This window comes from Achromobacter sp. GbtcB20, assembly GCF_019091095.1.
GTDB lineage: Bacteria > Pseudomonadota > Gammaproteobacteria > Burkholderiales > Burkholderiaceae_B > Achromobacter > Achromobacter mucicolens.
Map to the genome: position 1 here is coordinate 111,337 of NZ_JAGXJZ010000007.1, position 56,351 is coordinate 167,687.

Annotated in this window: 48 protein-coding genes (1 of these 48 running past the window's edge); 27 read left to right on the top strand and 21 right to left on the bottom strand. The window is 65.3% G+C overall.

The genetic code is table 11. The features are described 5' to 3' along the window. The 3 genes from tssE to tssB are packed head-to-tail and all read right to left on the bottom strand — an operon-like array spanning position 1 to position 2,485. The gene (gene tssE / locus KVT32_RS11990) at positions 1 to 429 is read right to left on the bottom strand and encodes a type VI secretion system baseplate subunit TssE (RefSeq protein ID WP_152382769.1); all 429 of its coding nucleotides are present in this window, start codon (positions 427 to 429) and stop codon (positions 1 to 3) included. Positions 430 to 443: 14 nt separating this feature from the next. Beyond that, on the bottom strand, positions 444 to 1,928 hold the full coding sequence (gene tssC, locus KVT32_RS11995) for a type VI secretion system contractile sheath large subunit (protein ID WP_152382768.1): 1,485 nt from the start codon (positions 1,926 to 1,928) through the stop codon (positions 444 to 446). A 50-nt stretch (positions 1,929 to 1,978) separates the two neighbouring features. Beyond that, positions 1,979 to 2,485 carry a type VI secretion system contractile sheath small subunit gene (tssB, locus tag KVT32_RS12000; protein WP_152382767.1) on the bottom strand — a complete coding sequence of 169 codons (507 nt, stop codon included), beginning with the start codon at positions 2,483 to 2,485 and terminating at the stop codon, positions 1,979 to 1,981. Positions 2,486 to 2,959: 474 nt separating this feature from the next. On the opposite strand from tssB, the gene tssH reads away from it, so the two are divergent. The 5 genes from tssH to tssM are packed head-to-tail and all read left to right on the top strand — an operon-like array spanning position 2,960 to position 12,980. Then, positions 2,960 to 5,536, top strand: coding sequence for a type VI secretion system ATPase TssH (gene tssH / locus KVT32_RS12005; RefSeq protein ID WP_152382766.1), 2,577 nt, complete (start codon positions 2,960 to 2,962; stop codon positions 5,534 to 5,536). Continuing rightward, entirely contained in the window at positions 5,536 to 7,098 is a 1,563-nt protein-coding gene (locus KVT32_RS12010; RefSeq protein ID WP_217618251.1) for a sigma 54-interacting transcriptional regulator, read from the top strand. Before tssH ends, KVT32_RS12010 begins: the two co-directional genes overlap by 1 nt. Then, positions 7,095 to 7,775, top strand: coding sequence for a type VI secretion system-associated protein VasI (gene vasI / locus KVT32_RS12015; protein ID WP_217618252.1), 681 nt, complete (start codon positions 7,095 to 7,097; stop codon positions 7,773 to 7,775). The genes KVT32_RS12010 and vasI overlap by 4 nt, the downstream gene beginning before the upstream one ends. Continuing rightward, positions 7,772 to 9,220, top strand: a complete 1,449-nt coding sequence (tssA, locus tag KVT32_RS12020; protein ID WP_152382764.1) for a type VI secretion system protein TssA — start codon at positions 7,772 to 7,774, stop codon at positions 9,218 to 9,220. Before vasI ends, tssA begins: the two co-directional genes overlap by 4 nt. Then, positions 9,213 to 12,980 carry a type VI secretion system membrane subunit TssM gene (gene tssM / locus KVT32_RS12025; protein ID WP_152382763.1) on the top strand — a complete coding sequence of 1,256 codons (3,768 nt, stop codon included), beginning with the start codon at positions 9,213 to 9,215 and terminating at the stop codon, positions 12,978 to 12,980. The genes tssA and tssM overlap by 8 nt, the downstream gene beginning before the upstream one ends. 48 nt (positions 12,981 to 13,028) lie before the next feature. Here tssM and KVT32_RS12030 read toward each other — a convergent pair whose 3' ends face one another. The 5 genes from KVT32_RS12030 to KVT32_RS12050 all read right to left on the bottom strand — a co-directional run bounded on the left by KVT32_RS12030 (position 13,029) and on the right by KVT32_RS12050 (position 20,332). Next, positions 13,029 to 13,286 carry a PAAR domain-containing protein gene (locus tag KVT32_RS12030; protein ID WP_152382762.1) on the bottom strand — a complete coding sequence of 86 codons (258 nt, stop codon included), beginning with the start codon at positions 13,284 to 13,286 and terminating at the stop codon, positions 13,029 to 13,031. 110 nt (positions 13,287 to 13,396) lie between these two features. After that, positions 13,397 to 13,915: an Hcp family type VI secretion system effector gene (locus KVT32_RS12035; protein ID WP_063954754.1), complete on the bottom strand. Its 519-nt coding sequence runs from the start codon at positions 13,913 to 13,915 to the stop codon at positions 13,397 to 13,399. Between the two features lie 424 nt (positions 13,916 to 14,339). Next, the gene (locus KVT32_RS12040; RefSeq protein ID WP_217618253.1) at positions 14,340 to 15,821 is read right to left on the bottom strand and encodes an efflux transporter outer membrane subunit; all 1,482 of its coding nucleotides are present in this window, start codon (positions 15,819 to 15,821) and stop codon (positions 14,340 to 14,342) included. A 67-nt stretch (positions 15,822 to 15,888) separates the two neighbouring features. Next, on the bottom strand, positions 15,889 to 19,104 hold the full coding sequence (locus tag KVT32_RS12045) for an efflux RND transporter permease subunit (RefSeq protein WP_217618254.1): 3,216 nt from the start codon (positions 19,102 to 19,104) through the stop codon (positions 15,889 to 15,891). Positions 19,105 to 19,129: 25 nt separating this feature from the next. Continuing rightward, complete coding sequence (locus KVT32_RS12050) at positions 19,130 to 20,332, bottom strand: efflux RND transporter periplasmic adaptor subunit (RefSeq protein WP_056324696.1); 1,203 nt, start codon at positions 20,330 to 20,332, stop codon at positions 19,130 to 19,132. A 386-nt stretch (positions 20,333 to 20,718) separates the two neighbouring features. On the opposite strand from KVT32_RS12050, the gene KVT32_RS12055 reads away from it, so the two are divergent. The 4 genes from KVT32_RS12055 (at position 20,719) to proC (ending at position 24,845) form a co-directional block, all read left to right on the top strand. Next, positions 20,719 to 21,786, top strand: coding sequence for a LysR family transcriptional regulator (locus KVT32_RS12055; RefSeq protein WP_217618255.1), 1,068 nt, complete (start codon positions 20,719 to 20,721; stop codon positions 21,784 to 21,786). 165 nt (positions 21,787 to 21,951) lie between these two features. Continuing rightward, complete coding sequence (locus tag KVT32_RS12060) at positions 21,952 to 23,064, top strand: AI-2E family transporter (RefSeq protein WP_056324702.1); 1,113 nt, start codon at positions 21,952 to 21,954, stop codon at positions 23,062 to 23,064. A gap of 104 nt (positions 23,065 to 23,168) precedes the next feature. After that, positions 23,169 to 23,939: a phytanoyl-CoA dioxygenase family protein gene (locus KVT32_RS12065; protein ID WP_217618256.1), complete on the top strand. Its 771-nt coding sequence runs from the start codon at positions 23,169 to 23,171 to the stop codon at positions 23,937 to 23,939. Positions 23,940 to 24,038: 99 nt separating this feature from the next. After that, entirely contained in the window at positions 24,039 to 24,845 is an 807-nt protein-coding gene (proC, locus tag KVT32_RS12070; protein WP_217618257.1) for a pyrroline-5-carboxylate reductase, read from the top strand. 37 nt (positions 24,846 to 24,882) lie between these two features. On the opposite strand, the gene KVT32_RS12075 is transcribed toward proC, so the two are convergent. Further along, positions 24,883 to 26,334 carry an MFS transporter gene (locus KVT32_RS12075; protein WP_217618258.1) on the bottom strand — a complete coding sequence of 484 codons (1,452 nt, stop codon included), beginning with the start codon at positions 26,332 to 26,334 and terminating at the stop codon, positions 24,883 to 24,885. A 96-nt stretch (positions 26,335 to 26,430) separates the two neighbouring features. Here KVT32_RS12075 and KVT32_RS12080 point away from each other — a divergent pair, with 96 nt between their 5' ends. From KVT32_RS12080 to KVT32_RS12090, 3 genes are all read left to right on the top strand, one after another. Continuing rightward, entirely contained in the window at positions 26,431 to 27,333 is a 903-nt protein-coding gene (locus KVT32_RS12080) for a helix-turn-helix transcriptional regulator (protein WP_217618259.1), read from the top strand. Between the two features lie 107 nt (positions 27,334 to 27,440). Continuing rightward, the gene (locus KVT32_RS32120) at positions 27,441 to 28,217 is read left to right on the top strand and encodes a PadR family transcriptional regulator (RefSeq protein ID WP_253857739.1); all 777 of its coding nucleotides are present in this window, start codon (positions 27,441 to 27,443) and stop codon (positions 28,215 to 28,217) included. A 26-nt stretch (positions 28,218 to 28,243) separates the two neighbouring features. Continuing rightward, positions 28,244 to 29,059, top strand: coding sequence for a siderophore-interacting protein (locus KVT32_RS12090; RefSeq protein ID WP_152382756.1), 816 nt, complete (start codon positions 28,244 to 28,246; stop codon positions 29,057 to 29,059). Positions 29,060 to 29,081: 22 nt separating this feature from the next. Here KVT32_RS12090 and KVT32_RS12095 read toward each other — a convergent pair whose 3' ends face one another. After that, on the bottom strand, positions 29,082 to 29,969 hold the full coding sequence (locus KVT32_RS12095) for a LysR family transcriptional regulator (RefSeq protein ID WP_152382755.1): 888 nt from the start codon (positions 29,967 to 29,969) through the stop codon (positions 29,082 to 29,084). Positions 29,970 to 30,073: 104 nt separating this feature from the next. Here KVT32_RS12095 and KVT32_RS12100 point away from each other — a divergent pair, with 104 nt between their 5' ends. Further along, positions 30,074 to 30,934 (top strand): oxaloacetate decarboxylase, encoded by an 861-nt coding sequence (locus tag KVT32_RS12100; protein ID WP_152382754.1) that lies wholly within the window; start codon positions 30,074 to 30,076, stop codon positions 30,932 to 30,934. On the opposite strand, the gene KVT32_RS12105 is transcribed toward KVT32_RS12100, so the two are convergent. The 3 genes from KVT32_RS12105 to KVT32_RS32130 are packed head-to-tail and all read right to left on the bottom strand — an operon-like array spanning position 30,928 to position 36,934. Further along, a complete protein-coding gene (locus KVT32_RS12105) occupies positions 30,928 to 33,831 on the bottom strand; it encodes a WG repeat-containing protein (protein WP_217618260.1) in 2,904 nt (967 codons plus the stop codon). The genes KVT32_RS12100 and KVT32_RS12105 overlap by 7 nt on opposite strands. Positions 33,832 to 33,833: 2 nt before the next feature. Continuing rightward, positions 33,834 to 35,837, bottom strand: a complete 2,004-nt coding sequence (locus KVT32_RS32125; RefSeq protein WP_254636857.1) for a WG repeat-containing protein — start codon at positions 35,835 to 35,837, stop codon at positions 33,834 to 33,836. Beyond that, a complete protein-coding gene (locus tag KVT32_RS32130; RefSeq protein WP_254636858.1) occupies positions 35,834 to 36,934 on the bottom strand; it encodes a WG repeat-containing protein in 1,101 nt (366 codons plus the stop codon). The genes KVT32_RS32125 and KVT32_RS32130 overlap by 4 nt, the downstream gene beginning before the upstream one ends. 431 nt (positions 36,935 to 37,365) lie before the next feature. Between KVT32_RS32130 and KVT32_RS12115 the strand changes: the two genes are divergently transcribed. Continuing rightward, a complete protein-coding gene (locus tag KVT32_RS12115) occupies positions 37,366 to 38,607 on the top strand; it encodes an MFS transporter (RefSeq protein ID WP_217618261.1) in 1,242 nt (413 codons plus the stop codon). Between the two features lie 33 nt (positions 38,608 to 38,640). On the opposite strand, the gene KVT32_RS12120 is transcribed toward KVT32_RS12115, so the two are convergent. Continuing rightward, a complete protein-coding gene (locus KVT32_RS12120) occupies positions 38,641 to 39,021 on the bottom strand; it encodes a cupin domain-containing protein (protein WP_056324729.1) in 381 nt (126 codons plus the stop codon). Between the two features lie 103 nt (positions 39,022 to 39,124). On the opposite strand from KVT32_RS12120, the gene KVT32_RS12125 reads away from it, so the two are divergent. After that, the gene (locus KVT32_RS12125; RefSeq protein WP_063956533.1) at positions 39,125 to 39,358 is read left to right on the top strand and encodes an Arm DNA-binding domain-containing protein; all 234 of its coding nucleotides are present in this window, start codon (positions 39,125 to 39,127) and stop codon (positions 39,356 to 39,358) included. Then, a complete protein-coding gene (locus KVT32_RS12130; RefSeq protein WP_152382749.1) occupies positions 39,355 to 39,912 on the top strand; it encodes an ureidoglycolate lyase in 558 nt (185 codons plus the stop codon). Before KVT32_RS12125 ends, KVT32_RS12130 begins: the two co-directional genes overlap by 4 nt. A gap of 24 nt (positions 39,913 to 39,936) precedes the next feature. Here the strand turns inward: KVT32_RS12130 and KVT32_RS12135 are convergent, their stop codons facing one another. Beyond that, positions 39,937 to 40,533, bottom strand: coding sequence for a hypothetical protein (locus KVT32_RS12135; protein WP_152382748.1), 597 nt, complete (start codon positions 40,531 to 40,533; stop codon positions 39,937 to 39,939). A gap of 149 nt (positions 40,534 to 40,682) precedes the next feature. Between KVT32_RS12135 and KVT32_RS12140 the strand changes: the two genes are divergently transcribed. Next, the gene (locus KVT32_RS12140) at positions 40,683 to 41,837 is read left to right on the top strand and encodes a DUF1254 domain-containing protein (RefSeq protein WP_217618262.1); all 1,155 of its coding nucleotides are present in this window, start codon (positions 40,683 to 40,685) and stop codon (positions 41,835 to 41,837) included. A 9-nt stretch (positions 41,838 to 41,846) separates the two neighbouring features. Beyond that, a complete protein-coding gene (locus tag KVT32_RS12145; RefSeq protein WP_056324740.1) occupies positions 41,847 to 42,776 on the top strand; it encodes a LysR family transcriptional regulator in 930 nt (309 codons plus the stop codon). Positions 42,777 to 42,793: 17 nt separating this feature from the next. On the opposite strand, the gene KVT32_RS12150 is transcribed toward KVT32_RS12145, so the two are convergent. The 4 genes from KVT32_RS12150 to KVT32_RS12165 all read right to left on the bottom strand — a co-directional run bounded on the left by KVT32_RS12150 (position 42,794) and on the right by KVT32_RS12165 (position 46,328). Further along, entirely contained in the window at positions 42,794 to 43,600 is an 807-nt protein-coding gene (locus KVT32_RS12150) for an SDR family oxidoreductase (protein ID WP_217618263.1), read from the bottom strand. Between the two features lie 33 nt (positions 43,601 to 43,633). Continuing rightward, complete coding sequence (locus KVT32_RS12155; RefSeq protein ID WP_217618264.1) at positions 43,634 to 44,833, bottom strand: ABC transporter substrate-binding protein; 1,200 nt, start codon at positions 44,831 to 44,833, stop codon at positions 43,634 to 43,636. 32 nt (positions 44,834 to 44,865) lie between these two features. Further along, a complete protein-coding gene (locus KVT32_RS12160; RefSeq protein WP_217618265.1) occupies positions 44,866 to 45,798 on the bottom strand; it encodes a 3-keto-5-aminohexanoate cleavage protein in 933 nt (310 codons plus the stop codon). Between the two features lie 248 nt (positions 45,799 to 46,046). Next, the gene (locus tag KVT32_RS12165; RefSeq protein WP_056324750.1) at positions 46,047 to 46,328 is read right to left on the bottom strand and encodes a peptidylprolyl isomerase; all 282 of its coding nucleotides are present in this window, start codon (positions 46,326 to 46,328) and stop codon (positions 46,047 to 46,049) included. Positions 46,329 to 46,617: 289 nt separating this feature from the next. Here KVT32_RS12165 and KVT32_RS12170 point away from each other — a divergent pair, with 289 nt between their 5' ends. From KVT32_RS12170 to KVT32_RS12205, 8 genes are all read left to right on the top strand, one after another. Next, positions 46,618 to 47,355, top strand: a complete 738-nt coding sequence (locus KVT32_RS12170; protein ID WP_254636859.1) for a FadR/GntR family transcriptional regulator — start codon at positions 46,618 to 46,620, stop codon at positions 47,353 to 47,355. Positions 47,356 to 47,391: 36 nt separating this feature from the next. Beyond that, positions 47,392 to 48,750: an aromatic ring-hydroxylating dioxygenase subunit alpha gene (locus KVT32_RS12175; RefSeq protein ID WP_056324752.1), complete on the top strand. Its 1,359-nt coding sequence runs from the start codon at positions 47,392 to 47,394 to the stop codon at positions 48,748 to 48,750. Further along, the gene (locus tag KVT32_RS12180; protein WP_056324755.1) at positions 48,747 to 49,316 is read left to right on the top strand and encodes a 3-phenylpropionate/cinnamic acid dioxygenase subunit beta; all 570 of its coding nucleotides are present in this window, start codon (positions 48,747 to 48,749) and stop codon (positions 49,314 to 49,316) included. Before KVT32_RS12175 ends, KVT32_RS12180 begins: the two co-directional genes overlap by 4 nt. A 103-nt stretch (positions 49,317 to 49,419) precedes the next feature. Further along, positions 49,420 to 50,412 carry a tripartite tricarboxylate transporter substrate binding protein gene (locus tag KVT32_RS12185; protein WP_233461897.1) on the top strand — a complete coding sequence of 331 codons (993 nt, stop codon included), beginning with the start codon at positions 49,420 to 49,422 and terminating at the stop codon, positions 50,410 to 50,412. A gap of 5 nt (positions 50,413 to 50,417) precedes the next feature. Further along, positions 50,418 to 51,611: an FAD-dependent oxidoreductase gene (locus KVT32_RS12190; protein ID WP_227741313.1), complete on the top strand. Its 1,194-nt coding sequence runs from the start codon at positions 50,418 to 50,420 to the stop codon at positions 51,609 to 51,611. Between the two features lie 20 nt (positions 51,612 to 51,631). Next, positions 51,632 to 51,958: a 2Fe-2S iron-sulfur cluster-binding protein gene (locus tag KVT32_RS12195; protein WP_056324760.1), complete on the top strand. Its 327-nt coding sequence runs from the start codon at positions 51,632 to 51,634 to the stop codon at positions 51,956 to 51,958. 31 nt (positions 51,959 to 51,989) lie between these two features. Beyond that, entirely contained in the window at positions 51,990 to 52,199 is a 210-nt protein-coding gene (locus KVT32_RS12200; RefSeq protein ID WP_056324762.1) for a hypothetical protein, read from the top strand. 16 nt (positions 52,200 to 52,215) lie between these two features. Further along, positions 52,216 to 53,193, top strand: a complete 978-nt coding sequence (locus KVT32_RS12205; protein ID WP_217618266.1) for a 2-hydroxyacid dehydrogenase — start codon at positions 52,216 to 52,218, stop codon at positions 53,191 to 53,193. A 96-nt stretch (positions 53,194 to 53,289) separates the two neighbouring features. Here KVT32_RS12205 and KVT32_RS12210 read toward each other — a convergent pair whose 3' ends face one another. After that, entirely contained in the window at positions 53,290 to 54,288 is a 999-nt protein-coding gene (locus KVT32_RS12210; protein ID WP_254636860.1) for a tripartite tricarboxylate transporter substrate binding protein, read from the bottom strand. A gap of 165 nt (positions 54,289 to 54,453) precedes the next feature. Beyond that, complete coding sequence (locus KVT32_RS12215) at positions 54,454 to 55,470, bottom strand: amino acid ABC transporter substrate-binding protein (RefSeq protein ID WP_056324770.1); 1,017 nt, start codon at positions 55,468 to 55,470, stop codon at positions 54,454 to 54,456. A gap of 209 nt (positions 55,471 to 55,679) precedes the next feature. Here KVT32_RS12215 and KVT32_RS12220 point away from each other — a divergent pair, with 209 nt between their 5' ends. Further along, positions 55,680 to 56,351, top strand: partial view of an FUSC family protein gene (locus KVT32_RS12220; protein WP_217618267.1) — the 5' portion only. 453 nt of this gene lie beyond the right edge of the window; 672 of the gene's 1,125 nt are visible here — the first part of the coding sequence; its start codon is at positions 55,680 to 55,682; its stop codon lies off the right edge, out of view.

The window sequence follows — 56,351 nt, forward strand, 5'->3', positions numbered from 1 at the left end:
CTAGGTCACCCTGACCTGTCGGCCTTGATGGTGAAAGAGCAGGCTTATCTCGACCTGCTCTTGCGCATTGTTCAGCGGCACCCGGCAGATCAGCCGAAAGCCCAGATTCAATGACGGATCGGACCCCGCCAATGGCCTGACGTCGATGACGTGAGCGCGCGGCTCGTAGGCGGCCACTGCTGCGTGGATGTCGAGGCAGACCTGTTGGCGCAGGTCCACGGCACCCGTCGCCGCGTCGTTCAGATCGCGCAGTCCCAAGCCAGGGCTGCTCTGCGAGCTGCCCTGGCGGGAATTGAGGATCCATTCCAGTTGGCGCTTGATGGCGCGGATGCGTTCGGCCGCCATTTCCTGGCGGGTGCGGTTGCGCCGTGGCGGAAGATCGGGATCAAGGCGTTCGAACAGGCTGCCGCGCCCAGGGGACCGAGGCATGGGTCAGCTCCCTGTCAATCCTTGTCCAAGCGGCCAACCAGCGACAGCTCGAAGCTGGCGCCCATGTACTTGAAGTGCGGACGCACCGAAAGCGCGACCTGGTACCAGCCAGGATTGCCGTCGACGTCCTGCACGACGACCCGAGCCGCCCGCAGCGGACGGCGGCTGCGGACGTCGCTCGTTGGGCTTTCCTGGTCCGCGACGTACTGGCGCAGCCAGTTGTTGAGCTCGCGCTCCAGGTCCTGGCGTTCCTTCCAGCTGCCGATCTGTTCGCGCTGCAGCACTTTGATGTAGTGCGCCAGGCGGTTGATGATGAACATGTATGGAAGTTGCGTTCCCAGCATGTAGTTGGTCTGCGCGGCCTGGCCTTCGGGTGTCTTCTGGAACACCTTGGGCTTTTGCACGGAGTTAGCCGAAAAGAATGCGGCGTTGTCGCTGTCTTTGCGCATGGTCAGCGGAATGAAACCTTCGCTTGAAAGTTCGAACTCCTTGCGATCCGAGACCAGGACTTCGGTGGGAATCTTGGCCTGCAATTGTCCCAACGATTCGTACAGGTGCACGGGCAGATCTTCTACTGCGCCACCGGATTGAGGACCGATGATGTTCGGGCACCAGCGGAACTTCGCGAAGCTGTCCGTCACGCGGCTACCCATCAGAAACGCCGTGTTGCCCCACAGGTAGTTGCGGTGGTCGCCGTCGATGGCTTCCTCATACGCAAAACTGCGCACTGGGTTTTCGAGCGGATCGTACGGCTGGCGCAGCAGGTACCGGGGCATGGTCAATCCCAGATAGCGCGAGTCTTCGGATTCACGCAAGCTACGCCACTTGGCGAAGCGCGGACCTTCAAAGATGTCCTTGACCTCTTTCAGGTTGGGCAGCTCTTCGAAGGATTCCAGATTGAGCATCTCGGGCCCGGCGGCGCCCAGGAAAGGCGCATGCGCCATGGCGCCTACGGAGGCGAGGTAGCCCAACAGCTTGATGTCCGGCGCGGAGGGGCCGAAGTTGTAGTTGCCGATCATGCATCCGACCGGCTGTCCGCCGAACTGGCCGTAGCCGGCCGTGTATACGTGCTTGTACAAACCGCTGCGGGTAATGTCGGCAGCGCTCTCGAAGTCTTCGAGCAGTTCGTCTTTCGTGACTGGCACGAACACAACTTGGATATTTTCTCGGAAGTCCGTGCGCTGGACGAAGTCGAAGAGGGCTCGCCAGATGGATTCGAGCTGTTGGAATTCGGGCTGATGCAGAATGGCATCCATCTGCTTGCTGAGCTTGCGATCAATGGCGGCAAGCATCTGGTCGACCAGATGCTTGTTGATCGGCTGTTCGCGAGACTCGGACTTGAGCATTTCGGACACGAAGGCTGCGACTCCGCGCTCGGCGACTGCATAACCTTCCTGGCTGGGCTCGATGCGGGTCTGGGCCATGATCTGGGCCAGCAATCCGCCAGGGGGCAGGCTGTCGGCGTGTTCCTGGAACTCGGCAGTTTTGGCTTTGGTCATCGGTGCGTCCTTGAGAACCTAACAGAGTGGGTTTGAGACGGAGCCCGGCATCACGCCTGAGGCGTCGCCAGGAGTTGGTCGAGTTCCTGCGCCAGTTTTCCGCGCGCGCTGTCGTCACCCAAAAGGGTCTGGATCTGCTTGCGGAACGCGGGGATGTTGCCCATGGGTCCCTTGAGCGCAACGAGGGCTTCGCGCAGTTCCAGCAGGCTCTTCAATTCGGGAACCTGGCGGGCGATGGCGTCGGGACTGAAGTCCTTGATGCTGTGGAATTGGAGGTTGACGCTGAGGGTGTCGTTGTCGCTGCCTTCTTCTAGCGTGGCCGGGACGTCCACTTTCAAATTCAGACCGGCTTCGGCCATGACTTCGTTGAAGGTGTCTTTATTGATTTGAATGGCGGGGCGGTCTTCCAGCGGCGTTTCGTCGCCGTGGCCCCTGAAGTCGCCGAGCACCATCACTTTCAGTGGCAGTTCTATTTCCTGCTGCTCATCGCCCGTCGCGGGGATGTAGCGGATGTTGATCCGCTCTTTCGGTGCAACTGAACCAACTTTCGACGCCATGGGTAACTCCTTTCAAATATTCGAGCCGTTTATTCGTCCGCTCCGGAAGGCATGGAAGTCCGCGTTGGTAGACGCCGGAATATCAGGTCTTCTGGCTGGGTGTCGCAAAACCAGGTGCCGCCAGCGACACACAGGATGAAGTCAAAAATGAGCTGTGCATTTTGCGGTGCGATCGGAAACGTTGGACATATAAAAAGTTCGAAAAATAAGAGGGATTAATCTGACTCTTATCAAAAATATGATTTGTGATAAGAAATAAAGGACGTTCGCCGAATATTCGAATTAGTCCGATTGATAGTTCCGACTGGCCGTGTTTTCTTAATGCGCTTGTCTTTTACAGACTTAGCGCGTGAACAATAAATGCAGGGTTCGGCATTCAAAGTGAATGCCCTGCATGGCAGCCATATTCCATGCGTCTGCATGCCCCGCAAAACCAAATGGTGAAAACTCCCATGGCCACGAGGAAATTCCGGCATGATCTCCATTGATCTGGCTGCTTTGCTTGACAGGTTGCACGCCGTCGGGCGGCACGCACTTGAGGAAGCCGGCAGTCTGTGCATTCGACAGCACGGGGCAGAGGTCACGGTTGCCCATTTGCTGTACAAGTTTCTGGATCAACCGAAGTGCGACGTTCGCTGCGTTCTGGCGAACACGGACGTCGACCTGGACGCGCTGCGCGAGGCGCTTGCCAGCACATTTCCCAAACCCGATAGCGGGCACGGCCACGCCTACCCTTCGTTCTCGCCATTGCTGCTGGAGTTGATGCACGACGCCTGGCTGCTGAGCTCACTGGAACTGGCACAAGCCGAAATCCGCACCGGAGCGCTCCTTCTGGCGGCATTGCTCAGCCCCGCTCGTTACCTGCCTTATCCGTCGATGCGGCTGTTCGAGGGTGTTAATCGGGAGACACTGCGCAAGCGTTTCACCGTATTGCTGGCCGACTCTTCGGAAGCGCCCCTGCAAGCGGATTCGGCATCTAATAAATCGGCGCCAGCTGGGGCTGACAGTGCGTTGAGCAAGTACGGACACGATTTCACCGCCCAGGCGCGTGCGGGCAACATCGATCCCGTGCTGTGCCGGGATGCCGAAATCGACCTGATGATCGACATCCTGTCGCGCCGGCGCAAAAACAATCCAATCGTGGTCGGCGAAGCGGGGGTTGGAAAGAGCGCCGTGGTAGAAGGGCTGGCCCAACGGATCGTCGAGCAGCGTGTGCCCTCACCGCTGCGCGACGTGACGTTGTGGGGACTGGATCTGGGCGCCCTGCAAGCGGGGGCCTCGGTCAAAGGCGAGTTCGAAAGACGCCTGAAGGTGGTCATCGACGAGGTCGAGAACGCGGCGCGGCCGATCATCCTGTTCATCGACGAGGCTCACACGCTGATCGGGGCCGGCAATGCAGCTGGCGGCAGCGATGCGGCGAACTTGTTGAAACCCGCACTGGCGCGCGGCGAACTGCGCACGATCGCCGCCACGACCTGGTCCGAATACAAGAAGTACTTCGAGAAGGATCCGGCGCTGAGCCGGCGGTTTCAATTGGTGCAGCTGGCTGCGCCCAGCGTGGAGCAGGCCATACACATTCTGCGCGGCCTGCGTGGCGTCTATGAAGACGCCCACCAGGTAACCATTTCCGACGATGCCCTGAAGGCTGCCGCTGTCCTGTCTTCCCGGTATCTCTCGGGCCGCGAATTGCCGGACAAGGCCATCGATGTCCTGGATACGGCTTGCGCCCGAGTCGCGACCGCGTTGGCCGAGCCGCCGCGACGTATCGCCTGGTTGGAAAACGAGCTGAGGCAGGTGGATGCCGAGGCCGACCTGCTGTGGCGCGATGCGCGTGCCGGACGAAAGCCCGACACCGGCAGGCTGGCGGCGCTGGACGTGACGCGGCAACAGATTCGCGATTCCATCGAGCAGTTGCAGGCCGCCTGGCGCGAGCAAAAGGTGTTGATCGACCAGATCGTCGCGCTCCGTGCGGGTGACTCGCAGGAAGACTCCGCATCGCGCCTGGAAGCGATGGTCGAACAACTGGCCGAGCTGCAGCGCGACGGAGCGCTGCTGCATGCGGATGTTGGCCCCGAGCAGATTGCACAGGTCATCGCTGACTGGACCGGCATTCCAGCCGCCACCATAAGTAGCGATCAGTTCCGGCGGCTGGAAAAGTTGCCCGACACGCTGCGTGAGCGTGTCAAGGGGCAGAACGCCTCACTGGACGTCTTGCACCGGCGTCTGATGACGGCAATGGCGGATCTGCGGCGGCCCGGAACGCCGATGGGGGCCTTTCTGCTGGTCGGTCCGAGCGGGGTGGGGAAAACAGAGACGGCATTGGCCCTCGCAGACGCGCTCTTTGGTGGCGAACAGTTTGTGACCACCATCAATATGTCTGAGTATCAGGAGAAGCACACCGTATCCCGCTTGTTGGGCGCTCCGCCCGGGTACGTCGGTTATGGAGAAGGCGGCGTATTGACCGAGGCCATCCGTAAGCGGCCTTACTCCGTGGTCCTGCTGGACGAAGTTGAAAAGGCGCACCCCGAGGTGCTCAATATCTTCTACCAGGCTTTCGACAAAGGCGAGCTTGCCGATGGCGAGGGCCGGCGCATCGACTGTCAAAACGTGCTGTTCTTCCTTACCTCGAACTTGGGGTTCGATCACGACGGCGGTTCGCTTTCCGATGTCGGAAGCGATGCGTTGCGGGCACACCTCACGAAATTCTTCAAACCCGCGTTGCTGGCGCGCATGCAGGTGGTCAAGTATTCGTATCTGGACGAGGAAACCCTTGGCGAGATCGTCGAGAGCCGCCTGCAGCGTCTTGAAAGGCAGTTCAACGACCGCTATCAGGCGCAACTGATGATAGACGCCGCCGCGCGGGATGAATTGCGGGCGCGATGCCTTCGTCACCAGAACGGCGCGCGGTTGCTGGATGCCAGCATCGATGGCGACATGTTGCCGCCGCTGTCGCTGGCTGTATTGAAACATCTTGCAGGCGGGCAGCGTTTCCGGCAGGCCACGGTCAGCTGGGACGGCGCTGTTTTTCACGCAGACCTGGAGTCAGCGTAATGTCCTTGAGTGCCCAAGGCGCCGCCGCGCTCGCACGGACATTGGTGCAGGCCAGCGGCGTTGCGTCGCTGGCCGACCGGTTCTTCTCAGGCGTTTGCTCCACGCCAGGCATACGTTACGGGGTTTGCTATTGGCCGGAGACGGCGGGAGACAGTATCCGGCCAATTGCCAGCCATGGCGTGGCGCTCGATATGCTGCCGGCCTATCCCTTGCAGGACCTGGACAATCCCATCGTTTACTGTCTGACGACCGGTCAGACGCGTCATGTCGCGCGCGTTGATAGCTTGTGCGGCGTCGAAGGCGGGTACGAGGAGCTTCGCGAAAAGCTGGCGGCCGCTGATGCGTGGCTGGTCGTGCCGCTTCTGGACGCGCGCCGCAAGGCCGATGCCGTGCTGCTTCTGGCCGGCGCGGCGCCCGCACTGCACGCATGGACTGCAGACCCGGCATGGCAAGAGTTGTGCAGGTTGTTTGACGCAGTGCTGACTGGCCTGCGCGATCGCTTGGGCTCGGACGAGCGGGCGCAGACCCGTCAGGGCATGCTGGCGCAGCAGTCAGAGACGCGAGGACGTCGCCGCCTACTGTCTGCCGGCTTCATCGGCGCCGGGCCCGCCGCACGGCGACTGCGCGAAGACATGCTGCGTTTCGCCGACTCTTCCTTGTCGCTGCTTGTCACAGGCGAGACGGGCGCCGGCAAGGACCACGCTGCATGGCTGATACATCAAGCCTCCGCGCGCAAGGGCAAATTTGTGCCGGTCAATTGCGCGGCCATTCCCAAGGATCTCATCGAGGCCGAACTATTTGGCGCTGTCCGCGGCGCCTACACCGGCGCGACTCAGGCTCGGACAGGCCTGGTCGCCGAAGCCGATGGAGGCACGCTGTTTCTGGACGAAATCGGCGATATGCCCTTGAGTCTGCAGGGGACTCTGCTGCGCCTGCTCAATGAAAAAAAATACCGGCCAGTGGGCGCGACACGAGAGCGTCCTTCCGACTTTCGGCTGATCTGCGCAACCCATCGCGCCTTGGCGGATCTGGTGCGGGATGGCCAGTTCCGCGAAGACCTGTACTTTCGCATTCGCCAGCTGACGCTGCACATTCCCCCCTTACGCGAGCGCCTCGAAGACATCCCGGCGCTGGTGGCCAACATTCTGCTTGAGCACAACCGGTCCTTTCCCGGGCGGGTTGCCGGAATTTCCGACAACGCGATGGCGCAGCTCCAGCGCCATCGTTTCCCGGGCAACGTCAGGGAGCTGCGCAGTTTGGTGCTGGCAGCGGCAGAGCGCACACCTGCGGGCAAGCGTATCCAGACCAACCGGCTGGTTGAGCTGACGCGCGGCGAGCACGCGCCGGAGAACGATGAGACGGGAGACGCCATCCTGCAGCGTTTATGGCACACCGACAACCTTCCCGAAGCGCTGGCCGCGTTCGAGCGCTTGTTATTGGAAGACCGTCTACGCCAGGCCGCGGGGTCGCGCCGTGTGGCCGCGCAGAGTTTGGGCATTCCCAAACGCACCCTGGCGCGCAAGTGCCTGGATCTGAATCTGACTGGAGAGGAAGCAATATGAAGCGATTTCGGGCGTTGCTGCTTGCTGCCACGGTGCTGGCGGGCTGCGCTGCGGCATCGGGCGCGATGGCGTCGGGCCGTGACTGCAAGACTATCGTGTCGGCGATCGAGCGGCTTGCCTGTTTCGACGCGCAAGCGGGTACCCCCCCTGCGGCCGCTGCGGGCACCGAAGCACCCGTGATCGCGCTGCCCGACTTGGCACGCGTGCCGGACATCGTGGCGCTGGTGCAGCGCAACGAGTCACGCCGCAAGGCAGATCAGTTCGGCATGTTGCTGTTGCGCTTGGACGATGCGATACCCGGCCAGCACAAGGTCGTGATCTCCGCGCCTGCCCGGGAGGCAAGCGCGCCGCCGCCACTGCTGGCGATAAGTTGCCTGCAAAACATCTCGCGCCTGCAACTCATCACGGCGCAACCCCTCGAGGTAAGCCGCGTGCACATCCGCCTGCTGCTTGATGGCAGGCAAATAACAGCGAGCCGGCCCTGGCTGGTCGTGGACGGTGGCACGGTGACCGACGCCGGCCGCGGGCTGGTCGCCATAGAGCAGCTTCGCCATCTGACGCGGCCGGCTCAGCTGGTGCAATTAGAGAGCGACCACGCCATGTTTGACGGGCTCACGTTCGATGCGGCAGCGCTCCATGAATTGATGGCGCAACAACGCGAGGCTTGTCATTGGTGAGCACATTTCCCCCGCTGGATATCGACAGCATTCTTTCGCCCATATCGCCCGATCGGCCGGCCGGAGATTTCGACGAGGAAGACAACGCCTACCAGAGCATCGAAACCGAAATGATGAAGCTCGGTGGATTGCAAGAGGCGACCATCGATTGGGGCTTTGTGGATTGCGCTTCGCGCCAGTACCTGCAATCGCAGTGCAAGCATTTGCGCGTTGCTGCGCAGTTGTCAACCGCCCGCATGCGCGCTGGCGGTTGGCGCGGCTGGGCCGAGGCGGCCGGCGTATTGGCCGGCATGAGCTGTCAGTACTGGACCGAAAGCCACCCGAAACCTGGCGCTGCTGGCTTGTTGGCCAAGCGGCGCCTGATGTCCCAGCAGCTTGAGCGTCTGGCCGAGGCACTGACCAGGTTGGACGGCGCCGGATACGCTGACGAATACTACAAAGCCGCTCAGCAGGCGTTGGACAAGCTGCAGGGCTGCGCGAGCGAAACGAAGCTGGACATGCCGGCGCTAACGCGACTGGAATCGCAGCTAAGGTTGAAGTCCGAAGCGACTCGCGCGCCCGAACTCGCCGAGGCGCACCACGAACTTTCATCGCAGACGTCTGGAATCACCGAGGCGTTCTTCACGCCTGTCGCGGTGGGATCGGGCAACGAGCGCGAAACGCGGCGCTCGCTGCTGGCCATCGCCGACCTCATCAACCACCAGGATGCCTATGACCCCACGGGTTATCTGCTGCGCCGCTTTGCCCTTTGGGCGCACCTGAGCATTGCCCCGTCGACCCGCAAGGATACGCTTCGGACCGAGCTGATGGCCGTTCCCGCCGAGACCGCTGAGGCCTATTGGGATGCGCTGAGAGCCAATGCGGTCGATCCGGCCCTGCTTCAACGGGTCGAGAAAAGCATCACCTCGTCACCGTATTGGCTGCGCGGCAGCTATCTAGCGGCCGGCATCGCACGGCGACTGGAAATGCAGAACGTCGCCGAAGCCATACGGCAGGCCACTGAGCGCTTTGTCGCAAAACTGCCAGCGCTTGTGAAATTGCAGTTCGCTGATGGCCGGGCTTTCGTCGATGGCGAGACGCAGGCCTGGATCAGCGGCGCTGATGACGCTAGCACCAGGCTAGGCGGCGGACATGAGTATCCCGTGCTGCGTGACGAGTTGCGCGAGGCGCTGGAAGCGACGGGTGTGGAATCGATGCTCAGGCGTCTGGACACTCTTCAGAAGGCATCCGCCGATCCGCGGCATGGTTGCCATGTCATCGCGATCGCAGCCGAATTGCTAGGCGCCCGCGGTCTGGCGTGGCTGGCAGATGGGCTTTACGCGCGGGCACATCAGATCATGCAAGGCGCGACCGCAGCGCAGTGGGAGCCGAGTTTGTTCGGTCTGCTGGAGCGGCATCTGCACACCGAAATCGAATGCAAGAAAATGGAGCAACCTCATGTTTAAGATTTGGTCGAAGGTGAAACGTTATGGCCAGCCCATACTGAGGTGGACAAAGCAGGGTTTGCCCTTGGCGTTGCTGATGATGCTGGTGATTGCCCTGGCAGCTATTTGGTGGCTGGGCCCCCTGTGGACGGTGGACGAATACCAGCCTCTGGCCAGTGTCGCCGCCCGCCTAATGGCAGCGCTCGTGGTGCTGGTGCTGCCGTTGCTGGTGTGGGCTATTGGGCTGCGCAGGCGGAACGTGGCGTTGGAAGCAGAGCGGGCCCAAGCGCAGCAGCAAGAAGACGATCCCTGCTTGCGGCACGTGCAAGCCCAGGAACGCGATCTGGAAAAGAGTCTCGGCCTGCTGCAGGCCAACCTGAAAGGCCGCAACGCGCTCTATCAATTGCCCTGGTATCTCGTGCTGGGGCAGGAGAACGCCGGAAAGACCAGTTTCATCAACCGGTCCAGCCAGACTTTCTCGCTGACCGGCGAGGTCAAGGCGGGCAGCCAACGGCTGGAGGCAGACGTCGACAGGATCTATCGGATCGATTGGTGGATAGGCGATCATGCTGTGCTGATCGATCCGCCTGGCGAACTGATCAGCCAGCCTCAGATTCCGGGACACCTGGGACAGGCTGCCGCTTCCGAGGACAATGAAAAATCGCCAACCGGAGCGGTTGCCGAACGCCCGCGCTTGCCCGAGGACCTGCATCCCCGCCTGTGGGAAAGTTTCGTAGGCTGGCTGGGGCGAAGTCGCAGCCGCCGGCCGCTCAACGGCGTCGTGCTGATTGTCAGCCTGGTGACCTTGCTCAATCAGCAGCCCAGCGACCGCAAGGCGCTGGCTTCGTTGTTGCGGGCCCGGCTGGCCGAACTCACGCGTCAACTTGGTACCCGGCCTCCTTTGTATGTCGTGTTGAGCAAGTTCGACCTGCTCGAAGGCTTCGAGCCGCTGTTTTCCCGGCTAACCAAGTCCGTGCGCGAGGACATCTTCGGCTTTACGTTTACGCTCGACGCTGTTCAGCGTTACGACGCCTGGCGCGACGAACTCGGCGCGCAATACGATGAGTTCCTCAAGCGCCTCAATGAGCAGGTCTTCGATGCGTTGGCGGATGTGCGCGAACTGAGCCAGCGCGAAGCCCTCTATTCGCTGGCCCGGCAGCTGACCGGCATGCGGGCGCTCTTGATGGAGTTTCTGACCGATGTGTTGGGCAGCGACCGATATCTCACGCCGGCATTGCCGCGCGGCGTGTTTCTGTCGTCGGTCTTCCAGCAAGGCGTGCTGACCAACGCCTTTTTGTCATCTTCGTCGCAAAACTACGATATCCGTGAGCCGGTTCCGACCGCGCACCCCAGCGGCCGCGCCATGGTGTACTTCGCCCAGCAACTGTTCCAGCGTGTCGTCTACCCCGAAGCCGGTCTTGCCGGCGATAACCCGCGCGTGCGGGCGGAAAAAAGGCGGGCGTTGGCATTGCGCTTCTGTGCGGCGTCGCTGGGAAGCGCAGTCCTTATTGGTGGCTGGTATCACTACTACGGCGTGAACCGGGACAAGGCTATGAGCGTGCTGGAGCGCAGCCGCGCCTTCAGCGCCCACGCCATCGACGGCAAGCTGGATACGACTGGCCGCAATCTGCTTCAACCGCTGGACCAGATTAGCAGCGCAGTGGCGGTGTATGGCGATCACCGCGAGGCGTGGCCGTTTGTGGCAGACATGGGCCTTTATCAGGGATGGAAGATTGGGCCTAAAGTGGATCAGGCCTATCTCACGCTGCTGTCTCAACGATTTCTGCCGGCGCTCGCCGATGGCGTGATGGAGCATCTTGACGGGACGGTGGTGGACAGCGATGCGCAGCTCGAAGCGTTGCGGGTGTACCGCATGATCGAAGACCGCCCCAACCGCCGGCCGCCGGTCGTGGAGCGTTGGATGGGGCATCAATGGGCCAAGGCTTTTCCCGCCGAGGACAAGGTGCAGCGCGCGTTGATGCGACACCTGGATTACGCGATGAAGTATGCCGATACCGAGTTGCCTCAGTTTCATGAGCGCGTGTCGGTCGTGCAGCGCGACCTGCGGCAGATCCCGCTGCCGCAGCGCGTTTACATGACCATGCGCCGTCAAGCGGGTGACACCCTGAGGTCGCCGCTAGACCTGCGCAACGAGATCGGACCGGCCTTTGACGTCGTCTATCAGCCCACGGGCTTGGACAAGGAAGGGGCGCTGGAGCATGTGTCCGACGGCCGCATCGACGCGCTGTTGACGGCCAAGGGATTCCACGGCTACTTTGCGCCGCACAGCCAGGATCTGACCGAGCTGGCGATGATCGATCAATGGGCGTTGGGGGAGCGGCGCAACATCGATTATTCGCAGGCCGACAAGCGCGCGCTGGCCGAACGAATCCAGGCCATCTATGGCCGCGACTACATCGACACGTGGCAACGCAACCTGAATCAGCTTGAGGTGCGCGACTTTCACGACCTGGCCGAGGCGGTCAATGTCCTGGGCACGGTGACCAGTCCTGCGGCGCCGTTGCGCCGGCTGGTGGAAACGGTGCGCGACAACAGTGAGTTTGGCGATACACCGGCAGCGGGCGTTTCCCCGCTCGCAAGCAAGGGCGCCACGCCTGCGCAAGTTGCGGGCGTGACGGACAGGGCGGCCGCCGACAAGGATGCGCAGGAAGCCGGGCCGATTCTCGGCATCTCTCGCGCGTTTGCACCCATGAGCCAACTGCTGCAGGCCAAGGGGGATCGGGCGTCCTATCTGGACGAGACCTTGGTGGCAATTTCAAGCGTGCAGGACAAGGTGCGCACGGTGCACGACAGCCCCGATCGCGGCAAGTCGGCGCTTGGTGTGGTGCTGGAGCGTTTCGGGCTGAAGGGGCCCGATCCCATCAGCAATCTGCAACGTATTGCGGCCGGCCTGCCGGAGCCCTTGAACCGGCAGGTGGGCAAGCTGGCCAATGAGTCCTCTCAGGTCATTCTGGTAGAAGCCTTGCGAGAACTGGAGCGCCGCTGGGATATCGATGTGTATCGGTTCTACCGCGAGCGTCTGGCGAACCGTTATCCGTTCAATCCGACCAGCCGTGAGGAAGTGGCGCTGGACGACTTTACGGCGTTTTTCGGTCCGCAGGGGCGCCTGCAGCAGTTCCGCGAAAAGTATCTGAACCTGTTCATCGAGGAAAATCTGGAGGCGCTGTATTCCGAGAGCCTGGGCGGTTATCTGGTGCGAGCGGACGTGTTGACTCAGCTTGAGGCCGCGGAAAGGATCCGAGACGCCTTCTTCAACAGCCGCGGGTCGTTGGGCGTGCAGTTCCACGTCGAGCCGCTGGGCATGGCGCCAAGCAAACGCAGCAGCTCGCTGAGCGTGGAAGGCCAGTTGGTCAGCTACAACCACGGTCCTACCACCAGCACGGCACTGATCTGGCCGAACACACTGGCGTCCAGCAATGAAAGCCGCATGACGTTGGTGCACGCGGGGGGGAGCAGCAGCGCGCTGAGTTATCGCGGTCCATGGTCGCTTTACCGCCTGCTCAGCCAAGCTCGGCTCAACGGCGCCACCAGCACTAGCGTGGACATCAGCTTCGCCGCCCCGGACGGCGGCATGCGTTACCGCATCAGTACCGAGAAGGCCAATAATCCGTTCACCCAGCCGCTGTTCAAGGGCTTTGCCTTGCCGCAGACGCTTCTGGAGGATGGGGTTCAGGGGCACGCCTCGGGCGCGGCGACGCCGGCGCAACGTGCGCGGCAGGTGCCATTGGCGCGGAGCGCGCAACGGTCAAATCTGCGGTGAGGAGGCAGGGCGCTGATAGAGCGCTCCTGCCATCCGAAAGGATGTGGGTTACTCCACCAGCCAGCCGGCTTCGCCCTCTACGAGTGTGCCGCCATGGCTGGTTCGGTCGCCTTGGCGTGCTGCTGGTTGTCCTTCGATGATCGTGCCGGGCGAGCCCGTTTGAATGATGGCGCCGCAACTGATGCGGTCGCCGATGCGCGCCACGGCGCGTCCATCGACAATGGCTTCGCTTGCGCCGGTGACGACCGTGCCGTTGCCATGGAGCGGGCAGCTGTGCCGGTGTCCAACAAGAACAATGGGTCTCACGCTGGGATTCCTGAAATGAGATGGCTTGAGGTGCGGGAGAGGGACGCGGCATCCCGGGGCTTACCGCACGACCGGCGCGCGATGCGCCGGCCATGCTCAGAAGCCCGGGATCAGGCTTCTTGCGGCTTGCGCCAGTCGTCCGAGGCCTCAGTGCCGGCGATGGCGTGGGTCCAGGTGATCTTGCGATAGGCCATGGCGACCTTGACCAGCTGGGTGTACTCGGCCTTGCTCGGGTCTTGCGCGTGCGGTAGCGCCGTGTTGATGTTGACGATGGTGGCGTCTTCGAGCTTGGTGGTGAAGAAGTGCTCCTGCTTGCCTTCGGTCGAGGTGCGATACCACTTCACCTCGACTTCCGGCAGCATTTCGCCTGAGGCCAGGGCCTGATACATCAACGGGGTAGCCTTGTTCAGGGGCGCCGTGAACACGAAGGGCTTGTGGACGCGCTGACCCGACGGCTGGCCGCTTTGCGGGTCGGTCGGCGTGGCGATCAGGTGCTCGATTTCCTGAACCAGGATCTGATCTTCATGACCTTCCTGGTACACGTTGCCCACGGAGTCGGCAGTGAACGCGCCTTGGGTGATGTTGCCCTGCGTCTTGCCCTGGATGCTGATATAGGCGGGAGTCGGCATTTGCTGGATTCCTGTAAAGGTTGCGAAAGGGCCTGATCGGCCCTTGTGCCATCGGCGATGGCTCAACCTTCAATGCAAAGTCCGTGCCAGTTTGGGCTTCCACGCATGGTTATGCTTTGTTTTCAATTGCTTATCTGCATTTGCGTGCGTCGCCGCTTCGTCTTGGATTGCCAAAAATAACGGAAAGTGTTTTTCTCGCCTGCAATGTCGAGCCATGTGTGGCTCGGTTTTATTAAGTCGTTGAAAACAAAAAAAGAAATTCAGGCCAGATTTGGCCTGGGCGGGCCAAATCTGGCTCGGTCATCTCATGGCGCGACGTAGCCGGTCAGGTGTCCGACACCGCAGGAGCCCCCGTCGCAGTTAACGGGTTTGCCATGCGGGCGCCAGACACCTGACACGAGCAGGTGCTGCTGCCGCGCCACGCTTACTTCGCCGCCACCTTCTCCGGCGGCACCGGATTCTCCCAGCCGCCGCCGATGGCGCGGATCAGTCCCACTGTCGAGCGGGCCTGTTCGCCGGTCAATTGGACCGCGACGCGCTGTTGCAGGAGGACGCTGCGGTCGGCTTCGATCACGTCGAGGTAGCTGATGGAACCTTCGCGGTACTGCGTATGCGAGAGCTTTGCGGCGCGGGCGGCGGCTTCTACGGCTGCGTTCTGGGCCTTGGTCTGGTCAGCGAGAATGCGCAGGTTGGCCAGGTTGTCTTCGACCTCGCGGAACGCGTTCAGGACGGTCTGGCGGTAGACGGCGACGTCTTCCTCGTAGACGGCGCGGGCGCGGTCCAGGCCGGCCTGGCGGCGGCCGCCGTCGAAGATGGGCATGGACAGGGCGGCGCCGACCAGGGGGCCCAGCAGGAACGTGCGGCTGGACCATTGGAAGAGGTTGCCCAGTTCCGAGGACTCGTAGCCGAAGGCGCCGGTGATGTCCAGGCGCGGGAAGAACGCGGACTTGGCGGCGCCGACGCGGGCGTTGGCGGCGGCCATGGCGCGTTCGGCGGCGGCGATGTCGGGGCGGCGTTCGAGCAGCGTGGACGGCAGGCCGGCGGGGATGGTCAGCGCGATCTGTTCGATGGGCTGCGGCGGCATCGTGAATTCCGACGGGGCGCGGCCCAGCAGCACGGCCAGCGCGTGTTCGGCGGTGGCGCGGCGGCGGTCGATGCCCAGGGCCTCGGATTGCGCCGAAGCCAGTTCGGCCTTGGCGCGCGCGAGATCCAGTTCACTGATGTCGCCGGCGTCGTACCGGCGCTGGATGAGTTGCAGCGTGTCCGTGCGCAGCTTGACGGTCTGGTGGTAAAGACGCGATTCGGCGTCCTGTTCGCGCACCAGGAAGTAGGTGGTGGCGACGTCGGCCTGCAGGGCCAGCAGCACCGAGCGGTACAGCGCTTCGCTTTGCTGCGCGTCGGCGGTGGCGGCGTCCACGGTCGATGCGACGCGGCCGAAGAGGTCGGCCTCGTAGGACACGGTGCCTTGGGCGCGCCACGTGGTGACGGGCGACGTGGATGTGCCGTCGGGCAGGCCTTGCGATACGGCCGACGGACGTTGGCGGTTGGGGCCGAAGCCGGCGTCCAGGCTGGGGAAGAAGCCGGAACGCGCTTCGCGCTGCAGGGCGCGCGCTTGCGTCAGCCGGGCCGCGGCGGCCTTCAGGTCCTGGTTGGCGCGCTGGGCTTCCTCTTCGAGCTGGTTCAGGCCTTCGTCGCCGAACACTTTCCACCAGGCGCCGCGCAGCGCGTCTTCGGACGGCTCGGCGGGCTTCCACGTGCCGGCTTCGGACGCGGGCAGTTCGGCTTCCTTGAAGGCCGCCGGCGTGTCGGCCGAGGGCCGCTCGTAGGTGGGACCCACCGCGCAGCCGGCCAGCACCAGCAGCAGGGCGAGCAGGGCGGATCCTCGGGTCAGTCTTTTCATCATCATGACGTTTCTCTTTGGCGCGCGTCCCATCCCACTGGACAGGACGCGCTGGCTACTCGGGTTTGCCGGCCTACGCGTGGTGTTGCGGGGCGGGCGGCGCGTTCGGGTCGATGTGCGGCACGCAGACGGGCGCTTCGTGCGGCGCGGCCGAGTGCAGCTTCTTGCCGCCGAGCGAACGCAGCAGGACATAGAACACCGGCGTGAGGAACAGGCCGAACAGGGTCACGCCCAGCATGCCGAAGAACACGGCGACACCCATGGCGTGGCGCATCTCGGAGCCGGCGCCCGACGACAGCACCAGCGGCACCACGCCCATGATGAACGCGATGGACGTCATCAGGATGGGGCGCAGACGCAGGCGGCTGGCCTCGATGGCGGCTTCGAGCGGCGTGCGCCCGTTCATCTCGAGCTCTCGGGCGAATTCCACGATCAGGATCGCGTTCTTTGCCGACAGCCCCACCAGCACCATCAGGCCGATCTGCGTGAAGATGTTGTTGTCGTTGCCGGTCAGGTAGACGCCGGTCAGCGCCGCCAGGATGCTCATCGGCACGATCAGGATCACGGCCAGCGGCAGGGTCAGGCTTTCATACAGCGCGGCCAGCACCAGGAACACGAGCAGCACGCTGATCGGGAACACCCAGAGGCCGGCGTTGCCCGCCAGGATCTGCTGGTACGTGAGGTCGGTCCATTCGAACTTGACGCCACGCGGCAGGGTTTCGGCGGCGACGCGTTCGGCCGCGGCCTGCGCCTGGTCGGACGAGAAGCCGGGGGCCGGTCCGCCGTTGATGTCGGCGGCGGTGTAGCCGTTGTAGCGCACGACCATTTCCGGCCCGAAGGTCTGCTTGACCGTGACCAGCGAGGACAGCGGCACCATGTCGCCGGCGGCGTTGCGGGTCTTCAGTTGCAGGATGTCGTCGGCGTGCGCGCGGAACGGCGCGTCGGCCTGCGCACGCACCTGGAACACGCGGCCAAAGCGGTTGAAGTCGTTGACGTACATGGAGCCCAGGTAGATCTGCATGGTGTCGAAGACTTCGGTCACCGGCACGCCCAGCTGCTTGGCCTTGACGCGGTCCAGGTCCACGTCAAGCTGCGGGACGTTGATCTCGTAGCTGGAGAACGTGGGGCCCAGTTCGGGCGTCTGACGCGCCTTTTCCAGGAAGGCCTGCTTGGCCTTGTCCAGTTCGGCGTAGCCCAGCGCCGCGCGGTCTTCCAGCTGGAGCTTGAAGCCGCCCAGCGTGCCCAATCCCATGACGGGCGGCGGCGGGAACACGGCGATGAACGAATCCTGGATGGCTGCGAACTTCTGGTTCAGCGAGGCCGCGATGGCGTTGCCGGACAGTTCGGCGCCCCGGCGTTCGCCGAACGGCTTGAGCGTGACGAATACGATGCCCGCGCTGGAACTGTTGGTGAAGCCGTTGATCGACAGGCCCGGGAAGGCAATGGCCGACTGCACGCCGGGTTCCTTCAGGGCGATGTCGCTCATGCGGCGGATCACGTCTTCGGTGCGATCCAACGAGGCGCCGTTGGGCAGCTGCGTGAAGCCGATCAGGTACTGCTTGTCCTGCGCGGGCACGAAGCCGCCGGGCACCAGGTACGACACGCCGAGGGTCGCGGCGACCAGCACGGCATAGACGCCCATCGCGCCGGCCTTGCGGCGGATGACGCTGGCCACGCCCGTGCCGTAGGACTCGGACGCGCGGCCGAACATGTTGTTGAACCAGTTGAAGAAGCGGCCGAAGACGCGATTCATGCCGCGGGTCAGCCAGTCGGGCTTGTCGTGGTGGCTCTTGAGCAGCAGGGCCGACAGGGCGGGCGACAGGGTCAGCGAGTTGAAGGCCGAGATCACCGTCGAGATGGCGATGGTCATGGCGAACTGCTTGTAGAACTGGCCGGTCAGGCCCGTCATGAAGGCCAGGGGCACGAACACGGCGCACAGCGTCAGCGCGATGGCGATGATGGGACCGCTGACCTCGCGCATGGCGCGATAGGTCGCATCGCGCGGACTCAAGCCCGCCGCGATGTTGCGCTCGACGTTCTCGACCACCACGATGGCATCGTCCACCACGATCCCGATGGCCAGCACCATGCCGAACAGCGACAGCGCGTTGATGGAGTAGCCGAACATCAGCAAGAGCGCGAACGTGCCGACGATGGACACTGGCACCGCCAGCAGCGGAATGATGGACGCGCGCCAGGTCTGCAGGAACAGGATAACCACCAGCACGACCAGCGCGATGGCTTCGAGCAGCGTGTGCACGACGGCTTCGATACTGGAACGCACGAACTGCGTGGGGTCGTATTCGATGCGGTATTCCACGCCCGGCGGGAAGTCCTGGGCAAGCTCGGCCATCGCCGCGCGCACCTGGCTGGACACGTCCAGCGCGTTAGCGCCCGGCGATTGCATGATGCCCATGCCCACCGCCTGCTTGTTGTTCAAGAGCGAGCGCAGGCCGTATTCCTGCGCGTCCAGCTCAACACGCGCCACGTCGGACAGGTGCGTGACCGCGCCGTCCGGCGAAGTCTTCAGGATGATGTCGCGGAATTCGTCTTCAGTCTGCAGGCGGCCGCGTGCGTTCACGTTCAGCTGCAGCGGCACGTCGCCCTGCGTGGGCGAGGCGCCGATCACGCCGGCCGCGACCTGCACGTTCTGCTCGCGGATCGCGTTGACGACTTCGGACGCGGTCATGCCGCGCTGGGCGACCTTCTGCGGATCGAGCCACACGCGCATGGAGTAGTTGCCCGAGCCCCACACCGTGACTTCACCCACGCCCGTGATGCGCGACAGGCGGTCCTTCACGTTCAGGATCGCGTAGTTGCGCAGGTACGTGATGTCGTAGCGGTCGTTGGGCGAGATCAGGTGGACCACCAGCGTCAGCGTGGGCGAGCTCTTGGCCGTGGTCACGCCCAGGCGCTGCACGTCCGGCGGCAGGCGCGGCAGCGCCTGCGACACGCGGTTCTGCACCAGCTGCTGCGCCTTGTCCGGGTCCACGCCCAGCTTGAAGTTCACCGTCAGCGTCAGGTTGCCGTCGCTATTGGCCTGCGACTGCATGTACAGCATGTTCTCCACGCCGTTGATGGATTCTTCCAGCGGCGAGGCGACGGTTTCGGCGATGACCTTGGGGTTGGCGCCCGGGTACTGCGCGCGCACCACGACCGACGGCGGCACGACTTCCGGGTATTCGGAGATGGGCAGCTGGAACATGGCCAACAGGCCCGCCAGCAGCACCAGGATCGATAGGACGCCGGCGAAGATCGGCCGGTCGATGAAGAATTTCGAGATATTCATAAACGTTCTCGTTCGACGCGTCGGCTCAGTTCTGTGCCGAGGCGGTCTTGACCGGGTTGCCGGGGGTACGCTTGGCCGCAACCATGGGGACGACAGTGGGGGTCACGGCGTCGCCGGGGCGGATGCGTTGCAGGCCGTTGACGACGATGCGCTCGCCGGCGGCAAGGCCCGAATCCACCACGCGCAGGCCTTCCTGGTTGGCGCCCAGCTTCACCTGGCGGTAGACGGCGTGGTTCTTGTCGTCCAGCACGAGCACAAAGCGCTTGTCCTGGTCGGTGCCGATGGCGCGTTCGTCGATCAGCACGGCCGCGCGCGGCTCGCTGCCGCCCAGGCGGATGCGGGCGTACAGACCGGGCAGCAGCGTGCCGTCGGCGTTGTCGAACTCGGCGCGCACGCGGATGGTGCCGGAGGTGGCATCCAGGCGGTTGTCCACCGATTGCACAGCGCCCGTGCGCGAGTAGCCGTCTTCGTTGGCCAGACCCAGTTCGACCGGCACCGCGCCGGCGCGGCCGTTGCGCACCGGGTTCACGTAACGCAGGAACGTTTGTTCGTCCACGTCGAACGATGCGTACATCTTGGACACCGACACCAGCGTGGTCAGCGGCACCGACGCGGCGCCGGCGGCCACTACGTTGCCTACCGTGACCTCGGCGCGCGACACGCGGCCGTCCACGGGCGCCTCGATGCGGGTGTAGCCCAGGTTCAGCTTGGCGTAGTCCAGCGCGGCCTGCGCGCCTTGCAGGTTGGCGGCGGCTTCGCGGGCGGCGTTCTGCTTCTCCTCGAAGTCGCGGCGGGCGATGGCGTTGTCGGCCAATAGGCGCTGGCCGCGGGCCAGTTCGGACGCCGTGTAGGCGGCCCGGGCCTTGGCGGCCGTCAGCGCGGCGGCGGCGCGGTCTACCTCGGCCGCGTAGGGGCGCGGGTCGATGGTGAAGAGCACGTCGCCCTTCTTGACGATGCTGCCGTCCTTGAAGTGGACGGCGGTCAGCGTGCCGGACACCAGCGGCCGGATATCCACGCGGTCGATGGCCTCCAGGCGGCCGGAATAGCGCTGCCAGTCGACGATGGTCTTGTTGACCACCTCGGCCACCTCGACCGGGGGCGCGGCGGGGGCGCCCTGCGCCATGGCGACATTGCCGCCCGCGGGACCGCGGGTGAGGGCGTAGCCGCCACCGGCCGCCAGCACGGCTGCAAATACGACGAGCACAGCAATACGTTTACGCGAAACCATGGTGTTTCCTTGAGTGGTTCTTTAGAGGCGGAAGCGCGCTTGCCCGGAATGCGGGAAAACAGAAGGCGGCGGTGCGGGAATGCCAGTCCTAAGAATCCAGGGTCATATGAATATGCTGCAATGCAACATCGACCGGGGTCGCTGATCTGGAGGCGGTGGCCGCCGGGTAAGGGCGGGCCGCTGCGGTGCGGAATCTGAGGATTGACATGCCCTTTTCTTGCGCCGGGCGGCAAGGGCACTTCAAGATGGTTTGCATTCTGAGTGTTTTGTCCGGGCGGATAAACCTGTCTTTCCCGGCAACACTGTTCGTGGAGAATGACTAATCAGCCGCGAAATCGGGTTATGCTCCGTTCACCCCGACTTATTTGCCTAAGGACACCCTTGCCATGGACCGCTTTCAGGCGATGCAGGTGTTTGTGCGCGTCGTGGACGCCAATAGCTTCACCCGGGCGGCCGACAGCCTATCGCTTCCGCGCACCACCGTCACCACCATCATTCAGAATCTGGAACGCCTCCTGGGCGTGCGCCTGCTGAACCGCACCACCCGCCGCATAGGCCTGACGCCCGACGGCGCGGGCTATTACCAGCATTGCGTGCGCATTCTGGCCGACGTGGAAGAAACCGAGGCGTGTTTCCAGGAAGCGGCGCTGCGGCTCAAGGGTCGCCTGCGCATCGACGTGCCGACCTGCATCGGCCGGCTGATCCTGATCCCCTCATTGTGTGATTTCCACGACAAATACCCCGACGTCGAGCTGGTGCTGGGCCTGGGCGACCGTCCGGTCGACATGGTCCAGGAAGCCGTGGACTGCGTGATCCGCGCCGGCGACCTCGAAGATTCCAGCCTGGTCGCCCGCCGCATCGGCACCCTGCAGACCGTGACCTGCGCGTCTCCCACGTATGTGGCGCGCCACGGCATGCCGCAAACCATCGAATCGCTGCGCGATCACCACGCGGTGCATTATTTTTCCAGCCGCACCGGCCGCAATTGCGCCTGGGACTTCAAGGTGGACGGCAAGCACCAGGAAGTGGACATGAAGGGCACAGTGGCCGTGAACGAAGCGGGCGCCTACCTGGATTGCGGCCTGAAAGGCTTCGGCCTGATCCAGACCGCGCGATACATGGCGCTGCCGTACCTGCAATCGGGCGAGCTGATCGAGATCCTGCCGCAGTGGAAACCCAGTTCCACGGCCATTTCGGTGCTGTATCCGCAGAGCCGGCAGTTGTCGCCCAAGGTGCGGGCCTTCACCGATTGGGTCGCCGACCTCTTTGCCGGATGCCCGCTGCTCAGCGGCCGCGACGAGACCGATCCGGCCGCCGCCTCCTGCGCCGTGTACCAGCGCAACCAGGGGCAGACCGCGCCGGCGCAACCGCCTGTGCCGGCCATCCCGGCGCTGGCCGACATGGCCCCGCGCCGCCGCACCGCGCGCGGAGAAGCCGCCGAATACCTGCTGTAAGCCATCGCCTCCGGCGCAACGACATGGCGGACCCTCGGGTCCGCCATGTGCGTTAAGCGCGGGAAACCCCGTAGTAAATACAGCCCTTACGTCCCTCGAATCGCATGAAACGTCTGTATAGTCCGACAGTCAAAGCCTACAACGCCCTTACAGTCGATTCGCGCTATGCAGCCTGTTCTACCCGCTTACCTCATTGCCCGATGGCTGTTGCTGCTTGTGCTGTTGGCGGGGGTTTACTTTCTTAGCGGATTCCTGGTCCCGGCCCTGGCGGCGCTGATCATCGGCCTGGCCAGCTGGCCCTTGTATCAACGCCTCGTCGTCCGGTGCGGCGGCCGTACAACAGTGGCCGCGTCGCTGGCGCTGCTGGTCGTCGTCGTGGTGTTGATCGTTCCGTTGTCGCTGGCCTTGTCCTATGCCATCAAGGAAGCCAGCGCGTTCGTCGCCTGGGCCATCGCCGCCAACCGGCATGGCGTGGACGTGCCCGCGTGGATTTCCTCGATGCCGGTCGTGGGCGACCGCCTGGCGCAATACTGGGAATCCTATATTGGCCAGCCCCACGCGCTGGGCGCGCTGGTCGAAGCGGTCAGCGGCGAGCACCTGGGCAACATCTACCGCATGGCGCTGGCCGCCACGGGCAACGTCTTCCAGTTGCTGCTGACGGTCCTATTCATGCTGATCACGCTGTTCTTCGTCTACAAGGACGGCATCCGCATGGTCGCGCAGCTGGATGTGCTGGGCGAACGCATCCTGCCGGCGCGCTGGCAGCGCTTTTCGCGCGTGGTGCCGGCCACCATCAATTCCACCGTCACCGGCATGGGCCTGATCGCGCTGGGCGAAGGCGTCGTGCTGGGCATCGCCTATTGGGTCGCGGGCGTGCCGTCGCCCGTATTGCTGGGCGTGGTCACCGGGTTCATGGCCCTGATCCCAGGCGGCGCGCCGCTGTCATTCACGCTGGTGTCCCTGTATCTCGTGGGCTCCGGCCATGTGGTCGCGGGCATCGCGCTGATGGTCTGGGGCAGTGTGGAATTGTTCATCGTCGACAAGACGCTGCGCCCGCGCCTGGTGGGCGGCCCAGTCAAGCTGCCGTTCCTGCCGACTTTCTTCGGCCTGGTGGGCGGCGTGAAGACCATGGGCATCGTGGGATTGTTCGTCGGCCCGGTGCTGATGGCGCTGCTGGTCGCCGTCTGGCGCGAATGGGTCCACCACGAAGTCCAGGAGCGCGACGCCGCCCGGCTCGGCGCGCCAGCCGTCCACCCCGAGAAGACCCCCGCGGGCTGAGGCCGTTTTGGTAATCTAGCCATCCCGCGTGACCGGCGCCTTGCCGGTGCGCGCCTGCCCGCCCGCAGACGCGCCGTTTTCCGACGCGGGCTGTGAGGATCGAGATGTCCGGGTTATTGCCTGATGATCAGATAGCCGTGCTGCATGAGCAGGGCTTCGTGGTGGCGCGCCAGTTCGCCAGCCCCGAAGAGGTCGCCGCGCTGCGCGCGCTGGCCGAGCGCCATTTGCGCGATCACGTTGCTCCCATCGAATACGAAGCCGACCTGCGCTACCCCGGCGCGCCGGTATCCCGCACCGCCGAAGGGGGCTTGACGGTGCGCCGGTTGCTCAACGCCCACGCGCGCGACCCGTTGTTCGCGCAATGGGCCACCAATCCGCGCATCGCGCAGTGGCTGCAGCGCTACTTCAACCAGACGCCCGTGCTGTCCACGGTGCACCACAACTGCGTGATGACCAAGCACCCCGCGTATGGCAGCCTGACCGGCTGGCACCAGGACATCCGATATTGGTCGTTCTCGGACACGGATCTGGTGTCCTGCTGGCTGGCCCTGGGGCCAGAGACGCGCGCCAATGGCGGCCTGTCGTTCATTCCCGGTTCGCACACGGCGGCCTATACGCCGGAACAATTCGACGACAAGAAGTTCTTCCGCGAGGACGTGCCGCAGAACGCCGAATGGATCGCGCGCGCCGTCTGCCCGGAACTGCAGGCGGGCGACGTCGTGTTCTTTCACTGCCGCACCTTGCACGCCGCGCAGGGCAACAGCAGCGACCGTGTGAAGTTATCGGTGGTTCATTCCTATCACCCCGAGTCCTGCCATCCGCTGCCGGGCACGCGTTCGTCATCGCAGGCAGGCGTGGCGCTGACGAAGGCGTGATGCCTCGCGATGCCCGTAGACTGTCGAATCCCCATTCCGCGCGCCGGCATTGCAGCCTCGCCGGCCCGGTCCGCAATCCCTCTTTGGAACTGAAGCAACATGCGTGAAAAGATCGTCTTCATCGGCGGCGGCAATATGGCCTCCGCCATCATCGACGGGCTGCTCGGCCAGGGCCGGGCGCTGACCGATTTTCTGGTGATCGAGCCCTACGCGCCCACGCGCGAGGCGCTGGTGGCGCGCGGATTGCCGTGCCTGGAGCAGGTCAGCAGCGACATCGGCGACGCGGGCCTGTGCGTGCTGGCCACCAAGCCGCAGGTACTGCGCGAGGCGTGTGGCCAGGTCCGTCAGCATCTGCCGGCCGACGCCACGGTGGTCAGCATCGCGGCGGGCGTGGAACTGGCCGCGCTGTCGGACTGGCTGGGCGGCCACGCGCGCATCGTGCGCGCCATGCCCAATACGCCCGCGAAGGTGGGGCTGGGCATGACCGGCCTGTACGCCACCCCGGCCTGCGGGCAGGCCGAGCGCGATCAGGTCGACGCGCTTTTCGCGGCCGTCGGTGAGCGCATCTGGACCGACAGCGAAGCCATGATCGACGCCGTCACCGCGGTGACCGGCAGCGGTCCCGGCTACGTGTTTCACTTCATGGCGGCGCTGGAGAAGGGCGCTGTCGAGCTGGGCTTCACGCCTGCCGACGCCCGCCGGCTGTCGGTCGCCGCCTTCCGCGGCGCGGCAGAGCTTGCCGCCAGCGAAGACGTGCCGCTCACCGAATTGCAGGAGCGCGTCACTTCCAAGGGAGGCACCACCTACGCCGCGCTGTCGCACATGCAGCAGGCCGGCGTGGCCGAGGCCATCACGCAGGCGGTGCACAAGGCGCAGCAGCGCGCTCGCGAATTGTCCGCGGGATAAGCGCGCCGGCACGGCCGCGCCGCAAGTCCGAACGCGGTCAGCGGTGGCGGCCCAGCCGCCACAACAGCGCGGCCGCCAGAAGAATGGCCGCGACGTTGAATTGCATGGCTGACGCGAATGCCTGCGCATGGCGCTCGGCCACGCCCGCATCCGCATGGGCTTGCAGCGCACCGCCATACAGCATGCCCGCGGCCGATACGCCAAGCGCCGCGCCCACCTGCTGCAGGGTCGACACCACGCCGGCGGCCATGCCGGCCTGGCGGTCCTGAACCAGTCCCATTGCCAGGTTCACCAGCGGCGTGTTGACCGCGCCTTGCGCCGCACCTAGCCACACCAGCGCGGGCAAGAGCGTCCAAGGGTCCAGATCGGCGCCCGCCAAGTCCGTGTGCAGCATCAGGGCGGCCGTCGCGCCGCCATACAGCAGCGCGGCCAGCGCGATCGCCCGCGTCCCATACCGGGCGACCAGCCGTGGCGCGGCCATCGACCCGGCAACGAACCCGACGCTGGCCGGCGCGAAGATCAGGCCGGCCGTCAGCGCATCGCGGCCGAAACCGGTCTGCACCAGCAGCGCATAGCAAAGAAACATGGCGCTGGCGGTGGAGAACACCAGCATCACGACAAGGCACCCGGCCGCAAAGCGCGGCTGCGTCAGCAAGGCCATGTCCACCAGCGGCGCGCCGCCAAGCGCGGCGATCCGGCGCTGCAATCGCACGAATGCCGTCAACGCGGCTACCGATACCGCGCCGCAGGCGAGCGTCCAGGCGGGCCATTGACGTGCCGGACCCTCGATCAGCGCCAGCAGCAGCAACGCCAGCCCCAGCCCCACGAGGGCGGCCCCTGCCCAATCCATCGCCGCGCCGGAAGGGTCGGCGGATTCAGGGATGTGACGCGCCAGCCAGCAAGCCAAGAGGCCCAGCGGCAGGTTGACGAGGAAGATGGTGCGCCAGGCCAGGCCGAACAGATCCGCATGGACGATCCATCCGCCCAGCACCTGCCCGGCGATGGCCGCAAGGCCCAGCGTCATGCCCAGCCACGCAAACGCCCGCCGCCGCGCGTGGCCCTTGAAGCTGACGCGAATCAGCGCATACACCTGCGGAAACAGCAGGGCCGCCGCGGCGCCTTGCACAATGCGCGCGGCGATCAGCGTGTCCGGCGTGGGCGCCAGGCCGCACAAGGCAGATGCCAACGCGAAACCCGCCATGCCCAGCATGAACAGGCGCCGCCTGCCGTGCCGGTCGCCCAGCCGGCTGCCCGCGATCAGCAGCACCCCGTACGCCAGTTCGTAGGCGGCGATGATGAAGTTGATCTGCGCGAAGCTGGCCGACAGTGTCGCTTGCATGCTGGGAATGGCCACATTCACGACGAAGAGGTCGAAGATCGTGATGAATCCGCCGGAGAGCAGCACGGCCAGGCCGAGATTGCCCAGGCGCGGGGAATCGGTGTGGGGGAGGGCGGGCGAGGGCGTGGCGGGAAGGCAGGAGGTCGACATGGAAAAGGCCAGAAAGTCAGGATCGGCGCTATTCTGGTCGGACCTTCAGCCTTATACAATTTAGCTGTTTATGCTATTACTGCCTGCAACAGCGTCATGACCGCATCCCTGCCTTCAACCCCGTCCGCACCGGCTACGGCGCACCGTCTGGACCGCACCCGCGCCGATCTTTCCGAATTCCTGCGGCTGCGCCGCGAGCGGCTGACCCCCGCCGACCTTGGGCTGCCGCCCGGCCGCCGCCGCCGCACGCCCGGTTTGCGGCGCGAGGAGGTCGCGGCGCTCGCGGGCGTCGGGCTGGCCTGGTACACGTGGTTTGAACAGGGCCGCAACATCAGCGTGTCGTCGGCGTTTCTGGAAAACCTGGCGCGCGTGTTGCGGCTGGACGATGCCGAGCGCCGCCACCTTTACCTGCTGGCGCATCAGCGCCCGCCGGCCGAGACGGGCCGCACGTGGTGCACGGTGCCCGCGCAGGTCCGCCGCCTGATGGACGACCTGCCCGCGCGCCCCGCGTACATCCTGAATCTGCGCTGGGACGTCGTGGTGTGGAACGCCGCCGCGGACAAGGTGTTCAATTTTTCCGGGCAGGCGCCGGGCCGCCGCAATCTGCTCTGGATGCTGTTCGTGGACCCCGCCATGCGCGAGCGCTTCGTGGACTGGACGGCGCAGGCGCCGCGCATGCTGTCCTCGTTCCGGCGCGATTTCGCCAGCGCCGCCGGGGTGCCCGACATCGCGGAACTGGTCGATGAGTTGGAACGGGTGTCGCCCGATTTCCGGACCTGGTGGCGCGAACACGACGTGCATGGTTCGTGCATGGGCCTACGTACGCTGCATGTGGAATCACTGGGTGACATCGCATTCGAGCACGCCACCTTGAGCGTCGACGAAATCCGTCACCTGCGGCTCGTGGTCTATGCGCCCGCGCCGCACGAGCCCAAGGCGGCGGACTTCGCCCGATGGGTGCTGGTGGGTGCCACCGCGCCCAGCGAGCCTCTGCGATAAGACGCGCTGACGACCTGCCGGCGCCAGAAAAAAACGGGGGAGTTGACGCCGCCAAAGCGGCAGGTATATCGTACGAGCTATCGTAAGACATATCGTAAGAGGCATTCATGTCCCCCTTTTCGTTCATCGCCGCCGTCCAGCGCGCTGCCGGCGGACGCCGCGCCCATGGCCATCGCGGCCATTGTCAGCATCAGGGTCGCCACGGCAACGCCCATCCCCACGCCCCGCATCCCGACCATCACGGCGGCCGTCATCATGATCATCACCCGCGTCAAGCCAGCGCGGGCGGCGACTGGTTCTCGGGTGGCGCCCACGGCCGCGGTGACGCAGACGGCTTCGGCGGCGACGGCCGGGGCTTCACCCGCAGCCGCAAGGTGTCCAGCGACGACTTGCAACTGATGCTGCTCGGGCTGCTGGAGCAGAACCCCAGCCACGGCTACGAACTCATCAAGGCGCTGGGCGCGCTCAGCAACGGCTTCTACACCCCCAGCCCCGGCATGGTGTATCCCGCGCTGACGTATCTGGAAGAACTGGGCTACGCCACCGTCGAACAGGAAGGCGCCAAGAAGCGCTATCACCTCGCGGAACCCGGCAAGACGCACCTGGACGCCAACCGCGAGCGCCTGACGCTGATGTTCAACAAGCTCAAGCACGTGGCACGCAAGATGGACTACATGCGCCAGGCCTGGAGCGGCCAGCCGCGCGAGACCGGCCCCGAGGGCGAGGACACCCGCACCGGCTGGCTGCCCGAATTCGTCGAGGCGCGCCAGGCGCTCAAGCGCGCGTTGCTGGATCGCACCGACGCCTCGCCCGCCGAACAACGACGCATCGCCGGCATCCTGGCGCGTGCGACCGACGAGATCAACGGCAAGTCTGGCGCCTGATCCCGTCCCAACTGACTGGAGTACCCATGAATCAAAGCGACCTCACCGTGGCGCGCGTGCGCCACACCCTAAAGATGCGCACGCTGACCGTGGCGCGCGTCGAGCGCATCGCCGGGCTGCTGGCCCGTGTCACGTTCACCGGCGAAGACTTGCAGGACTTCGTGTCCGCGTCCTTCGACGATCACGTGAAGATCTTTTTCCCCGCCGATCCCTCGCAACCGCCCGTGCTGCCCACCGCCGGGCCGGACGGCATCAAGTTCCCCGACGGCGTGCCCCGGCCCGCTGCGCGCGACTACACCCCGCGCCGGTTCGACACGGCGCGCCAGGAACTGGAGATCGAATTCGTGCTGCACGGCGACGGCCCCGCCTCGACCTGGGCCGAACAGGCCGCGCCGGGTCAGCAACTGGGCATCGGCGGACCACGCGGTTCGTTTGTGGTGCCCACCGCGTTCGACTGGCATGTGCTGATCGGCGACGAGACCGCGCTGCCCGCCATCGCGCGCCGGCTGGAAGAACTGCCCGCCTCGGCGCAGGCGCTGGTGCTGATCGAAGTGCCGGCGGCCGAGAATGAAATCCCGCTGCAAACGGCCGCGAAGGCCTCGGTGCGCTGGCTGCATCGCAACGGGACCGCGCCGGGCTACAGCACACTCTTGCTCCAAGCCGCGCGCGAACTGGCGTTGCCGCAGGGCGAAGGCTATGTGTGGGTGGCGGCGGAATCGGCCACCGCGAAGGCGGTGCGCGAGATCATGGTGGCCCAGCACGGCATCGACAAGAGCCGCATCCGCGCCGCCAGCTACTGGAAGCGCGGCGCAATTGCCGTGCACGAATCGCACGACGATTGAGCCCGCGGGCCAGAAAAACGCATCAGGGCTTGCGGCGAGCCCGCGCCAGCGCAAGCAGATTGGCGGCCCGCGCACCGGTCGCATCGCGCACGGCCAGGCCCAGTACCGCGCGCGGCCAATCCAGCGCTAACGGCCGGTAGAGCACGCCATCCGGGCGCAGGGGGCGCAGCGAAGCCGGCACGATCGCCACGCCCATCCCCGCCGCCACCAGGTTCACGGCCGACGACAACTGCGGCGCCTGTTGCCCGATGCGCGGGCTCAGCCCGTGCTGCCGGCACGCCGCCATGATGTCTGCGCTCAGGCCATAGCCCGATTTGCGCGAGTACAGGATGAAGGTCTCCTGCTGCAGGTCGGCGGGCGTGAGCCGCTTGCGGCGCGCCAGCGTATGGCCCAGCGGCATCGCGACCACCAGTGGTTCCTCCACCAGTTGCGTGAACGTCAGCCCGCCGTCCAGCGCAAAGGGCGGGCGCACGAACGCGGCGTCGATCGCGCCGTCGCGCAGTTGCGCCACAAGCGTTTCGCTGTCGCCCTGCGACAGCGTCATTTCAACTTCCGGGTAGCGCTCGCGGTATTGGCGGATCAGCTCGGTCACCACGCCGTTGAAAGACGCCGACTCGGTGAACCCCAACGTCAGTTCGCCCACCTCGCCGCGCGCGGCGCGCTGGGCCGTGCGCACGGCCGCATCGGCGCGTTGCAGGATGTCCTGCGCGCACGCCAGGAATGCGCGTCCGGCGTCGTTCAGCGTCACTCCGCGGCCCGTGCGGTCAAAAAGGGGCGTGCCCACTTCCTGTTCAAGCTGGCGGATTTGCTGGCTGAGCGGCGGCTGTGCCATGCCCAGCAGCTCGGCCGCGCGCGTGAAATGCTGGGCCTCGGCGGTGACGACGAAATAGCGAAGATGGCGCAGTTCCATATTGATACTCAGAAAATACTGATTAGAAATATTCCATATATTGGACATTCTAATGGCCGACGCAGATCATGCGGGTATGACGCTTTGCCTTGAAGGAACCCCCCATGACTGCCCACTTTTCCCCGGGCGCGCGGTTGCGCCAGCAGCTCTCTGAAAACATCGTCGTGGCGCCCGGCGCCTATGACGGCCTGTCGGCCCGCCTGGTTGCCGCGGCCGGATTCTCAGCGGTCTACGCCAGCGGCGGCGCCATCGCGCGTGCCGCCGGCTACCCGGACATCGGTCTGCTCAGCTTCACCGAAGTGATGGACCGCGTGGAAAAGATCGTCGACGCCAGCGGCCTGCCCGTGGTGGCGGACGCTGACACCGGATTCGGTGGCTCGGCCAACGTGGAGCGCACGGTGCGCCTGATGGAGCGCGCGGGTGTGGCGGCGTTTCATATCGAAGACCAGACCTTTCCCAAGCGCTGCGGCCACCTGGACGACAAGAGCCTGGTCGATGCCGGCGAGATGGCCCGCAAGGTCCACATTGCGCGCCAGACGCTCGCCGACGCCGACACGCTGGTCATCGCGCGCACCGATGCTATCGCGGTCGAAGGGTTTGACGCGGCCATCGCCCGCGCCGAGCTTTACCTGAAGGCCGGCGCCGACATGATCTTCGTCGAGGCGCCGGAGACGCTGGCGCAGATCCGCGCCATTGCCGAGCGGCTGCCGGGCTTGAAGCTCATCAACATGTTCTACGGCGGCAAGACGCCGCTGGTGCCGCTGCCGGACCTGACGGCGATGGGCTACCGCCTGGCGATCATTCCGTCGGACCTGCAGCGCGCGGCGATCCACGCGATGCAGGAGACGCTTCGCGCGATCCGGCTGACGGGCGACAGCAGCGCAATGGCGGACCGGCTGACCAGCTTCAAGGAACGCGAAGCAATCGTGCAGACCGGCCGCTATCTGGCGCTGGATGTTCAGTAGGCGCGCGACGCCTCGGTACGCTTGCAGCCGTGCGGCATGCGCAGCGGCCACAGCCGCTGGCCGGCCGCGCCGTACAGGGTGCGGATGCCGCATTGCATCCTGACCTGTGCGACCAGGCTGCCGGCGTTGTCGATGATCCGCGAGTCGTCTTCCGTGGACACCACCGCACGCTGGTTCTCAAATCCGGACAACGCCCGGTATTCCGCAGGAATGGCGAACGCGCCCGTGCTATCGACATAGCCGTAGCGCCGGTCGCTGGCGGCTGGCGCCAGGCCTTCGCGCAGCGTACCCAGCGCGTCGAACGCCGGCCCCGTCAGCACGCCCTTGGCATCCACCCAGCGCATGCCGCCGCCAGACAGATGCGTGACGGCGCGGCCTTCCGAGAACCCCGATCCAAACCCTTCGACCGTCAACCGGGTCTTGCCGGACAAGTCCGTGTAGTCCGTCATGGTGCCCCGGTCGGCCGAGTAATAGCGGATCAGCAGGTCGGAGCGTGGCGGCCACGTCCATTCGCCGCGGGGCAGGGTGGCCAGGATCTTGCCGCTGGCGTCGATGACTTGCGTGCCCTTGGCGTTGGACGTCAGCGCGCGCGCCGGCGTGCCTTGGAAGAGCGTGCCGGTGCGGGCTGCCGGCGCGATCTGCCATGCGCCCTTGCCGTTCAGATAGCCTTCGCGGTCGGCGCGGCGAATCTCCATCCAGTCGCCCAGCCGCAGGTAGTCGGCATCCTTCATGTCCAGCGCGTCCGAGCCGTCCGGCGAGATGATCCAGCGGCGCTCGCTGTTGCCCGCGCTGACAGAGCCATCCCCAAAATCGCCCACCTGCAATCCGCGCATGAAGGCGGTCAGCGCCTGGCCGCGCGTATTGAACACGGCGGCGGGACGGTCATACTCGTCTTCTTGCTTGCCGGGCTGCGTCACCCGCCATAGCGTGTCGTTCACGCGTTCCACGCCGTGGTGGCTGGCCGGCACGACCCACTTGCCTTGCAGGTCGATGACGCCAACCCGCCCCGCGCCCAGCGATGCGATCGCCTGGCCATTCTGGAATTCGCCGATGCTGCGGAACGTGGGGGCGGCCAGCAGCTTGCCGGCCGCAAAATCGTACAGACCCCACGGCGCGCCGTCGGCCGCCGTTTGAACAAAGCGCGCGACGCCGGGCGCCACGACCTGCGTATCGAAGTTCTCGGGCAGCTCGAACGTCTTGCCCGCGCGGTCGATCATGCGCACCACGCCGTCGCCATACACCTGCGCGTAGCCATGACGGAACATGCCGATGTGCTGCTGCGCGGGCAGGTCGATGCGCTTGCCGCGCGCGTCCAGCAGCACCATGCCGTCGTCGGTTTCGGCCGCGTAGCGCAACTGGTCCGCTGTCAGGGCTGCGGCGTTTTCATGGTCGGTGTCGTCCAGCGGCGTCACGGCAGACCAGGACGGATCGGTGACCATGCTGCCATCGGCAAGCAGCAAGCCCACCTGTGTGTCGTCGCAATTGCAGTGGCTTTGACCCAGCAGGCCCAGCGGACCGCCCGGGACGCCGGCGGGCAGCGGCTGGAGTTGCTGGTTCTGAAGCGCCGCTACCGTCTCGGGTTTGAGCAGCGGCTTGCCGTCCTTGTCCATCACATTGAGCAGGGCGCCTTGCTCGTCGGACAGCCACAGATTGCCTTCGCGCGTCTGCAGGCGGCGGGCGTCCCCGAGCCATGCGGGCGCCGTGGCGCCGTGCAGCCACGCGCCGGTCGGCGTCAGCAAACCGGCGGGGCGGCGGGATTCGTCCACGAAAAGGACATAGCCCTCAAGTTCGTCGCCGGCCGACAGCCCCGCGCCCAACGTGACCGGCGCGGCATGGCCGGGCACCAGCGCCATCAGCTTGTCGCCCGACCGATACACAATGGTGTCGGCATGGCGCTGCGACGTCTGGCCTTCTTCGGTTGTCAGCGTGGCCACGATCGTGCCGGTGCGGTCCATCACCGCAAAACCGCCCCGCTGCGGCAGCTGCGCGCTGTACAAAGCCTTGCCCACGGGCAGGATGCTTTCGTACTGCTGGTCCGCGCCGATCAGCTTGCCGTCCGCCGTCACCAGGACGGAGCCGTCCGGACCGTAGCCCGAGGCCAGGTTGCCGTCGTCCTGCAAAGAGATGTCGTCGAACTCCGGGTCCACGACCCAGTTCCAGTCCTTGTCCACCACGCCGTACTTGGCCTGGCCATTGGTGGCGATGTACAGACCCTTGTCGCCCAGCGGCCGCGTGATGACGACACCGTTCCCGCCGAAGCGGCGTTCGCCGCTGGTTGACCGGTATTCCTCTTTGTACTGAACCGTGGCCCGCGCGGGCACGCCATCGAACAGGCGCACGGCACGCACCACCTCGTCGAACGGCTCGCCCGCCGGATTGCCCTGGCGGTCGATCAGCATCGGCTTGCCGTCCAGCGTCACCGCCGCCAGCCCGACCTCGACAAAGTCCTGCGCCGCGTCGTAGCGCGGGCGCACGGCCATGCGGCCATTGCGGTCGATGTAGCCCCACTTGCCTTGCCACCGCACGGCGGCAAGCCCGTGGCGGAAATCGCCCACTTCCTCAAAGATCGGCTCGATCGCGACGCGGCCGTTCCGGTCCAGAAAGCCCCATGCGTGGCGGCGCAGCGAGTTGTCGCGCGGCACTCGGTCGATGTTCTCGATGGCTGACGGCAGCAGCACCGCGGCGCGGCCGTCCTGTAGATCCCGGATGCAGCCGTTGCTGAAGGGGTTGCGCGCGGAGATGTCGTCGGCAGCCGGATAGATCGGGTAATCGGATTCGCCCAGGCAATAGATGTGGCCCGGCTGCACGTAGCCGGTCTGCGCCTGAACGGACAGGGATGCGCCCAGCGCGGCCAATGCGCAGGCGAGGCGGGTGGTTCGTAGCACGCGTGACGTCATGATCATTCTGCGTTGGCGTTGTCGACTGCCGGCGGCGAGATGCCGGCGGCCTCGGGGCAGGTGAGTTTCCGGGGCGGCCAGCTCTGCCGGTCCTCTGCATCCACGATCACCACCGTGTCGCACAGCACGCCGAACAGCGCGGTGGTCTTGCCCTGGGTATCGATGTACTCGATGAGCCGATTGCGCCGCACCAGCGCGCGGCCTTCCGAAAAGTCGCCGGCCCACGTGAACGCCGGCGCAATCGCATAGCGTCCGGTCAGATCGATGTAGCCGTACAGCTTGCCCGTGCGCTCCAGGCGGCGCGCCCGCGCCAGTCCGTCCTTCATGCGGCCCAGCTGGTTGAAGTGCGCGCCCACGACGCGCTTGCCGTTTGCGTCGATGAAGCCGTACTTGTTATCGCCGTCGCTGTAGGGCGCCACGCCCTCGCTGGCCTTGTCGCTGTCGATGGCGTAGCGGCCGGGCAGACGGGTGACCTCGCGGCCTTGCAGGTCCACCAGAATGCTCGATCCGCTCTCGTCGTCATTGACGACGACGCGTTGCATCGATGCCAGCGGCGTGGCGTCGCCCCACTTTTCGAGCAGGGTCTTGCCGGTCTGGTCGATCACGCGATAGCCCACGCCGATGTTGGCGCGCGCCAGACCTTCGGGTTGCGTGAAGAACGGATTGAATTCGCCGTATTGCGCGGGCACCTTCATGTTGCCGCGCGCATCGATGGCGCCTTCGCGTTCGTCAAAGTCGATGTAAAGCCAGTCGCCGAATTGCTGCTTGTTGTTGGGCCGGCCCTCCGACAAGCGGATGGAGGCGCCCTCTGCATCGATCAGGACAGCGCTTGCGTCGGCCAATTCGCCGAGAAAGCGCCCGTCGGCAAGCTTCTGCGGCTTGCCGACCACGGGTTCACTCGTTTTGCCGGTGCGCAGGTTGATGACGCGATAGGCGCGTTCGGTGAAGCCGCCGCGATTGCGCTTGCCCTCCGGCGCTTCGACGAGCATCAGGCCGTTGCCCAGGTATTCCAGATCGTAGGCGCCGTCGTAGCGGGCGGGCACTACCCACTGGCCCTCGCGGTTGACCACGCCCCAGCGGTTCTTGTCCTGGACCTTGGCCCAGTCGTCCTCGAACTCCTGTATCTGCTCGTAGACCGGCTTGAGCACTGGCGCGCCCTTGCGCACGTTCCACAGGCCCGCGCGGCGCTGGCGGTTTTCGTTGCGTGCGTAGTAGGGCAGCAGCTCACCATCAAGACGCGAGGCCTCTTCCAGCACGTGTGCGGGAACGGACACTTCCTGCCCGCGGGCATCGATCAGAAGCGCGTCGCCGCGCAGCATGTCCTTCGTGCGGGCCCAGGTGTAGGGGCCCTTGAAGGGGCGGATCTCGGTATAGCGCGGTTCGATGGCCCACGCGCCGTCCGCGCCGATCGCACCGGCTTGGTAGTTCCTGGTGCGCGCCACGAGGGGCAGCGTGACGTCGTACGTGTCGATGTTTGCCCAATCCGGATTCGTGACGATCTTGCCCGCCGCCGTGAGGATGCCGGTCGGCTGGCCATAGTCGTGCGGACGCAGAAGCGCCAGCGGGGCATCGGTATCGCGGGCGGTCGTGCCCGCGTAGTGGAATTCGCTGACGTCGTAGGCGCGCAGCTGCGCGAGGGTGGCCTCGTCGAGGATGCCAAGGCCGTCCCGGCCGTAGACCTGGTAAAGCGATTCGTCTGCGTTGGCGCTGGCGGTCGTTTGTGCGGCATCTGCCGCGGTATCGGCTTGCATTGCGTCGGCCGCCATGGCGTCGTCTGCGGCAGCACCGGCAGCCGATGCTGCGGCTGCCGCAGCACCGGCTGCCGCCGCCTCAGCTTGAGTCGCCTCGGTAGGCGTCGCATCTGCCACCGTCGCCGCTTCGGCAATATCGGTTGCGGCATCGGCGGCAACCGGCGGGTCCTGGAAAGCCGCCGCAGTCTCCGCTTCGGACGCCGCCTGCACTGCAGCCGCCGCGTCGGCGGCATGGGCTTGATCTTCTGCGCTCATCGCGTCGCCAGCCGCGTCGCGCCATAGACCCACGCGCGCCCGTGATGAATCTTGACCTCGCCGCTGCGCAAGGGGATCAGCTGCAGCCTGCCCTCGGGATCGATCAGCAGCGTCATGCCGGGCTCGGCGGCAAAGCGCCAGCCGTCTTGCTCCCGCACACCCACATAGTCGCTTTCGAACGTATACATGGGTTGGAGCTTGCCATCCAGCAGCAACGTGCCGCCATCCGCGGCCCGCACCAGCCATATGCCCGGCGCCACCCGCTCCACGCGTTCGTAACGCTCGGCCGACAGCGCCTCGCCGCGCAGATCCACGAATTCCCATGCCCGTTCGCGGTTCACCGCCACCACATCGCCATCGCGCAACGGCGGGGCCAGCGAGCGCAACACTTGCGGGCTGATCGCCCAGGTGCCGTTCTGATCCAGCAGACCCCACCAGCCGCCGTAACGCGAATCGCGCGTCTGCGCGGGCAGTTGGCCGCTGGTCGGCGCGGCCAGCGCCATCACCCCTTCGGGCAGCGCGGCAGGCTTGCCGGTTACGGTGTTCACCAAGCGCGGCGGCGTGGGGATTTCCATCGCCGCCAGCTTCTGTCCGGGCTCAAAGCCCGAGGTGCGCGTGCCCAGTGGAAAGGTCTTCACGACCTTGCCGTGACGGTCGATCAGCACATCCCGTCCGTCCTCTTCGGCCAGCGCCGTGCCTTGCGCGTTGAATCCGGTCGCGTCGCTAAAGCGCGGCGGGATGACCCAGCGTCCCCGGGTGTCGATGTAACCCCAGAGATCCTGCTGGCTGACGGCGGCCAGCCCGTTCTGGAAGGAGCGGGCTTCCGAATACGCCGGCGCGATCGCCATGACGCCTTGCTTGTCGATAAATCCCCAGGCAGCGGAATCGCCATCGGCGGTGCCCACCAGCACGGCCGCCAGGCCTTCCTGGAACGGCTGGTGGCACGATGTGCCCGCGCCTTCGCCGAAATTGTTGTAAGCGCACTGCTGCGCCCAGTTGGTCTGCGCGTGCGAAGTGACCGGCGCCAAGAGGGCGATCCCCGCCAGCGCCGCTGCCAGCGCCAGCGCCAGCGGCTTGAAGATGGGTGCCGCCGTCATGGGTTGCGGGCGCGGTCAACAACCGCGGAAACGAACGTGCCGGACCGGGCGTGCCACATGAGTCGATGCCTGCCGAAGGATTGGGAAGGCAGCCACTGTACTCAGCGGTGCCGGGGGACGGATCGGGAGATGTAACCATCAAAAACGAAGCGTTAACATGTCGCAGTCTTCGGCTGATTTTTTCGGTAACTCCCGCCATATTTCAAAAACTTCGCGTAATTTCTTTTTTTTGCGCGCACGTTGAAGGTTGGCATAGCCGCTCGATTTAGGCGCCTGTCTCGGTCATCAACGCAGTCTCGCGCGTTGCCGTGATATTCCCTCCACGCATGCAGCGGGCAAAAAATAATCGGTTGAGCCTCGCGTCTGGCGACCCTGTAATAGCGCCAATGCCCGCCTGAACGGGGGCGACGTTTCCTTGCAAGAGGTTCGCCATGTCCACCCCCCAAAAATCTTCCCTGGATGCATCGCAGTTGTGGCTGCTGGTGCTGGCCGGTGGCGTCGTCATGGGCCTTGCCCTGGGCGTGCGCCATGTGCAGGGCCTGTTTCTTCTGCCCGTCACCATGGACCGCGGCTGGAGCCGCGAAACCTTCGCCATCGCGCTGGCCGTGCAGAACCTGACCTGGGGCATCGTGCAGCCCTTCACCGGCATGATTGCCGACCGCTATGGTTCGGCCAAGGTGATCGCTGGCGGGTTGGTTTTTTATGCGGTGGGCCTGGCCGGCATGGCACACGCCACGACGCCTGCGGGCTTCATGTGGACGGCAGGGGTGTTCATCGGCATCGCGCTGTCCGGCACGGCGTTCGCGGCCATTTATGGCGCGCTCAGCCGCCTGGTGCCGCCCGAACGCAGAAGCTGGGCGCTGGGCGTGGCTGGAGCCGTCGGCGGACTTGGACAGTTCACGATGGTGCCTGCGGCGCAATGGCTGATCGGGGGCTGGGGCTGGGTGGCGGCCTTGCTGGCCTTTGCCGTGGCGCTGACTATCCTGTTGCCGTTGGCGTTTCCGCTGCGCGAGCCGGCGAACCGTCTGCGCGATGCCGGCGCGCCCGACGCAAACCTGTCGCTGCGCGAGGCCCTTCGCGAGGCCTTCACGCGCCCCGGCTTCTGGCTGCTGAACCTGGGATTTTTGGCCTGCGGTTTCCAGCTGGCGTTCATCGGCACGCACCTGCCCGCCTACCTGATGGACAAGGGCCTGCGCGCGTCGGACGCGGTCGCCGCGCTGGCCATCATTGCGCTCACCAATGTCATGGGCACCTATGTCTGTGGCATCCTGGGCGCGCATCACCGGCGCAAGTACCTGCTGGCGGGCATCTACCTGATCCGAACCGCGGCCATTGCGCTTTTCATCCTGGTGCCGCTATCCACGTGGTCGGTCTACGCGTTCGCGGCGGTCATGGGCTTTGTGTGGCTGGGCACGGTGCCGCTCACCAACGGCCTCATCTCGCAGGTGTTTGGCGTGCGCTACATCACCACGCTCTTCGGCTTCGTGTTCTTCGGCCATCAGGTCGGTTCGTTTCTGGGCGTGTGGCTGGGCGGCGTGGTGTTCGAAGCCACCCGCTCTTATGACCTGATCTGGCTGGGGGCGATGGCGCTGGGCGTGCTGTCGGCCGCCTTGCACTGGCCCATCGACGACCGCGAGATCCAGCGCGCGCGGCCGGTGGGCGCGGCCGGCTAGGTGCGGCCGGCGAGGCGCGCACAGGAAGCGGCGTTACGCCAGCCGGTGCTGCGTGCCCGCACCCATGGTGATGTGCAGCATGCGACAGGGCTCAATGACCTTGACGGTGTGCCACGCGCCCTTCGGAATCACGTAGGCATCGCCGGCCAGCATTTTCACGATCTGGATGCCGGTGGGCCATTCCAGGTGCAGTTCGGCGGCCCCAGACATCAGCCGCACGATCTCGTCGGCGCCGGGATGCATCTCCCATTGCGGCCAGTCGGCCGCGAATTCGTACTCGGACACGAGCCAGCCGCGCCCGTATTGCTCAAGGTCTTCCGGAGATTGGGACCAGAATGCGTCGCCGCCCGTCACGGTGGCGGCGGCGCCGGCGGCGTCCAGATACACATAGTGCGACGTCAGGTCGATGGCCATGTTGCGCGTCCTCGGGTGGGGGAATCAGGGCAGTGTATGACAGCGCCGGCTGTCACATCGTTGCGTTTATCATGTCTGCCATCGGCAACTTGGAGAGCACGCGATGAGCACGGGATTCGAAGGGGTGCGCCCCGCATCCGAATCGTCCATCGAGATCGGCTTCTTCTATGACGGCCGGCATTGTGTCGAGCGTATCCGTGTCAAGCCCACCGCCGCCAACCTCAAGCGCGCCGCCGACCGGCGCGTTGCCATCCTGGAGGCCATCGCGCGGGGCGATTTCGACTACGACGCCGAATTCCCCAAACGCGGCGCTAAGCCATCACAGGGTCCCGCATGACGAGCAATTCGCAGCTTGAAGTTCACGATCTTTCGCCTGATGCCTTCAATGCCTACGGGTGGATGCTGGGCAAGCCCATGCCGGACGGCAACGGCGTTCCGCTGTTTACGAACCCGGCCACCGATTTCTGGCACGAGCACCTGTTCAACACGGGCGCGGGCGGCGACGCCGAGGTGCTTTGGGTCAATTACCGAAGCCAGTCCGTCGAAGTGGCCAGCCTGGAAAAGCACCTGCTGACGCAGCAGGCGATCGTCCCGCTGACGGGCAGCATCATCCAGATCGTGGCGCGCAGCGCCGCGGACGGCTCGCCCGACCTGGCCACGCTTGCGGCCTTTCATGTGGCGCAGGGGCAGGGCGTGTGCATGCGGCCGGGCTGCTGGCACGCCACCCGCGTGGCGGGCGACGAGGTCACGTGCCTGATGCTGACCCGCCGCTCCACCACGGTCGACCTGATCCAGCACCTGACCACGGACGCCAGCACCACCGAAAGCGCCTTCGCGGCCATCCCCGCGCGGCAACTGGAAGTGCCTCAGGATCTGCTGCAAAGCGCCTGACAATGCGCCACGAGGGCGGGAGAATCAATCCCCCTCGCTGCACGCGAAGCCCAGGCGCGTGAACAAGGGCCACTTGTTGCGGTAGCTGTCCGTCCAGCACATGCCGAAAAACGCCGCGAACGGCGCGTCGACCCGTTGCGCGGATATGTGTGCAGCGGCATCGGCATCGGGCGGACAGAATGCCTGCCCTGGCGTCGGGTACAACGCGCCGTCCCAGATGGGGTGATCGCAATGCTCGCAGAAATTGCACCATTCCCCTGACCGGGCGGGGTTCTGGCGGTAGGCCGGCGCAAGCGAGCGCAGCGTCTGCGCCACATCGGGCGCAAGAGCCCGTGTCGACGAGATCATGGCCGGACCCGGTATCGACTGCCATTGCGCGGGTCCGAACAGCCAGTCCTGAAACGCCAGCGGATCCAGTCCCGTGCTATCCGCATCGTCCTCATCCAGTTCCAGGTCGACCTCGGTGCTTTCGTGGCCGGGCGGCACGGCCAGCGCCGTCACGCGCGACAGCGTGTTGCAAGCCGCGCAGCGGTGCACGGCCTGCAACACGAAGTACGACGACGCGCGAATGTTGAACGCCTCTCCGTCCGGACCGGTCATGCTCGGGTCTTGCGTTGACATGCTGCTGTGCCTTTCCTGTCGCACCGCTGCGGTGCACTGTTACTTCTACATGCCGGGGAAATATGACAGAATCCCCCGGAATTCGAGCCCTGGCGCAATCCGCCGCCGCCCTCGGGCGACTGCGCCATCCCGTCATGTCGGAGCCCTGAATGCGCCACCGCCAGATTAGCACCGGATTTTGCCGCGCCACCTGCCGTCCGTTCATGGGGCTGGTTGCCGCCATCGTCGTGGCGGGCGTTTTGTCCGGCTGTGCGGTCCCGTCGCACGACGCCGCCGCCGGGCAGTCCGTCGGCATCGAGGGCCTCACTGCGCAACAGGCGCGTGGCATCGCGCGCGAATCCTACCTTTACGGCGCGCCCATGGTCGCCAGCTACCAGGCCATGTATGCCTACAGCCTGGACAAGCAGGGGGCGCAATACAAGGGGCCGGTGAACAGCATCAATCCGGTCGGCACCGCGTCCGCTGCTGCGGCTGGCCTGGACCCCGCCTATCTGTATTCCTACGCCGCCCTGGACCTGCGCGCCGAACCCGTCGTCGTCATCGTGCCCCGCGTCGAAAAGCGGCGCGACGCCTCGTTGCAGGTTATGGACCTGTACATGCACCACATTGGCGACCTGGGCCCGCGCGGCCTGGGCGGTGGCGTCTTTCTCGTGGCGGGTCCCTCCTGGAAAGGCAAGGTGCCCCCGGGCATCACCAAGGTGATTCGGTCAGAGACGCAGCTTGCCACGCTGGTGGCGCGCACGCAGCGGTTCAATCCCGCCGACCAGGAAAACGCCAAGCGCATCCAGGCGCGCTTCAAGGTGCAGCCGCTATCGGCGTTCCGCAACCGGGCCGCGCCCGCCGCCCCTGCCAAGGTGGAATGGAAAGCGCCGGTTCCGCGCGCGCAGATGTATTCGTCGCTCGAGTTCTATGACGAACTGGCCTTCCTGCTGCGGTTCGCACCCGCACACAAATCCGAGACCGCGCTGCGCGAACGCATGGCCACCCTGGGCCTGCGCCCCGGCGAGGACTACGACACCGCCACGCTCAACCCCGCGTTGCGCCGCGCGCTGCAAGAGGGCATGCACGATGGCCAGAACGACATCGACAAGAACCGCGCGGCGCAGGTCGCCGATGCCGGGGCGCTGTTCGGCGACCGGGACAAGCTGAAGAACGACTATCTGGCACGCGCGACCGGCGCGCAGATGGGGCTGTTTGCGTTTGGCGGCATGAACGCGCCCAAGGCGGCGCCGAAGTTGCCACCGAAGGTGCCACCGAAGCCGCCGCTGAAGTCTCAGCCCAAATCGCCACCCACGCCCCAATAGGCGCGCCGTATGAAGCGCAACTTCAACATCCACGACCTGCGAATCTTCTACGCCGTCGTCATGACCGGCTCGACGCGCCAGGCCGCGCTGGCCATGCACCTGACGCAGCCCGCCATCAGCCACGCGATATCGCGCCTGGAAAGCGCCACGGGCGTTCAATTGTTCGACCGGTCGCACAAGACGCTGCGTCCGACGGAAGCGGGGCAATATCTCTACAGCGAAGCCAAGTTCGTGCTGGACGAACTGGTGCGCATCGACGAAGCCCTGCACAGCATCGAACAGTTCGGCGGCCGCGGGCTGCGCATCGCCTCGTCACCCGCGCTGGCGCTGGGCTACGCGCCCGACGCAGTGCGCCGTTATCTGGACATCAATGGCACGCGCCCGTTCTCCATCGATGTCGAGTCGTCCATGCAGGTCATCAGCGCCGTGGAAACCATGCGCGCCGACTTCGGCCTGGGCGCTGTCGGCCGGGACAGCACGCGGCTGACGTTCACGCCATTCCTGCGCGCGGACGTCATGGCGATCGCGCATCGCGAACATCCGCTGGCCGGGCGCGACGCCATTACGGTGCTAGATATTCCGCCCGACACCTACGTCAAGCCGCTGTGGTCCGACTATGTCGTGGCGCAGGGCGACATCGCCGATTCGTTGCTGTTGCGCTCCGGCATGCAGGCGCATATGTCGCTGCTGCCGGGCACGGTGCGCGCCGTCAAGGGCATCAGCCTGGTCAACGCGCTGTCCGCGTCCGACATCGTGACGTCGTTCCCGGATCTGGTGGCCGTGCCGCTCGCCTCGCGGCAATGGTTCGATTTCCTGTTGATCACCCGCACCGAGTCCCGCAACAACGAGCTGACCGCGCGCCTGCTGGACGCCCTGCGATCCACGGCGCAGGCGCGGCGGCAGGGCGTGTATGCAGAGACAATCGCGTTGCTGCAATAGCGGCAAGTGCGCCGGGCTTATTGCGCCGGCGGCTGCCACGGCAGCGATTGCAGATCGCCGTCGATGCTGATTGCCTGGCCGCTGACCATGGCCCCGTAAGGGCTTGCGAGAAACAGCGCCAGGTTTGCGATGTCAGCGGCGCGTACGAACTGCCGCAGGCTGACGCCCGACAGCTCCAGCCGTGTCTGCTCTTGGACCGACAACCCCATGTTCTTGGCGCGGGCGGCGATCACCCGATCGATGCGCGGGCCGGCCACCAGCCCCGGCAGCAACGCATTGACGCGGATGTTCAGCGGCCCAAGTTCCATCGCAAGCGAACGCGTCAGCCCCACCACGCCCCATTTGGTGGCCGCATACGGCGTGCGCATGGGCAAGCCCATCCGTCCCGCCACCGAACTGATGTTGATGATGCTGCCGCCGCCCGACGCGCGCAGCGCGGGCAACGCGTGTCGCACGGTGTGGAACTGCGAGGCCAGATTGATGTCCAGCGTGGCATCCAGCTCTTGTGCGGTAATGTCGGCGATGCCTGCCGTGGGCCCGGCAATGCCGGCGTTGTTCACCAGCACGTCCAGCCCGCCCAGATGCGCTAGCGCGGTCTGCATGTAGCGGTCGATCTCATCGCGGCTGCCCACGTCCGCGAGCGCCCACGGGTGCCGGCAACTGGCCAGCATCTGTTCATCGACGTCGCACAAGTGAACGCGGGCGCCGCGTTCTGCAAAGGCGTCGGCCAACGCAGCGCCGATGCCGGACGCGCCCGCGGTCACGATGACGCGCTTTCCAGACAGGTCAACAGGAAGGGCGGCGATCGCCTCGGGTGTCGTCATGGGATTTCCAGATTGATTCATGGTGTCAGCGCTTCAGGGCTTCATCAGGCGGCAGGTCGATTCCTCGGGCGACGTATACACCTGGGTGCCTGGCACACGCGCCACCAGCTTGTAGTAGTCCCACGGCGCCTTGGATTCCGCAGGCGTCTTCACCTGCATCAGGAACATATCGTGCACCATCAGCCCGTCCGCGCGGATCTTGCCGTCTTTGACGAAGAAGTCGTTCACGGGATTGGCCTTCAGCCACTTCATGATGGTGTCGCCGTCGGTGCTCTTGGTGGCTTCCACCGCCTTCAGGTATGTCGTCGCGGCGGAATAGTCGCCGGCTTGCAGCATGGACGGCTTCTTCTTCATCACGGCCTCAAAACGCGATGCCCACTTGCGCGACGCGTCGTCCTGGTCCCAGTACCACGCGGTCGTCAAATACATGTTCTGCGCCGCCGGCAGGCCCAGCGCGTGCACGTCGGTGATCAGCACCAGCAGGCCGGCGATCTTCATCTTGGGCGTCAGGCCAAATTCGTTGGCCGCCTTGACCGCATTGCCGGTGTCGCTGGCGGAATTGGCCAAGCCCAGCACCTGCGCGCCGGAGGCCTGCGCCTGCAGGATGAACGACGAGAAGTCCGCGGTGTTCAGCGGATGTCGCACCCGGCCCTTGACGTTGCCGCCGTCGGCCTGCACCACCTTGGATGCGTCGCGCTCCAGCGCATGGCCGAACGCGTGGTCCACCGTCAGGAAATACCAGTCCTGGTTGCCTTCCTTCATCATGGCGCGCGCCGTGCCGCGCGCCAGCGACACCGTGTCGTACACGTAGTGCACGGTATATGGCGTGCATTGCGCGTTCGTCAGTTCGGACGCACCCGCGCTCACCACGAAGAACGGCGTCTTCTTTTCCTCGGCCACCTTCGCCATTGCCAACGCCGCCGCCGAATTCGCGCCCGCGATCAGCATGTTCACCCCGCGCTGGTCCAGCCATTCTCGCGCGCGGGACGACGCGATATCGGCCCGGTTCTGGTGATCCGCAACCAGTACCTCCACCTTCTTTCCGGCCACCGTGCCGCCCAGGTCCGCGATCGCCATCTTGATGGCCTCGACGCCGCCAGGTCCGTCGGCGTCCGCGGACAGCCCGGACATGTCCGTGATGAACCCGATTCGGATCACGCCGTCATCGGCCTGTGCCGCACCTGCCATTCCCAACAGCGCGGCCAATGCCGTCGCGCGCAACGTCTTTTTCATGTCTTGTCTCCCCACTACGTGGATGTGTGTGTTCAGAACGCGACGTGGTCGCGGCCCTTCAGTTGCAGCGTCTCGCGCGCGTCGTCCGGCGTGGCGATCTGCAAGGACAGGTCTTCCAGAATGCGGCGGATGCGGCGTACCTGGTCCGCGTTGGACTTCGCCAGTTCTCCGGGCCCATCCCACAATGAATCCTCCAGTCCCACGCGAACGTTCCCCCCCATCGTCGCCGCCATCGTCGCAAGCGGCGTCTGCTTGCGGCCGGCGGCCAGCACCGACCAGATGTAGTCGTCGCCGAACAGCCGGTCCGCCGTGCGCTTCATCATCATCACGTCCTCAGGGTGCGTGCCGATGCCGCCGCGGATGCCGAACACCGACTGGATCAGAAACGGCGGCTTGAGCAGCTTGCGGTCCACGAAATGCGCGGCGGTATAAAGATGGCCGATGTCGTAGCACTCGATCTCAAAGCGCGTGCCGTTATCGCTGCACGACGACAGGATGTGCTCGATATCCTTGAAGGTGTTGCGAAAGATCAGGTCGTTGCTGCCCTCCAGATACGGCCGCTCCCAATCCTGCGTGAACGTCTTGAACCGCTCCAGCAGCTCGTACATCCCGAAGTTCATCGACCCCATATTCAGCGACGCCACTTCCGGCTTGAACTGCAACGCCGGCGCCATCCGCTCGGCAATCGGCAGCACCGGCGATCCGCCCGTAGTGATGTTGACCACCACGTCCGATGCTTCCTTGATACGCGGCAGGAACTGCGCGTACAGCGCCGGATCCTGGGTGGGTTGCCCCGTGTCCGGCTGACGCGCATGCAGGTGCACGATCGCCGCACCCGCCTGGGCGGCATCAAGCGCCGACCGGGCGATCTCCTCAGGCGTGACGGGCAGGTGAGGCGACATCGACGGCGTATGGACCGAACCGGTGATGGCGCAGGTGATGATGACCTTTCTGGACTGTTTCATGGGCCTCTGGCGCGCGGCAAGGTGCCGCTGTGAATATGTCGCTACGGATTTTTATGGCCCCGGCTGTCTCCTCCGGGTGTGGGCCATTCTGTCGCAGGGCTTCGGGTCCTGTCACCTGAACAGAAATTATCAATTGATAGGGAATCCGGTGCTGCGCTGCAGCGTGCCATTCACGCGGCCGGAGCACGAAAAAAAGCCGCCGCCAGGATCGCTCCTGGCGGCGGCTTTTGCCGAACGGCTTCGAGGACTTAGTCCTTGCGGCTGGTCACTTCAACCAGGTGGTAGCCGAACTGCGTCTTGACCGGACCTTGCACTTGGCCGACCGGGGCGCTGAACACGACGGTGTCGAATTCCTTGACCATCTGGCCCGGGCCGAAGGTACCCAGGTTGCCACCGTCGCGGCTCGACGGGCAGCTCGAGTTTTCCTTGGCGAGCTGGGCGAAGTCAGCGCCATTCTCGATGGCGGTCTTGAGTTCGTTGGCCTTCGCTTCGGTGGAAACGAGGATGTGACGGGCGGAGGCTTGTGCCATGAGGGAACTCCTTGCAGACTGATTTGGGGAGGGGAGAGTAACGCATTCGCGTGAACTCGCTACCCTGGCATCATAAACGGGGAGTGATCCGGCCCCGGGTCACAGACGGTAAGCGCGAGGGGGCACACCCCCGCACTTCCCCTAATACCCCCTCACATCCTTATACGATTATCGTATTTTCAACACACCCCTCCCCGGGCGTGTCCACAGCCGAGGCAACGCGGGCTGGCAATGAGATGCACGTTTTCGGACGAGACTTCCTATGCCTGATTCAGCTTCCCGAGTACTGTTGAAAAAAGACGCGGTCGTGCCGTTTTCGTCGGAGCCCAATCTGACGGATCGTGTGACCGAGATGCTGCTGGACGAGATCACCAGTGGCGATTACCAGGTCGGTGAGGTGCTGCCCCCGGAGCAGACCATCGCCACCCGGCTTGGCGTTTCGCGCACGGTGCTGCGCGAAGCGGTTTCCCGCCTGAAGGGCGATGGCATCGTGCAAAGCAAGCAGGGCCGCGGGCTGACCGTCATGCAGACGGCGCGGCCGTCGGTGTTGCGCATGCAGGCCGCGGACATTGGCGATGCGGATCAGGTGCTGCGCATCGTGGAACTGCGCCGCGGCTTCGAGATCGAGGCCGCGCCGTTGGCGGCGGCCCGGCGTGACGAGGACGATCTGGCCGCCATGCGGCTGGCGCTGCGCAAGATGGCCGACGCGATTGCGTCCGGCGACGTGGCGGTCGGTGTGGATGCCGACATGGAGTTCCACCGCTGCGTGGCGCGTGCGACGCGCAATGAACACTATCTGAATTTCTTCGATTTCCTGGCGGTGTTGCTCAAAAAGAACCTGCGCGTGTCGCGTTCGCGGTCGGCCAAGATCGCGGGGCGCGGGGCGCAGGCGCAAAAGGAGCACGAGGCGCTGTTTGCCGCCATCGAGAAGGGCGACGTGGAACTTGCACGGCAGCACGCGCGCACGCACGTCGACAACACGGAAGCACGTCTGCGTACAGCGGCGGCCACGGCCGACAAGCCGTAGGCGTCCACTAAGGGCATCCTCCAAGGGGAAGTGGTGATGGGTCAGAAGACGATCGATGAGTTGGTGCGCGCCGACGAGGGACTGGTCAGCCGGTCCATCTTCGTGGACGAAGAGATCTTCCAGCAGGAACTGAAGCAGATCTTCTCGCGCGCGTGGCTGTTCGTGGGGCACGAAAGCCTGGTGCCCAAGCCGGACGACTACTTTGTTTCGCGCATGGGCACGGAATCCGTGATCCTGACGCGCGACCGGCAGGGGCAGATTCAGGTCATGTTGAACAGCTGTGCGCATCGCGGCATGAAGCTGTGCCGCTACGACCATGGCAACAACCGGACGTTTACCTGTCCGTACCACGGCTGGAGCTTTTCCACCGACGGCAAGCTGGTGGAACGGCCCGGCGAGCTGGTCGGCGTGCCCGGCCACGCCACGCACTACAAGGGCGAGCTGGACAAGAAGCAGTGGGGCCTGAAGACGGTGGCGCAGGTGGTGAACTACAAGGGCGCCATCTGGGCAACGTGGGATCCCAACGCGCCGCCGTTCCTGGACTACATCGGCAACATGCGGCTGTATCTGGACGCGGCGCTGGACCATCGAAACGGCAGTCCGGGCGGCTCCGAGGTGATCGGCGGCGTGCAGAAGTGGCGCGTGAAGTGCAACTGGAAATTCGCGCCTGAGAATTTCATTGGGGACCTGTACCACGACATCAGCCACCGATCCGTGGACATCGTGGGCATCGGCCCAGGCGGCGGCAAGGGGCGGCGCGATGCATCCGCCACGCGCTCGGCAATCTGCTTTCCTGAACTGGGCCACGGGCTGCTGGGCCGGCTGCCGTTCTACGAGGAAGGACCGTACGCGCCGCAATACGCGCGTTATCCGGAAGTCGAGGCGTACTACCGCGAGATCCACGAACACCGCGAGCGCACGTTGGGCTCGGCGATGCGCGTGCAGACCAGCGTGGGCACTATCTTCCCGAATATGTCGTTCCACGGCCGTCAGCCGCGCACGCTGGCAGTGTTTCATCCGATCAGTTCGACCGAGATGGAGATGTGGCGCATGTACCTGGTGGACAAGGACGCGCCCGAAGCGGTCAAGGAAGCGGCGCGCCATTATTTCCTGCGCTACTCCGGCCCGGGCGGCATGACGGAATCGGACGACATGGAGAACTGGACGGGCGCCACCGAGGCCAGCATGGGCGCGATGTCGCGCGAGCTGTACTTCAATTACCAGATGGGCGTGGGCCACCGGCAAGACGTGCCCGAGATTCCGGGCTGTGCGGTCAACGGTGAATACACCGAGGAAAACGCCCGCATCTACTACCGGCGCTGGGCGCAGTTCATGAACGGCCTGTCATGGGACCAACTGATGGCGGGCGCGGTGCGCCTGGAGGAGGCGGCATGAACGCAACCGTGGAAAACGCGCCGCCGGTGGCGCAGGACGACAGCGTGGACGACATGCTGCTCTGGTGGGAGGCGCATCGCTTCCTGCACTTTGAGGCCGACCTGCTGGACCACCGGGAATTCGACAAGTGGCTGGGCCTGCTGGACGAGGACATCACGTATCGCATGCCGCTCACGCGCAACGTGCGCCGCGACGCGATGGCGCAGGAATACTCCGGCAAGCAGGATGCGGCGTGGTTTGACGAAGGCATCGACACGCTGCGCCAGCGCGTGGCGCAGATCAAGACGGGAATTCATTGGGCCGAGGAACCGGCCTCGCGCGTATCGCATCTGGTGACCAACATCCGCGTGCTGGACGTGACGCCGGACGACGGCGGCGGCGACTTGGTGCGGGTGCGTTCGCGCTTCCTGATCTACCAGAACCGCCTGCAGTCCGAAGTGAACCTGTTCGTGGGCAAGCGCGAGGACGTGCTGCGCAGGCGCGACGGGCGCTTCACCATTCTGTCGCGCGAAATCCACCTCGACCAGAACGTACTCTTATCGAAGGCGCTGACGATCTTCTTCTAGCGCCGTTGCCGGAGCCGGCCCGTCTGCCGGCATTCGATGGTTTTCCTTCCACTCGGGGCCTGACCGCCGACAGGACGCGCTCGCCCATACCTGGAGTTGCAGCATGCAAAGACGTACTGTACTGAAGGCCATTGCCGGCGCGGCCGCGATGTCGGCAACGGGAATGTCGTGGGGCGCCGACGCGGCTTATCCAAGCAAGCCGATCCGCCTGATCGTGCCGTATCCGCCAGGCGGCGTCACGGACGTGGCGGGGCGTTTGGCGGGCGAAATCCTCACGCGCAAGTTTGGTCAGCCCGTGGTGGTGGAGAATCGGCCGGGTGCGAACGGCATGATCGGCAGCCAGCAGGTGGCTTCCGCGCCGGCGGACGGCTACACGCTGCTGCTCAATGGGCTGGGCGGCATGGTGCTGCCGATGGCCACGGTGACCGGTCTGCCGCTCGATACGTCGCGTGCCTTCACGCCGATCGCGCAGATGGCCGAATTCATCAACGTGCTGATCGTGCGGGCCGACTCGCCGATACGCAGCGTCGACGACCTGATCGCCACGGCGCGCAAACGTAGCAAGGATGGCCTGAACTACGGCTCCAACGGCATCGGTTCGTCGGTGCACCTGACCACCGCGTTCTTCGCGCAGCACACCGGCACCCATCTGCTGCACGTGCCCTACAAGGGCAGCGGCGAGATGCTGGTGGACGTGGTCAACGGCAACCTGGACTTCAGTTTCAGCAATCTGCCGCCCGTGATGGGGCTGATCCGCAAAGGGTCGATTCGCCCGATCGCCGTCACCAGCAGCTATCGCAGCAAGCAGCTGCCGGATGTGCCGACGATGGCCGAGCAAGGCGTGGCGGATTTCGATGTGACGAGCTGGCTGGGACTGTATGGCCCGGCTGGCATGCCGCCCGAGGTGGTGCAGAAGCTGAGCGCGGCGTTGCAGGAAGGCATGGCACTGCCGCAGTCGGTGGAAACCTTGAGCGCCGCGGGTTTTGAGCCCAGGCCCACGGGCGCGGATGCGTTTGCGGAACTGAACCGCGCCGAACTTGCGCGCTGGAAGCAGGTCGCCACCAAGGCCAGCATCTCCCTGAAATTCGGAGCCTGAGCATCATGGAAACGACATCGGCCCTGCAGCGGGTTCACACCGCCATCATCGGTGCAGGACATGCGGGCGTGGAGTGTGCGTGGGCCCTGCGCGCGGCGGGGGTGGAAGGCGACGTGGCGCTCTTTGGCGCCGAAACGCATGCACCCTACGAACGGCCGCCGCTGTCGAAGGCCGTGCTGACCGGTTCGACCAGCGCCGAGCGCATTGCGTTGCGCGCGGGCAGCGCTTACGAAAAGTCGCGCGTAATGGTGGTGGCGGGTGACCCGGTGGCCGCCATCGATACTGCGGCGCACACGCTGCGCACGGCGTCGGGCCGCGTCGTGGCGTATGAGCATTGCGTGCTTGCCACGGGCGCCAGCGCGCGCGGCATGGCCGACGTGGCGGGCGAACAGGTGTTCTCGGTGCGTGGCCTGGACGACGCGCACCGGCTGCGCGAGGCGCTGCGGCCGGGCATCCGGCTGCTGGTGGTCGGCGCCGGATATCTGGGACTGGAAGCGGCCTGCTCGGCGCGCAAGCTGGGCGCGCAAGTGCTGGTGCTGGAGAAGGGCGGCAACGTGATGGCGGGTAAGGTGTCCGAGCCCACGGCCACGCGGCTGGGCGACCTGCACCGCGAGGCCGGCATCGAGATCCGCCACGGCGCTGCGGTTCAGCGCTGGGAACGCACGGCATCCGGATGGCGCGCGCATCTGGCAACGGGCGAGGCCATCGATGCCGACCTGGTGCTGGTGTCGATTGGCGCGGTGGCCGAGACGGCGCTGGCCGAGGCGGCGGGACTCATCTGTCTGGACGGCGTGGTCGTGGACGAATGCTGCCGAACGTCGGCGCCCGACGTCTACGCCATCGGGGACTGCGCCAGCGCCTTTCGGGGCGAGCTGCAGCGCTATGCCCGGATTGAAAGCGTGCAGAACGCGCTGGCGCAGGCGCGCACGGCAGCCGCCGCCATCGCGGGCAAGGCGCCGCCCGCGTCGCGCCCGCCCACGTTCTGGTCCGAACAACAGGGCCGCCGTCTGCAGATGGCCGGACTGGTCGATCCGGCTGCGCCGTGCCGCGATGTATTACTGCCCACGGCCAAGGGATGGCTGGTCGAGCGCTACCAGCACGGCCGCCTGGCCGCGATCGAGGCGGTCGATAGCCCGGTGGAGTTCATCAAGGGCGTGCCACGCATCGGCGCGCCCGAAGTGGCTGCGGCCACGGCGTGATCAAACCTTCTGGAGACAACATGCCCGTTGCGATATTTGAATTGCCCGATGGCGCCGAACAGGTGCTGGATGTGCCCGATGATTGGTCGCTGATGGAAGCCGCGCGGCGCGATGGCCTGGAAGGCATCGTCGCCGAATGCGGCGGCGGCGCCATCTGCGGTACGTGCCACGTGCAGGTGGATGCCGATTGGCACGCGCGGCTGGAGCCACCCGGCATGGCCGAGGAAGCGTTGCTTGAAGTGGTGCCCGAGCGCTGCCCGACCAGCCGTCTGTCCTGTCAGGTCATCATGACGCCCGAACTGGACGGCATCCGCGTGCGCGTGCCGTCATCGCAGCTCGAGCTGTAGCCAGCGCGTCCGAACCCCAAGGAGCAACCGCATGGCCGACAACAAATCCATCAACCTGGTCGATCTGCAACCCGGCGTGCGCGTGCGCATGGCGGGCGGCGCGTTGGCCGAGATCGTCGAGAACCCGCAGGACGGCTTCTGGCTGATTGTCCGGTACCTGGACCATCCGGCAGAGCCCGCGCTGGTCGACGCCGGTGAGCAGCAGGTGTTTGCCACCGACGTCGAAGCAATCGAACCCTGAACCCTCTGGAGCCCCCATGAATCAAAAGCCCAAAGTCATCGTCTCCGCGCCCGTGCCGCCCGATCTGCGCGAGCAGCTGGCCGAGCGTTGCGAAATCGTCGAAGTGCCCACCGGACAGAATCCGGCCGAGGTGCTGGGCGCGGATGCGCGCGCGAATATCGAAGGCATGGTCTGCACGGTGCGCACCAAGGTCGATCAAGCCTTGCTGGACGCCTTGCCCGCGCTGAAGGTCAGCTCGAACTTCGCTGTGGGATTCGATAACGTCGATCTGGCGGCCGCCACACAGCGCAAAGTGCTGATCTGCAATACGCCCGGCGTGCTGGATGGCGCGGTGGCCGACGTGACGATCGGCCTGATGCTATGCCTGTCGCGCAATCTGGTGGCGGGGGACGCCTTCGTGCGCAGCGGCGCCTGGACCAAGGGCGCGTTCCCGCTGACGCGGGACATCCGCGGCAAGACGCTGGGACTGCTGGGGATGGGACGCATCGGCCGTGTCGTTGCCCGCGCGGCGCAGGCCTTCGACATGAAGGTCATCTATCACAACCGCCGCGAAGATCCGCAGGCCGAAGGCCTGGCCACCTATGTCGAGCGCGACGAACTCTTCAAGTCGTCTGACGTGCTGAGCGTGCACATTCCCCTGTCCGCGGAAACGCGCCATTCCATCGGCAAGCGTGAACTTGGCTTGATGAAGCCGACGGCCTACCTGATCAACACGGCGCGCGGCCCGGTCATCGACGAGGCGGCGCTGATCGACGCGTTGCGCGCCGGCACCATCGCGGGTGCGGGGCTGGATGTGATGGAGCAGGAACCGCTGCCGGCCGACAGCCCGCTCTGCGCCTTGCCGAATGTGGTGCTGCAGGCACACGTGGGCAGCGCTACGCACGAAACGCGGCGCGCGATGATCGACCTGGCGGTGGCCAACCTGATGGATGCACTGGGCGGAAAGACGCCGCAGGCGATGGTCAACCCCGAGGTCTGGCAGGCGCGCGCGTGACGCGTCCGGCAGGCAAAGCAGCGGGCCGTTGATTGAAGGCCTGCGAGGTGGGGCCGCCTAGGTGGGGCCGCCGAGGCGGCCCCTTATCCATGCCCCTTATCCCTGTTTCCCGCCGTAATCCACCACGATCCCCGCCTGCTGCGCGACCTCGGTCCAGCGCTTCAGTTCCGCCTTGGAGAACGCCTGGAACTGCGCCGCGTCGCGTAGCTTGGGTTCGAAGCCGGCGTTGATGATGCGGGTCTGGTATTCCGGAGCGGCCAGTCCCGTGACGATGGTGTTGGACAGCTGCGCAATGATCGCCGGATCGACCTGCGCGGGCGCATACATGCCCAGCCAGCTCGTCACGTCGAAGTCCTTCATGCCCTGTTCCTGCATGGTCGGCACGTTGGGCAGCTGGCGCGCGCGGTAGGCGCTGGTCACCGCCAAGGCCTTCAGGCGCTTGCCGTCCACCATCGCCAGCGTGGGCGGCAGGTTCATGAAACAGAGGTCCAGGTCGCCATTGGCCGTTCCGACCAGCGCCTCGCTGGCGCCCTTGTAGGGCACGTGGTCGAACTTCAAGCCGGTGCGCATGGCAAAGAGCTCGGCCGTCATCTGCGACGAACTGCCGACGCCGTTGCTGCCATATAGCGGTTTACGCTTCGTGGCACGCAGGTATTCGATCAGTTCTGGCACCGTGTTGGCGGGGTGGTCCACGCGCACGACCAGGGCGTTGACGAACTCGGCCACCTGGGCGATGGGTAGAAGGGCGGTGGGGATGTCGATCGGCAGGCCGCGCAGCGTGGCGGGCGGCAGTACGTTGTGGCCCAGGCCCCCCGTGGTGAGGGTGTAGCCGTCAGGCCGTGAGGCAGCGGCCGCCTGCATGCCGATGACCCCGCCCGCGCCGGCGCGGTTTTCGATCACCACGCTCTGGCCGTACTTGGCGTAGAGCAGGTCGCCCACCAGCCGTCCTGCAAGGTCGGTGGCGCTGCCTGGTGTGGAAGAGACGATGATCTTGATGACGCGGGACGGATACGGCCCGCTCTGTGCCCAGCTTGCGCCGGTAAGGTGCAGGCCGGCGGCGGCCCCCATCAGCTTCAACGCACTACGACGTTTCATGACGACTTCCCCTTGGGTTATAGACCTACTGCTTCACGTGCTGCTCCAAAAATGTGATCCGGACTTTGTACGATAAACATATTTCTCGTACGGTACGGGCCACGCGAGAGCACGCAAATTGCGGCTTACCCTAGGGAAGTCGTTTTGGGCCTTGCGGCCCGATTATCAGCGCACCGGCCAGCCGTACATCAGCCCGCCGTTGCGATACGACGCATTCAGCCCGCGCTCGAGTTTCAGCGGGCTGTTCGGGCCCAGGTTCTTCTCGAAGCTCTCGCCGTAATTGCCGACGGTCTTGATGATGTTGTAGGCCCACTTGTCATCGACGCCCAAGTTCTTTCCCATGCCCGGCGTCACGCCCAAGAGGCGCTGGATGTTCGGGTTGGTGCTTTTCAACATCTCGTCCACGTTCTTGGACGTGACGCCGTATTCCTCGGCTTCCAGCATGGCGTTCATGGTCCAGCGGACCAGGTTGAACCATTGCTCGTCGCCCTGGCGAACCATCGGGCCCAGCGGTTCCTTGGAGAAGTTCTCCGGCAGGATGTCGTACTTTTCCGGATTCTCCAGGTTGCTGCGCGCGGCGGCCAATTGCGACTTGTCGCCGGTGAAGGCGTCGCAGCGGCCCACGGCGAAGGCGCGGATGATCTCGTCCAGGCGCTCCACGACGACCGGCTTGAAGTTCACGTTCTGCGAGCGGAACCAGTCCGCGAGGTTCAGTTCGGTGGTGGTGCCGGGCTGCACGCAGACGGTGGCGCCTTCCAGTTCCTTGGCGCTCTTCACGCCCAGGGACTTGTTCACCATGATGCCCTGGCTGTCGTAGTAGTTCACGCCCACGCCGATCAGGCCCAGCGTCGTGTCGCGGGTCAGGGTGAGCGTGGTGTTGCGGGTCAGGACATCGACTTCGCCGGATTGCAGGGCGGTAAAGCGCTGGACCGCGCTGATCGCCTGGATCTTGGCCTTGGAGGCGTCGCCGAACAAGGCGATGGCCAGCGCGCGGCACAGGTCGACGTCCAGGCCGATCCAGCCGCCCTTGCTGTCGTTCACGGAAAAGCCCGCGACGCCCGTGGATACGCCGCAATGGACAAAGCCCTTGCTCTTGACCGCCTCGAAGGTCGCGCCGGCGTGGGCGGTCCAGGACGAAATGAACAAGGCGGTTCCTGCCGCAGCCAGTTTGAGTGCTTTCATGGTGTCTCCGCGCCGCGTGGCGCATGTTTATCGTTCAGCCGAAGGCTGAAGTGCGGCGCATAGTACCAGCGGGTCCGGGAGGGAGAATCAGGGAATTCCCGTTAAATCCGGGAGGCGGAATTTGATGGGGATAGAATCGGGCATGCCCGCCCTGCCGCCTGCTTCCAGGCCGCCAGCGGCCGGAAAACGCCACACCGCCACGCCAGCCTATGAATCGACATGACGACCCCGCAGGTCCAGACGACCGACCCAGGTGCCCGATCGCCTTCGTCAAGGACCAGTTGCACGGCACTTGGACCGAGCTGACGCGGGTCACCGCCAGCGACCGCCGCTGGGAAATGCCGCTGGCCGCCGCGCTGTCGTCGGGTCTGCCGCTGATGGTGGGCGCGTATTTCGGGCGCATGGATTACGGACTGATGTCCAGCCTGGGCGGGATGGTGTTCCTGAGCCTGCCCAACGCCTCGTTGCAGATCCGCATGATGATGCTGCTGGCGGCGTCCTTCGGCATGGTCGCCTGCTACGCGCTGGGCGCGCTGACGAAGTTCTGGCCGACCGCCACGATCGCGGCGCTGACGCTGATCGCGATGGTGGTGAACATGGTGTGCCGCTGCTATCGCCTGGGCCCGCCGGGCAGCCTGTTTTTCATCATGGCCACGGCGATCGCCGCCTACACGCCGGGCACCATCGAAGACGTGCCACTGCGCGTGGGCATGGTGGCATTGGGTTGTCTGGTCGCCTGCCTGGTGGCCTTTGCGTATTCGCTGCACATGACGCGCGTGGCCCCGCCGCCGCCGCATGTCGAACTGCCCAAGCCCACGTTCGATTTCGTTGTTTACGACTCCGTCATCATCGGGCTGTTCGTGGGTATTTCCTTGCTGGTG

What these genes read in the sequence shown, in the direction of transcription:
- tssB (WP_152382767.1), bottom strand. Translation starts at nt 2,485, where the DNA reads ATGGCGTCGAAAGTTGGTTCAGTTGCACCGAAAGAGCGGATCAACATC.
- KVT32_RS12215 (WP_056324770.1), bottom strand. Translation starts at nt 55,470, where the DNA reads ATGAAAGCACTCAAACTGGCTGCGGCAGGAACCGCCTTGTTCATTTCG.
- KVT32_RS12175 (WP_056324752.1), top strand. Translation starts at nt 47,392, where the DNA reads ATGGGTCAGAAGACGATCGATGAGTTGGTGCGCGCCGACGAGGGACTG.
- KVT32_RS32120 (WP_253857739.1), top strand. Translation starts at nt 27,441, where the DNA reads ATGTCCCCCTTTTCGTTCATCGCCGCCGTCCAGCGCGCTGCCGGCGGA.
- KVT32_RS12055 (WP_217618255.1), top strand. Translation starts at nt 20,719, where the DNA reads ATGGACCGCTTTCAGGCGATGCAGGTGTTTGTGCGCGTCGTGGACGCC.
- KVT32_RS12195 (WP_056324760.1), top strand. Translation starts at nt 51,632, where the DNA reads ATGCCCGTTGCGATATTTGAATTGCCCGATGGCGCCGAACAGGTGCTG.
- KVT32_RS32125 (WP_254636857.1), bottom strand. Translation starts at nt 35,837, where the DNA reads ATGAGCGCAGAAGATCAAGCCCATGCCGCCGACGCGGCGGCTGCAGTG.
- KVT32_RS12140 (WP_217618262.1), top strand. Translation starts at nt 40,683, where the DNA reads ATGCGCCACCGCCAGATTAGCACCGGATTTTGCCGCGCCACCTGCCGT.
- KVT32_RS12210 (WP_254636860.1), bottom strand. Translation starts at nt 54,288, where the DNA reads ATGAAACGTCGTAGTGCGTTGAAGCTGATGGGGGCCGCCGCCGGCCTG.
- KVT32_RS12090 (WP_152382756.1), top strand. Translation starts at nt 28,244, where the DNA reads ATGAATCAAAGCGACCTCACCGTGGCGCGCGTGCGCCACACCCTAAAG.
- tssC (WP_152382768.1), bottom strand. Translation starts at nt 1,928, where the DNA reads ATGACCAAAGCCAAAACTGCCGAGTTCCAGGAACACGCCGACAGCCTG.
- tssE (WP_152382769.1), bottom strand. Translation starts at nt 429, where the DNA reads ATGCCTCGGTCCCCTGGGCGCGGCAGCCTGTTCGAACGCCTTGATCCC.
- KVT32_RS12180 (WP_056324755.1), top strand. Translation starts at nt 48,747, where the DNA reads ATGAACGCAACCGTGGAAAACGCGCCGCCGGTGGCGCAGGACGACAGC.
- KVT32_RS12115 (WP_217618261.1), top strand. Translation starts at nt 37,366, where the DNA reads ATGTCCACCCCCCAAAAATCTTCCCTGGATGCATCGCAGTTGTGGCTG.
- KVT32_RS12065 (WP_217618256.1), top strand. Translation starts at nt 23,169, where the DNA reads ATGTCCGGGTTATTGCCTGATGATCAGATAGCCGTGCTGCATGAGCAG.
- KVT32_RS12040 (WP_217618253.1), bottom strand. Translation starts at nt 15,821, where the DNA reads ATGATGATGAAAAGACTGACCCGAGGATCCGCCCTGCTCGCCCTGCTG.
- KVT32_RS12045 (WP_217618254.1), bottom strand. Translation starts at nt 19,104, where the DNA reads ATGAATATCTCGAAATTCTTCATCGACCGGCCGATCTTCGCCGGCGTC.
- KVT32_RS12165 (WP_056324750.1), bottom strand. Translation starts at nt 46,328, where the DNA reads ATGGCACAAGCCTCCGCCCGTCACATCCTCGTTTCCACCGAAGCGAAG.
- KVT32_RS12060 (WP_056324702.1), top strand. Translation starts at nt 21,952, where the DNA reads ATGCAGCCTGTTCTACCCGCTTACCTCATTGCCCGATGGCTGTTGCTG.
- KVT32_RS12160 (WP_217618265.1), bottom strand. Translation starts at nt 45,798, where the DNA reads ATGAAACAGTCCAGAAAGGTCATCATCACCTGCGCCATCACCGGTTCG.
- tssM (WP_152382763.1), top strand. Translation starts at nt 9,213, where the DNA reads ATGTTTAAGATTTGGTCGAAGGTGAAACGTTATGGCCAGCCCATACTG.
- KVT32_RS12155 (WP_217618264.1), bottom strand. Translation starts at nt 44,833, where the DNA reads ATGAAAAAGACGTTGCGCGCGACGGCATTGGCCGCGCTGTTGGGAATG.
- KVT32_RS32130 (WP_254636858.1), bottom strand. Translation starts at nt 36,934, where the DNA reads ATGACGGCGGCACCCATCTTCAAGCCGCTGGCGCTGGCGCTGGCAGCG.
- KVT32_RS12125 (WP_063956533.1), top strand. Translation starts at nt 39,125, where the DNA reads ATGAGCACGGGATTCGAAGGGGTGCGCCCCGCATCCGAATCGTCCATC.
- KVT32_RS12205 (WP_217618266.1), top strand. Translation starts at nt 52,216, where the DNA reads ATGAATCAAAAGCCCAAAGTCATCGTCTCCGCGCCCGTGCCGCCCGAT.
- tssH (WP_152382766.1), top strand. Translation starts at nt 2,960, where the DNA reads ATGATCTCCATTGATCTGGCTGCTTTGCTTGACAGGTTGCACGCCGTC.
- KVT32_RS12130 (WP_152382749.1), top strand. Translation starts at nt 39,355, where the DNA reads ATGACGAGCAATTCGCAGCTTGAAGTTCACGATCTTTCGCCTGATGCC.
- KVT32_RS12050 (WP_056324696.1), bottom strand. Translation starts at nt 20,332, where the DNA reads ATGGTTTCGCGTAAACGTATTGCTGTGCTCGTCGTATTTGCAGCCGTG.
- KVT32_RS12190 (WP_227741313.1), top strand. Translation starts at nt 50,418, where the DNA reads ATGGAAACGACATCGGCCCTGCAGCGGGTTCACACCGCCATCATCGGT.
- KVT32_RS12135 (WP_152382748.1), bottom strand. Translation starts at nt 40,533, where the DNA reads ATGTCAACGCAAGACCCGAGCATGACCGGTCCGGACGGAGAGGCGTTC.
- KVT32_RS12035 (WP_063954754.1), bottom strand. Translation starts at nt 13,915, where the DNA reads ATGCCGACTCCCGCCTATATCAGCATCCAGGGCAAGACGCAGGGCAAC.
- KVT32_RS12120 (WP_056324729.1), bottom strand. Translation starts at nt 39,021, where the DNA reads ATGGCCATCGACCTGACGTCGCACTATGTGTATCTGGACGCCGCCGGC.
- KVT32_RS12075 (WP_217618258.1), bottom strand. Translation starts at nt 26,334, where the DNA reads ATGTCGACCTCCTGCCTTCCCGCCACGCCCTCGCCCGCCCTCCCCCAC.
- KVT32_RS12080 (WP_217618259.1), top strand. Translation starts at nt 26,431, where the DNA reads ATGACCGCATCCCTGCCTTCAACCCCGTCCGCACCGGCTACGGCGCAC.
- KVT32_RS12100 (WP_152382754.1), top strand. Translation starts at nt 30,074, where the DNA reads ATGACTGCCCACTTTTCCCCGGGCGCGCGGTTGCGCCAGCAGCTCTCT.
- KVT32_RS12095 (WP_152382755.1), bottom strand. Translation starts at nt 29,969, where the DNA reads ATGGAACTGCGCCATCTTCGCTATTTCGTCGTCACCGCCGAGGCCCAG.
- proC (WP_217618257.1), top strand. Translation starts at nt 24,039, where the DNA reads ATGCGTGAAAAGATCGTCTTCATCGGCGGCGGCAATATGGCCTCCGCC.
- KVT32_RS12010 (WP_217618251.1), top strand. Translation starts at nt 5,536, where the DNA reads ATGTCCTTGAGTGCCCAAGGCGCCGCCGCGCTCGCACGGACATTGGTG.
- KVT32_RS12105 (WP_217618260.1), bottom strand. Translation starts at nt 33,831, where the DNA reads ATGACGTCACGCGTGCTACGAACCACCCGCCTCGCCTGCGCATTGGCC.
- KVT32_RS12200 (WP_056324762.1), top strand. Translation starts at nt 51,990, where the DNA reads ATGGCCGACAACAAATCCATCAACCTGGTCGATCTGCAACCCGGCGTG.
- KVT32_RS12185 (WP_233461897.1), top strand. Translation starts at nt 49,420, where the DNA reads ATGCAAAGACGTACTGTACTGAAGGCCATTGCCGGCGCGGCCGCGATG.
- KVT32_RS12145 (WP_056324740.1), top strand. Translation starts at nt 41,847, where the DNA reads ATGAAGCGCAACTTCAACATCCACGACCTGCGAATCTTCTACGCCGTC.
- vasI (WP_217618252.1), top strand. Translation starts at nt 7,095, where the DNA reads ATGAAGCGATTTCGGGCGTTGCTGCTTGCTGCCACGGTGCTGGCGGGC.
- KVT32_RS12150 (WP_217618263.1), bottom strand. Translation starts at nt 43,600, where the DNA reads ATGACGACACCCGAGGCGATCGCCGCCCTTCCTGTTGACCTGTCTGGA.